Raw genomic sequence first — 57,671 nt, 5'->3', positions numbered from 1 at the left:
TCCAGAAGTTCAGCCACATAGTCAGAGATCGTCGTTGAACGAATCTTCAATCGTTTCGTGGCTTCACTTCGGGTTTTAACCTCACCCTTCAGAACCGCAAGAAACACGCGTTCCTTATCATTGAGCAAGCCGCGGGTAATCGGTAAATGGGTAAGAAAGTCTATTGTGCGTTTATTATTCATGCTCTTATTAACACGTTTCGGGTTCAGACCGGGAAGTTTGCCGCATTCCCCCACAGTAACTCTGCAGAGGCACATGTTGTCATCAGAGCTACCTGACGAAGTATCCAGAAAGGCAACGCATCGATCAACCCTGATTTACCTTTTCATATGAGCAGGAACAAAGAGTTACAACGTTGAGAGATATTACTAGATAAGGGAAAGACGGTAAGAATGTTACAGGGGCATTGCTGCCCCGTTTTTTAATGAAAGCACCTGCTTAAGGCAGTGCCAATGCGGCATTCAATAACGGTATTGTTTTCATCCCAAATGATTCTGCTCTCCAGGTTTGCACACTGGTGGTGCGCCATGGCTTTTTGCATAAATTGCATGGGGTGAACGCTCGCCATCGCGACGGCCTCATCAAAGCCGACAAGTTGCCAGGTCACAAGATTACGCACCGCCCTGTCCAACGTCAGGCTGGAACCCGCCAAATTGCTTGCCCCTGGCTGGCGAACCGTACCGTCTTCAGCGCGTTCGACCATTGCCCCGGCAAAAGGGTACATCCCCGGGCGTTCACAGGCTGCAGCGCTCATCGCATCCGTTACCAAAATTGAACGGGGCACCGTTTTCGCCCGTAGCAGGTTTTTGAGCGCAAACGGCGGAATATGTAATCCATCAGCAATAAAACTGGCATGTAACGCATCGCAACTCAATTGCGCCTGTAATGTGTTATCCAACTTTGCCAATTCCTGAGGAATACCGTTTCCCAGATGTGTGCACAAACTGATACCTGCACTGACTGCTATCTGAAGCTGGGCATGACCAATACTGGAGTGTCCGACTGCAACGCGTTTTCCCCTTGCCGCTAGCCCTCGCACAAATTCCCCTCCTTCATCAAATTCAGGGGCGCAGGTGACCAGCAGAATCGGTCTTGAAAGGCCGTGTTCGAGGTCAGCAATGAACTGGGGGTCAGGTGGCGTCATATCTTCCGCAGGGTGACACCCGGCATATCCGTCTGCCGGGTTCAGAAAAGGTCCTTCCAGATGATATCCCGGAACCATTAACGCACCGAGCTCACTGTTAGCAACCGCTTTATCGAGCGCCTGAAAGCGTTTCATCAATACAGCTTTAGATGCTGTGATCAGCGTTGGCAGACAGCAGGTCACGCCGGTTTTCAGCATAGCTTCTAGCGCAGAGTCCAGCATCTCGGCATCAATATTTTCATCATTGAAATCAATGCCGGCAAACCCATTTACCTGTATATCAAACAAACCTGGAGTGACTTTCATCTTTCATCCCTTACCGTTCAGTCATTAGCGATGCGGATTCATTATCCAGAAATATCTGGCATGCGGGATGACGCTGAACAATAGAGGCTGGAACCGTATTTATCACAGGGCCTTGCAGGGCCTGTTTTACTGCCTGAGCTTTACGGCTGTCAGGGATACTTAGGATCAGCACTTGGGCGCACATAATCTGGCTTATGCTCATTGAAATAGCCCTGGACGGAACCTCTTCTATGCAACTAAACCATTTTTCGCCTAACTGTTGCTGGCGGCACGCATCATCCAGTGCAACCTGTAAATAGGGAACAGTGGTAGTAAAATCAGCTGGCGGATCGTTAAAGGCCAGATGTCCATTTTCACCAATACCTGCGAAGCAAACATCAATAGCCTGTGCGCCGATCAACCTGTTCAGACGGTCAATCTCCAGATCGATATCTTCAGCAGAACCATTAACGCCGACAAACTGCTTCAATGTAGGGAGTTTTTCAACTACGCGTTCACGCAGATAGCGGCGAAAGCTTGCCGGATGCTCGTCACTTAAACCAATGTATTCATCCAGATGGAAAATCGTCACTCGGGACCAGTCAATATCCGCCTGAATGAGATTTTCCAGCATTTGGAATTGGCTGGCACCGGTCGCAAGAATAATGGCAATGTGTTGTTTCTGAGCCAATGCTTGTTGCATGGCAAGGATACCTGCTTCAGCGGCTTTCTGACCTAAAATATCTTTATTTTCTACAATGATAATTTTCATCTTTACCTCATTAGTGAATTTTACGCTATTCCCTGAACGTCCATTAATGATGTTCTTTCAATCCCCTTGCCATTTGTACGGCCACTAAAGTCAACAAACTGCAAAACATGAGATAGCAAATTAAAAGAGTTGGCTCACCATCGCCAAAGGTGATAAGCGCTGCGGCAATAACGGGGGTCGAACCGGCAAAAATAACGCTGTTAAGCTCCCGTGATAAAGCGATACCAGAGTAGCGGTACTGAGTTGGAAAGAGATTCGCAAGGAATGCGCCTTGCGCCCCAGACGTCGCGCCATGCCCTATACCGTAAGCAATACACATTCCGATGGTTGCCAGCACGATATTACCGCTATCAAGAAACCAAAATAATGGGAAAGCGAAAGCACCGAGGAAAATCGCGCCAAAAGAGAAGACCACGGTAGTACCATATTTATCGGCCATTTTTCCCATTATCGGCGTCATAATGGTATTGACCGTCACGGCAATCATCAGCGCCATCAAACCCTCAGATTTCGCCATCCCCAGCGTATTAGTCAGATAACTGATACTAAAAACGCTGAGCAAATACCCATTTGCCTGATGGCCTGCCAGGCTGAAGAAGCCGCAGATGAGGTTTTTCGGGCTGTTAACGATCAACGCTTTAATAGGGACAGACTGGGTTTTCTTATTACTTTCAGCTTTTTCCATTGATCTTACATATTCAGGGGTTTCATCCAGATGTTTACGGATATAAATAGCCACAATAAACAATACAATGGAGAACAAGAATGGAACGCGCCACCCCCAACTCATAAAGGCCTCATCCGGCAATTGCGTTACCAGAAAAAACGCCAGCGATGAAAGAAGAATAGCGACCCCGGTAGAGGCATTAATCAGCGAGGTATAAAAACCACGCTGTTTAACCGGTACGTATTCAGCAACAAAGGTTTGCGCCCCCGCAAGCTCCGCGCCCGAACCAAATCCCTGCATCAGGCGGATAACCACCAGCGCAATTGTCGCCCAAATACCAATATGGTGATACGTGGGTAACAGTCCCAACGCCAATGTGGCGATGCCCATTAATACCACAGCAAAAATCAAGGCCGGTTTACGTCCATAACGATCGCCAATATGGGCAATAATTACCCCACCTAAAGGACGAGAGACAAAGCCGACCGCAAAGGTTAAAAAAGCGGCCAGCGTGGCAATGGTTGGCGAAAGATTCGGAAAATAGAGTTTATTGATAACCAGTCCAGCAGCAGCTCCATACAGCGAATAGTCATACCATTCAATAACGGTTCCTGAAATGCTGGCGAACATAACTTTGCGGATCGTTTTCTTACTGGCACCCTGTTCTTCCGGGACATCCAGTTGGCTTACTCTGTCTAAATTGGCTTCACTCATTGCTCCCCCTGAATTTCTTTAAATAATTGTTTTCATGCAATAAAAAATTGCATGAGCTGGGTAACAAGCGGACATCAACCTCGCACAATCTGACGTTATCACTCTAAAAATAATTTTTGAACATGATCGTTCATAAATCAGGTTATAAATGTGACAGCGGTCATGAGATTAGGGTTCAAGGGGTAAAATCGGATACCAAAACGCATGATTGAGGGGACAGGATGAGAGCAAAAAACAGGCTGTAACAGGGCTGGAGATCGGCACAGCCTGATGACGCTTCGTTTATCAGGGCTACGGCTTACAAGCTTTAGTTGGCCGGATAAGGCGTCAGCGCCGCCATCCGGCAGGTAAAACAAAGCCTCCTATGTCTGACCGTTTTTAAGATTATAACTCCCCTTTCCCGTTAACTCAGATCGGCAAGCGGCAGGCACAGGATCTGAGTTTTTGGGAATAACTTCGCGAAAATGGAGAGAAAACGGCGTTTTTTTTCAGTTAAGCTATGTTCATGCTTTGGCGCTACCCATGGTCAGATCCACTATTCAGGAACCCACCCATAATGGCAAAAAGTACCCCGCAGCTGCCGCTCGACCCACATATGTGTCGCAGCTATGAAAAAAAGTCGCGAAGTCCGCTGGCACTCTACTCTGAGTATCAGCGTATGGACGTCGAGCTGCGGGCGCCGCTGGCCATGAACTACAGCCACTGGCATGGTCAGGTTGAGGTGAATGTGCCGTTTGATGGCGATGTGGAGTACCTTTTCAATGACGAAGTGGTGAAGAGCAAACAGGGATTTATTACTCTGTTCTGGGCCTGCACACCTCATCAGTTGACGGATGCCGGGCATTGTAAACAGATGGCCATCTTCAACTTACCGATGCATCTGTTTTTGTCCTGGCCGCTGGACAGGGAACTGATTAACCACGTAACGCACGGAATGGTGATCACTTCGCTTGTTTCGCAGCAGTTGAGCGCATTTGAAGTGCAGCGTTGGCAGGGTGAACTCAACAGCGACAATGAGCAAATTCGTCAGTTAGCCATTGATGAAATCGCCCTGATGCTCAAGCGATTTAGCCTCGCTGGCTGGCGGCCGGTACTGGGTAACAAGACGTCACGCACCCAGAAAAACAGCATTTCGCGGCATTCACAATTTTACGTTAGCCAGATGCTGGAGTTTATTGCCGCCAATTGCGACAAACAACTCACGGTCGATGCTATTGCCGAACACGTTAAGCTCAACCCCAATTACGCGATGGGTATTTTTCACCGGGTGATGCAACTAACCATGAAACAGTACATTACCGCAATGCGCATCAACCATGTGCGGGCTTTACTCAGCGACACGGATAAAACAATTTTGGATATCGCGACGATTGCAGGTTTTCGCTCCAGCAGCCGTTTTTACAGCTCGTTTCATAAATACGTCGGCATGCCGCCGCAGCAGTATCGCAAACTGAGCCAACAACGCCGAAATCATTCACCTTATGCCGAGGGGTAATTTATTCGCCAGACTCTCTCTTACCTTACTACCAAAATATAAGCACCAGAATAGCAGGTCAAAACAGATAATCTGCTGCAGTTAATAAAATAGGGTTCAGCCATGAGCTCTGGCAACTATGTTACTCAGACATGAGTGACCTGTAGCAGGTATTTATTTGACGTGTTCAACCATTAACGATTGGGATGGAATTATGGAATTAAATAGCTGCACCGCTAACAACAGAAAGCCATTGTCTTTCTTTTGGTCAGTTTTACCGATGGTTGTCATGTTGGGCGGAATTAGCATCGGGTATTTTATCTTTAATATTCGTGCTGAACCCATGATCCTGATGGGAACGGCAACCGCCTCGTTTATCGCCATCGCGCACGGCTACACGTGGGATGACATTCTACAATCTATTTGTAATAAAATATCTGAAGCGCTGCCTGTTATATTAATTGTTGCCAGTATCGGTTTCTTAATTGGCGCTTGGATGGTGTCAGGCACTATTCCAATGATGATTTATTATGGTCTGAAATGGATTAATCCGCAGTTTTTCTATATTTCAGCATTTATGCTGGGAGCGTTGATCTCAGTATGTACCGGCACTTCCTGGGGATCCATCGGCACCGTCGGGATTGCCATGATTGGCGTAGCAATTGGCCTGAATGTTTCGCTGCCGATTGCTGCTGGCGCTATTGTCTCCGGCTGCTGGTTTGGTGATAAGCTCTCGCCGGTTTCTGATTCAACCAACATGGCGGCGCTGGCTGCCGGGGTAAACCTGTACTCACATATCGGCCATCTGCTGTGGACCACCGGCCCGGGCTTTATTGTTTGCTGCGTTGTTTACAGCTATATGGGCATGGGCATTGATGCTTCGTCCAGCGCGCCGGCAAATATAACCAGCCTGATGAACTCTATCGGTCAGATTTATCACTTCAACATTCTGCTACTGCTGCCGCCGATCATCGTTTTGTATGGCTCACTATCAAAAAGACCACCAATCCCGATGCTCTTTTTATCCACAATCGTCTCAATGATTCTGGCATTAGTCTTTCAGCAATTTACCGCATCTTCGGTCGGTGAATCCGTGGTCAGCGGCTTTAAGCTCGCGATGCTCACCGGAGACAATCTGCCAACACCGTCTTCCGATGTTTCTCGCTTACTGGAACGCGGCGGCGCCATTTCAATGTTTAGCAGCTTCGTTACCGTTTTCAGCGCCTTCAGCTTTGCCGGAGCAATGAGTGCGACAGGCTCTCTACACACCGTGATAAACGCGCTTACTAAAGGCGTGAAATCCACATTTCGCCTGGTGGCTACCACAATTGTAACGACGGTCACCATTTGTGCCTGCACGGCAAATGGGACCTTGCCATTGCTGCTGTGTGGTGATGCCTTTAAAGAGGAGTACAAAAAACGAGGGCTTGCGACAAAGAATCTTTCGCGTACTACCGAAGATGCCGGAACCGTTGTCGAACCGATTATTCCCTGGTCTGCCTCAGGTGTTTATTGCGCCACGATGCTGGGCGTGGCAACGCTTGATTATTTGCCATGGGCAATCCTCTGTTACAGCGGGGTTATCTTTGCTTTGTTGTGGGCAGCAACCGGTATTGGCATTGCTAAATATGAACCCAACGAATCTACAGAGCATATGGTGGAGCAAAAGTCATAGGTTATTAATCGCTAAAATTAACCACCACCAGGGTTAATTACTATATCTATTAGATATACATAAACATTCTTCGCTGTATTGCGTTGCTTAAATTATTTTCAGAGACTTTCCAGGAGTCAGCAATGTCTTTGTTTGATGATATTGTCACAAGGGATGTGAATTGCCGTAAATACGGACAATTACAACAGATGTACGGTACCACCGATGTATTACCGCTGTGGATTGCAGATATGGATTTTGTAACGCCAGAGCCAATCATGAGCACGTTGCGTTCGGTGGTGTCACAGCCGGTACAAGGCTATAACATGGATTATCCACAATGGAAAGAGTCCGTTATCGATTGGTATAAACAACAGTATGATACTGACATCAAGGCGCACTGGTTACATTTTATTCCCGGTGTCATAAAAACTATCGTACTCTCTTTAATGGCGCTTACCCGTCCGGGCGATAATATTTTAACCTGTACGCCAATATATGACCCCTATCCTAATCTGGTAAAAACCAGCGGCAGGAATTTGATTCAAACGCGCCTCATTGAAAAAGACGGTCATTACGAATTTGACTGGCATGATTTCAGCGAGAAGCTCAAGCAGTGCAAAATGTTTCTTTTCCCTTCGCCGCATAATCCGGGCGGTATGGTGTGGTCGCGAGAAACGCTGGAAAAAGTCAGTCACTATTGCAAGCTTGCTGGCGTCATTATTCTGTCTGATGAAGTGCACAGTGATTTAACGCTGCCCGGCAAGCGCCATCTGCCGTTTTTTACTCTCGACGAAGCGGCAGGCAGCCAATCAATCGTGCTGACCTCTATCAGCAAGACCTTCAATACCGCTGCGATCCAGGGCGGAATAGCCATTATTAAAAATGATGAATTACGCCATCAGTTTTATGGTTTCCTGGATAACTGCTACCTTGCCGAGACGCATTCCTTACAGCAGGCAGCCATTTACAGCGCCTTTACCCATTGCGGCGACTGGCACCAGAAATTATTAGCCTACCTGGCCGACAATGTGGCATTTGTTAAAAGTGAACTTGAACAGCACTGCCCTTTAATCTCAATTGTGTATGGCGGCGCATCGTATCTTCTGTTTCTGAACGCACAAGAGATGAATCTTAGCGATGAACAGCTAAACGCTTTTTTTGTGCATGAAGCAAAGCTTGGTCTGTCGCCCGGCGCGCAATATGGCCCCGGCGGCGAGGGTCACATGAGACTCAACGTTGGGTGCCCGCGCCCGGTACTGGTAGAAGCGATGAACCGGCTTAAAGCGGCGTACCAAAAACGGCAAAGAGCATAACGCACAGCAAACTATTCGCCCCACTACGGTGGGGCAAAATTATCCAAAGATGTTGCAGAACTGCTATAAACTCTTTCCCTTCCGTCGGCTGGTGTTAAACTGGAAAGTGTGATCTTCATCATAACCTGCTTAAACAGAGAAAAGAGACACTGCTATGCAACATATCATTGAGGGCTTCCTCAACTTCCAAAAAGAGATTTTCCCTCAACGTAAGGAACTCTTTCGCAGCCTGGCGTCCAGCCAGAATCCTAAAGCGCTTTTCATCTCCTGTTCCGATAGTCGTCTGGTGCCAGAACTCGTTACTCAGCAAGAGCCCGGACAGCTTTTCGTTATCCGTAACGCCGGGAATATCGTACCGTCTTTTGGACCGGAACCAGGCGGCGTTTCCGCGACTATTGAATACGCGGTAGTGGCACTTGGCGTGACGGATATCGTCATCTGCGGGCACTCCAACTGCGGCGCGATGAAAGCCATTGCCGATAGCCAGCCTCTGGATCCGATGCCTGCTGTCGCTCACTGGCTGCACTATGCCGATGCCGCGAAAGCCGTAGTCGAGAAGAAAACCTGGGATAACCCAATCGATAAAGTTAACGCCATGGTGGAAGAGAACGTTATCGCACAGCTCAACAACATTAAAACGCATCCTTGTGTCGCGGTTGGCTTGCGAAACAACGCGCTTCGTCTGCACGGATGGGTTTATGACATCGAAAGCGGTGAAATCCGTACACTGGATAAAAACAGCAAAACCTACGTTTCTCTTGCAGATAACCCGCAGGTGCATTTCGAGTAAATCATCCACTGGAGCAAGGATGCTCTGGATAGCTTTTACCTACTTTTGTGCTATAGACAAAAAACACACTTGCGACTAGCTTTAAAATAGCCACTGGTGTTCCCACATCGGTTTTCGCACATTAATATAACATTGCGGCAGGTCTCATGCACTGAGTCGCAAACGGCCGTTCATACATGGTGCAGGCGATAAAAGGAGCCGGTACGAATGCAAGCAAAAATAAAAAGAATAATAAATATGTTATTCTATCATGAGTCGTGGGATATCATGATTATTAAGGATCACGGCACACACTTATTCCCAAATAATACGCTGGAAATATTAAGTAAATCAGCCGCACAGCAGTTAAAAAAGAAATATACGTTTCAGGCCGATCCTTTTCTTATTGAAAAAGACGACAAACTCTATGTTTTTTATGAAGCTTTTAGCTTTCGCAACTCGAAAGGCACGCTCCGATGCCGCATTCTTGATCGTGAACTGACTGAAATTGATGATGTGAAGCTCGAAGGTTTTGACGACCTGATGTGTCATTTGTCATTTCCTTTCCTGATTAATATCAACGATCAGCTCTTCATGATTCCTGAGTCATCAGAAAGAAAAGAAGTAATACTGTTTCAGTCGGTAGAATTTCCAGCTCGCTGGAAGCAAATTAAAGTTCTAATCTCTGATACCGAAGTAACCGATAACATTTTTCTTTCAATGAATGAGACCTGCTATCTGATGTCCACCACCATGGATAATAAAATAATTATTCATTCAGCAGAGCATCTTTACGGACAGTGGCAGCGAATTACTCCTGCCTTGAAAGTGAGCAACCCTCATCACCGTGGAGCGGGCGCTCCTTATCTTGTCGATAACAAAATGTATTTCCTCACCCAGGAATGCACGCCTGAAACCTATGGAAAATCTATCTACATCAAGGAATTAGTCACCCTGAATAACGCTAATTTTGATGAGAATCTGATCGAACAAATCAACTCGTCGATCAACCACAGTGACGGTGTTCACACGCTGAATTTCTCAAGTAACTTTATTGCTTATGATACAAAAATAAACAAATTCAGCTTTTTATCTATACTTAAAAAAATATCTTACAAGTGTATGGTGAGGTATCGTAACTATTATCTTACCAGGCGTCACCCATAACCTTCTTCCAGGGCAGTGACGTGAATTAATGCCCATTTTGATAGCATTTTTCTGGAGTCTGTATGGCAATTCTTGTCACTGGTGGTGCAGGTTATATTGGTTCACATACTGTGTTAACGCTACTGGAAAGAGGCGATGATGTCGTAGTCATCGATAATCTGGCGAATGCGAGCCGAATCTCGCTGGACAGGGTCGCGGAGCTCACCGGAAGAGAACCCATTGTCTATATCGCCGATGTTCTCGACAGACAGGCATTGAAAAATATTTTCGCCAACCATAACATCACCGATGTCATTCATTTTGCCGGGCTAAAATCGGTTTCAGAGTCGATAAAAGACCCCCTCGCCTACTATGAAAACAACGTCACCGGTACGCTGGTTTTACTGGATGAGATGCTGGCCGCAGGCGTTAATCGATTCATTTTTAGCTCATCAGCTACGGTATATGGCAATCCGGAAAGCGTACCGCTGAGCGAGCAATCGCGTACGGGCGGAACCACCAATCCGTACGGCACCTCTAAATTAATGGTCGAACAAATTCTGGCCGACTTCTCACGCGCGCAACCTGATTTCCGCATTACCTGCCTGCGCTATTTCAACCCGGTCGGCGCCCATCCATCGGGTCGGATTGGTGAAGATCCTAACGGTATCCCTAATAACCTGGTTCCATACATCTCCCAGGTCGCGATTGGTAAGCTGGAAACCGTGTCGGTGTACGGTAATGATTATCCCACTCCCGACGGCACCGGCGTGCGTGATTATATCCACGTAATGGATTTAGCGACCGGCCATTTAGCCGCACTGGATTGCCAGAACAAAGGCGCTGCCTACAAGGTGATTAATCTCGGTACCGGAGTCGGTTATTCCGTAATTAATCTGATTGAGGCGTTTGAAAAAGCGGCGCAGACAAAAATAAGCTATCAGTTTGTCGACAGAAGACCTGGCGACATTGCCGAATGTTGGTCTGACCCGTCACTGGCATACAAAGAGTTAGGGTGGAAGGCCATCTATAACCTTGATGAAATGATGCGTGACACGTGGAACTGGCAAAAAAATAACCCGAATGGGTATCACATCTGATGTATGCGGCAACGCGCCTGACCGCCAGGCGCGTTGCCGTGCTGGGTTAGCGTGCCGTTATCGTTGATACGCGATACCAGCCGCTGCTCTGCTTACCCTGGTTGGCGAAGTTAATTCTCGGCGCACCGGATTTATCCAGCATCGCGACCTCAATCGCGTATTGCCCTTTCGCCAGTCCTCCCGGCATGGGCAAGGCATAGCTGACCTGATAAACACCCGGGAGCCAACGTCGTATATCATCCGCCGCATTCCCCTGCGCCACCACTTTATTAGCGTTATCCACCACACGAAATGCCAGCGTGTAGGGCAGATAAATCGGGGCGATACCTTCGTTATACCACGTGCTGTTTAATGTCAGCGTTTGTCCGCCGTCCCACACGGATTCATGGCTTAGAGACGCTAAGCGAAACCGATAGCCTAGTTTACTCAGCGCATCGTCAACAATCGGTCGATAATCGCTGGGAATCGCCCTCGATTTCAGGTTAATAGTGCTGGCGTGCTGCTTGATCGCCCAGTCAAAAATGCCCTGCACTTCGGCGCGCGTATAGTGGAAGGTATTCTTCCAGTCCTGCATATATGAACAGATTTCCAGACTAACCGGCGCACGTTTCCAGGCGTCATTAAACCCTGAATAACTCTGCTGCGCGGCCAATATTCGCTGCGGATAATCATCAGCCATATGGTTCCAGGTGTTTGAAAATACGCGCAGATCGCCCCAGCAGTCCGCCCGCCATCCCGCACCGCGCGCCACCGCATTCGCCAGGCTTTGCCCACCGCTCATTAACATAATTTTCGGCGTCGAAGGGAAGGCAGAAAAATGCATTGCGACGTAGCGGTCCAACTGCGCGGTGGTGTACCGTTCCAGCAGTGGCTGCAGATTAGAGAAATTGCTGTTATGCCATTCACCCCATGCCCCCACCATGCCGATATCCACAAACGCAAGATTCTCATTGCCGTCGTAGCGTTTTCCGAATGCGTTCAGCAGACGCTGGCTGTACTCAATAAACAGAGGGTCGTCTAAATCTGGAATAAATGTTTTGTTATCAGGCGTCCAGGTGCCTTTCACGCCTTTTTTAATCAGCCAGTCGGGAATTTTTGTACCATCCCCCGGGTCAGCTAGCGCCATAAACCGCAGTCCAACGTTCATCGCGGGACGATGCGCCGCCGCGTATTTGAAGGCATCATCCACCAGCGCAAAATTGTACTGACCTTCAATGGGCTCCAGGTCTCGCCAGTAAAACCGCTCGTACTCAAACCCGGTGTTGGGATAATCAGCCAGCCCCAGCGTTTCACCGTATCCCTGATGAAAACTTGCCACGCCAATCCCTGGATTGGTCAGCGGGCCAGTCAATGCTTTGGGGGTAACGGTCGTTAATGCGGAAATGCCCGTCAACGGAAAGGACATCAACAACAGCGCAGAAACCCATTTACACTTCATCGCAGTGACGCCCTCCACAGGTTTGTTAACGCTAGCGGTCTTTCAGGCTTAACCACCAGTCCCAGATACCTACATGAAAATTTTGGAACACATCAATACCTAACGCGGATTTGATCATATACAGCGTCAGCAATACGCAGCAGGTGACGAACAACACGGCAATCAGCAGCAAAAAAGTGAGCAACATTCTCGACAGGGTCGATTCCTGGCGGTGCTGGCGGCGTAAATCTCTGCCAAACAAAAAAACCAGATAATAACGCTTACTGAAAAAAGGAAAGCTTCGGCGAATATCGATCTGATGCCGCGAAGCCAGCGTCGATGCCAGGATAGCATTTTCCACCCCTTCCTTTTGTTCAGGGGTCAACCCCTCAACAATCGACTCATCAAGATGAGAATAAAATCGTTCGATGACGGGAGGACGATTTTGAGGACTGGTCAAAATTAACCTATATCTTTATCAATGGAGTGATAGACGTTAACCGTCTTTTTGGCGATTTCATGCCAATTGTAGTTTTGTAAATATACACGATAGTCCACGCTATTGGTTGTCGCCCACTGGGTTAATTTCTCGGCCAGACTGGCCACATCCCCCACCTTAAAATAGGCCTCGGCGGGCAGTTGAACTTCAAGATTAGCCGGAATATCACTGACGACGGCAGGAAGAGAGAATGACATCGCTTCCAGTAGCGCAATGGGCAATCCTTCATGGTATGAAGGCATCACAAACAGCCTGGCCTGCGAAAATACCGCCTGCAGCTCATCACCCCGTAAGAAACCGGTCATCACGACGCCTGGCGTGTCCGCGGCAAGCTTTTTGAGGCGCACGCTGTATTCGGTCGGATGATCCGCATCGCCAATTAACACTAACGGCATGGTCAAACCGCTGCGCTGATAGGCGGCGATGGCATCATGCATCCCTTTTTCTTCCACAAATCGCCCAACCACCACGAGGTAGTTTTTCGGCTGCAGCCCAAAACGGGAGAGCGTATTGTCGATGGTCAGATCAGATAACAATCGCGGCTCGTTTACGCCATTGTGAATTAAATGTGCATCATAGCGACCGTGTTTTTTCTGGATCAGTTGATTAATAACGTCAGAAATCACAATCACTTCGTTGGCATATCTCACCGCCCAACGCTCACCGAGTAGCAATATTTTTTTGGCAACGAAACCCCATTTCTGCCGATCGTAATCGGGCCCATGGTGGGTAAAAACCACCTTCTTCCCTAACACGCGTAATAATGGGATCACAAGGCCTGGTCCAATAGCATGGACATGCACAATATCCGAATGGTCGATACTTGTCCTAAACGCCGCTAAAACGGAATGGACAATCGCTTCCAGCGAGCGCTTTTTGGGCGCCCACAGCGCGTAGGTTTCGACTTTCTTATATACCGATCGTTTATAATTTACATATGGCGAGCGAGCAATCACGCAAATATCCACGTCGAACTGCTGCTTAATGGCAGGATATAGATTCTGACAGTGTGTCTCCACACCGCCCAATACATCGGGAATACCACGCGTACCAAAAACCGTTATTTTTTTACTCATACTATGGCCTGCTCAGCAGTTCTTTATAGAGCGCCTGGAGGGTATCCATATGTTTACTCAGCGCATATTTTTCACTCAACCGCGCACGACCAAGTAAGCCCATGACCCGCGCTTTCTCTGGCGAGTCGGCCAGGGCATCCATCGCATTAGCTAACTCCTGCGCATTGCCCGGTTCGAATAAAATCCCTTCGATACCGTCACGAATTTGTTCGGGGATGCCGCCAATGCGCGACCCGATAACCGGCTTGCCTAAGGACATCGCCTCTAATATCGCCATTGAACAGTTTTCATAGCATTCTGAAGGCAGGATCACCGCCCGCGCATGTTTAATAAGGTTGTCGAGGGCTTCCCCTTGTTGCACATAACCTAAAAACTCAACGTCCGGGTATTTGGCGGCTAACTCATCGTGCAGCGGACCGTGACCCACAATTTTCAGCGGCGCTTTGTTCTGCATTTTCTCATGCGCCGCCAACAGCGTTGCCACACCTTTTTCACGGCTCAGGCGACCGAAGTACAGCATATAACCCTCGTCGCTTACCTCATCCAGGGGACGGCTGTCATCAACGCCATTGACGATGACATCAATACGCGAATTCGGCAGCGTACGCAGTAAAACCCCACGTAAAAAGACGCTTGGCGAAACGATCACATCCAGAGCCTGGTAATTTTGCGCAATATACTGCCAGGTCGCCTCCAAAGAGAGCAGAAGACTTTTTGAGGCAGACCCTTCCTGGCAACGATACCTGAAAGCATTAAAAACCGTTCCGGTGATACAGGAATCACACACCTTGCCGTCGCGCAGCATGGAATAGGCGGGACAGACTATCTTATAGTCATGCGCGGTCAGCACCGTTTTGCAGCCAAAATTGCGGGCAACTTTAATCAACGCCGGCGTTAACTGATGGTAAATGTTATGAAAGTGGACGATATCCGGACGCTCTTTTTGTAGTAGCGCCAGCATCTTTTTGCAGGCCTGCGAATTATGAATAAAGTTAACCGCCGTTTTGAGCCCACCCAGCAGATTGCTTTCTTTGTGATAGTCCACATTGCTGACGAAATAATCCGCATAGTCTGAAGGGAAATTTTTCTCATGCTGCATCGAGAAATCAATAACCTGCACACCAGCCTGTTTCAGCATATCGCGCTCTTGAAAATAAACCGTTTCCGCGCCGCCTTTAATGAAAAAAAACTTATTCACTAATAAAACTTTCATTGCGCCAGCCTTAGTTATTCATGAATGATTTTACTGTCAGGCGGAGTCAACGGATCGCGTACTGGTTTAGTCAAGCCTTTAACCAGTCCGGCAGAAAGCACGGCCAGGTTCATTACGCTCTGCAATCCGTTCAATAACGATCGATTCTGCACGGTTTTCAGGACAATAAACGCAAGCAACGGCAAAAATGCAATGTCGAAAAGTTCGAGATTGAAGGTCACCGCCGCAATGAACAAAGCAATCAAATAAACAGAAAAAATCGCCTCGTTCCTGACCATTTTTAACGCTTTGCCGAAATAAGGTTTTCCCCAGGCACAACGTAAAAGCTCGCCCGGAGCCTGATAGTATCCGCTTTTCCAGCGGTGCTTGAGCATCTGAAAGGTCGGCATAGTATGGGAAGTATGAATAAAATACGGAATATTCAGACGACGCAGTTTATAACCCGCATCGAGCAAACGCAGGCCCAGTTCGGCTTCTTCATAAGCGTGCAAATTACGGTTGGTAAGATAACCAATTTTTTCAATTGCAGATCGACGATATAACCCGCCACCGCCTAAATGGTCACTATCCCCGAGCGGATAAATTTTATTAATACGCTGCTTACGCGATTTAAATTCATAGTTAACGGCATCGTCCATTTCAACGGTTCCCGCGACGCCTGCATATTCCGGCTCAGCCTGCAAAAATGCGACGGCTTGATCCACAAAGCCCTCTTCCAGCTCCATGTCGCCATCCATCAGTAGCAGATATTCCCCTTCACTATACAGATAACCTAACTGATGCCCGACGCCGCAGCAGCGATCGTCTGGGTTAGTTAAGGACACCACGGTCGCCCCTTTATCGATAGCGAGCTGTTGGGTGTTATCCGTTGACAAACTATCTGCCACTATAATTTTATGTGGATAATCAACAAGCTGCCGGCGAATACTGTCGATCGTTTTCTCAATACATTCAGATTCATTGAGTGTTTTAATACTCACTGAAATAAACGGTTTTTGGTCCATACAATTACCCTACACAGCGAAGGACGGTTCGACGAATCACTAAACTTGATCCTAGTGATAAATAGAACAGGAATTGTAACATCGGTGTAATCATCAGTATCTGGCTGTAAGGTAAGCTAATTAAGCAACTGATAGCAAAAGCGTTAAACGCCGGTGCAAAGCTCAATAACTGGAGGTCCTGCTGGTCCAGTTGTTCAAGCGTCAGTAATGGCTTTGGCTGACAAACTTTCAGGATATAAATGAATAAGCTAATAAAGAGTAACGTGCCGATCACCCCAACTTCCCACAGCAGCATACTCAGGGAAGTCGAGTCGAGAATTAAGTTATAGATGATATTCAAAAAGCCCGGCGACACCGTACTCCCGCTGTTAGTGGCGTTGAGCCCGTAACCAAATAACGTTCCTGAAAGCCCCCACAGATCGTTATTTTTTAACCAGAACAAAAACGTCGTAAAGCGCCCTAACTCCCCGGTAGACATAATGTAGTTCGGGTCAAAAATATAGCTTAAGGAGTCGATGAAAATGCTTAGCGAGCTTTTCGAGGGATCGCCGCCAAACGCGGAAGAATAATAGTACGCGAGGATCACGATCGACAGGCTAATCAGCAGTAACATGCCTGCCACAATAACCAACAGCGTCTTCAGATTGACCTTACTAACGTCTTTGACGTAGCTCGGTGAGATCCACACCCACGCCAGAAACAGAGGCGAAAGCAGAATGACGAACTTCACTTCGCCAATGATACAAAGCCCGATCCCCAGAACAATGTGCAACGCCATTGACTTAAACGAGGTCAGCCCATGCTTATACTCAGAGACTTTTAACAACATAATCAACAGGCAAAACAGGCCCATCGCGGCAGTGTTACCGCCCCCCATGGGGTCTCCGCCAAACGTGCCAACCACGGAGTCCCATTTCTCATCTTCACCACGCACCGCGACGCGCTGGGGAACGACCAGTAAAACCTGATAAATCATTACCGGGATCTGCGCGTAAAACACCCAATACAGATAGCGCGTTGCCCGATAAATCTGCGATTCCCGGCAAAATCCCAGCAGCAAACAGATCATCACCAGCGACAATGCAATTTCGTTTTTAAATGCCACAATCGCGACGGTGATCCCGCCCTGAATCAGCGTCGATGTTCCAGCCAGCACCAGGAACGAGAAATACAACGCCAGGACAATCGTCTCCTGCGCATCCAGTTGCAGCGAGCTATCACGCGTCTGCATCACCAATAATCCCACCATCAACAGGGTCAGGAAAAAGGGGATCCACAGCACCGACTGCATGCCGGTAAAGTATTGCACCAGACCACACAGGATTAGCGTGACAAAGGTATAAACCTGCAAATAGTATCCGGTATTCAGCGTCATAGTATCACCGGCTTATCTTTCAGGAGATTGGCTCGCTTATTCATTTTCAGATAAATGAAGGCGTAGCGAATAAATGTCAGTGAAGAAAACAGGATAACCGACGTGGCATAATCTTTATAAAAATAGGGGATGACGACAAAAGCGAATAACACGATCGCCAGCTGTTCCAGTTGGATGCGCAGAAAATAGCGGTGGGAGCCAAAAATAAGTTCAATCACCGTCAGAGGGCTTATCGCCAGTGCCGGGAACAAATAGGGCAACATGTAGCGCGACGTTTCAATGGAGTTAATCCAGTCTTCGCTAAAGCCCAGACGCATCACTATCGGATAGAAAATAAACACCCCAAGGGTACAGATGACACCCAGCACCAACAGCAGCATCCGCACCCTGGTATATTCCTGATAATTAAAGGTGTTATTTCTGAAATCGATAGACCACTTGGAAAAAATAGTATTGCGCACCGCGTTGCCAATGATCACCACCGGCGCCAGGCAAAAGCGGCTAACCACGGAAAAATAACCCGCCGTCAGCGCCGAGAACCAAAAGTTAATCAGCATAACCGGCAAATTGCTGCTGGCCATCGCCAGCACTTCCGCACTGCCCACTTTGGTAATGTGATGAATATTCTGTTTGAAAAAATGCCAATTACTGGCGGGTCGCAGATGTCGGGCCGCCACCGCCCGAATATCAAACGAGTGCAAAATACAGCTAATGGTCAGCGCCATCGTTGCACAGGCCCATGACCAATAAAACAGTTGCACATGATGCGTAGCCAGAACCGAAAGTAATACCACCACCGAGACAGAAATGCGCTGGAAAATCAGAAAACGAAAATTGGCCGTGCGTAGCGACAGGTTTTCCGAGATTAAAACCCATGCCGTTGCCAGCGTCAGCAGATAGAGGAACAAGATGTTCTGATGAAACAGCCACGCGGTGAGCACAGCGTACGGTAAGGCAATGATCGTGCTTTGGAGCAGGCAAAATACAACGTTTTGTACCAGTTCGTCGTCGTGCTGTTTTGGAATTAAAAGCTGCGATGCAAAGGTACATACCTGAGCGCCCACCACGGCGATGCTGTAGTTGAGCGCATAAAGCCCCACTTCAGCCATATCGTACTTGTGTGAAATCAACCAGATAGACAGCGCACCAATCAACTGCGAGATGACTGATGAACCGGCTATCGTGGAAGCGCTCTTCAGTAGACTCATACGCGGCCTGGCGTCGTCATCAGTTGATCGGTACTGAAGTTGAGTGAACGCAGACCTTCTTGCGTCTCAAGATCTTTTTCTTCAACTGCATTGAGCACCGCGCCAATCACAACACCGTTATTTTCCTCGATCTTATCCAGCGCGTTGGCGATTTGTCCCGCCGATCCGGCCCCGGCTTTCACAATGAAAACAACCCCATCGACGGCACGTTTGATCAGTTGAACATCCTGACTCTGATTCACAGCAGCAACATCAATAATGATGCGCTGATAATGCGATTTCAGCTCGCGCATTAAGGGTTCAACGTGCTCCGACGACAGCATCAGTAAAGAAGAGATGCTGCTCTTGCCGTGCGGGATAAAGTCGAGATTATCACTGAGCGTGATCCGCGCCTGTTCAAGCTCAGTCTCCCCGCGCAGCAGTTCCGCTACGCCTGCGGATGTGGCTGATGCCAGCTCTGAAGAGAGCCCGCCAGTGTTAAAGAAATCCGCATCAATAAGCAGCGTTTTCTGGTCGAAGCTAAAGGAGTTCGCTAACAGATTCGCTAACAAAGAACGCCCATCGCCATGCTCCGTCGACGCCACGGCGAGCGTCTGTAATGGTCGATTATCCAGCATAATCCGGGTACGGATACCGTGCACAATATCGGCATTTAGCGGGTTCTTCATGATCATGTCCCGCACCTGCGCGCGCCCAGAAGTTCCGCTAAAACGACGGATTTCACCCAGCGGAGCAACATTGAGCCGTTTTTTCATGCGACTCAGGGTTGCGATTGAGTTATCCATCGCCGCTTTGACAATGAAATACATGATGCTGAACACGACCACCAGCATGACCACCATCACCAACAGCAGTGATTTATTCGGTTTCGCCGGTTTTAGCGCGGGTACGGCAGGGTCGTATAACACCGCATCGGCACTCACGCCGGACAGCGATAGCTCCTGAGTACGCTGATAAAGCGATTTATACAGGTCTTCCATTTTATCTAACGATAGTTTTTGGCTGTTATAAGCATCCCGCTTAGACGCCATTTTCTGGAAGACCTCTTTCTGCTGCGCCACCTGCTGCTGATAGTTCTTTTCATCCGCCAGCGCCGCCAGATATTGCTGGCGCAAACCGACTTTCAGCTCTCCCAACACCCGTCCGGTCTGGCTTTGGATCGACTGAACATCGGCCTCGGCTTTTAAAATAGCGGGGTTTTTTGGCCCATACACTTTGCGTAGTTCAGACAAGGTACGCTGCGCCTGAATCAACGCAATGCGCAAATCCTGGATCTGAGCGTGGTTAGAGACTGAAGGCAGTGAGATAACGCTCTCAACGGACTTCCCTCCCCCGTTCACCTCGTTATAGACGGATTCAGCCGCAACACGACGCTGGGTCGCATCGGCCAGGCGATTGGTCACGATACTTAACTGTTCGGTTTCAAAACCATCAATACCGCGGAAGGTCAGCAGCCCGGCGTTTTTCAGATAGCTGTCTATCTCTTCTTTTTGCCTGGCTATCGACTTCTGAATCTCTTCCATTTTTTCATAATTCAGTTCGCGGGCTTTCTCTGCTTTCAGACGCTTTTGTTCCACCGTATAGTTGATGAAAGCCTGCGCGACGCCGTTGGCAATATCAGCCGCAACCTGAGGCGAAGTTGATTCATAGGTAATGGAAGCCAGATTCGTCGTGCGAATACCGATGACATTCAGGTTTTTCGATAACGTTTTCAGCGCTTGCTCCATTCTCAGCTGCCGACCTTCACTGCTATCGGCCCCCTGAGCACCGGCTTTTTCCCCGGTAAACTCCGGGTTTTCATCCAGCTTCATATCGCGCACGGCTTGCTCAAGCACAATCCGCGAATGCATCAACGCATATTGCGTTTCGTAGTAACCACTGCGCGTTGAATCGAACCCATCAACCTGTGGAAACGGAGAAACGTTATCGGCCTGCGCTTTGATCAGCACCGTCGCCGTTGAAACATACTTTGAGGACATCATGCTGATTAACGGATAAGCCACAACCCCGGCTATAATACCGGCCAGCGCGATTTTCCAGGCGTTCTTTTTCAGCTCTTTGGCAAAGCGGGAGAATTCGACCGTGCTTTCTCGTTTTTTGCCGTTTTCCACTATTGATAGTTTCATCGTCAGAAGAACCCCATGCCAATAATCACGACATCCCCAGGATGAACAGAGTGCGTTAAATCAACATTCTCCAGCAGCTGATTGCTACCTGACAGACGAATGTTGATATCTTTTCGGTCAGCACGATCTGTAAATCCGCCCGCCTGCGCAATAGATTTCTCGACGGTAAGTCCTGGCTCCCAGGCGAATCCATTCGGACTTTTCACCTCGCCAGAAACATAATATTTACGGAACTCGGCAATACTCACCGTCACCATCGGAGTTGTAAAATAATCTCCGGTCAGGCGTTGAGTTAATTCGTTGGTCACTTGATCGACAGTTTTATCTTTTAATTTAAGAGCGCCAACAAACGGGAAATTGATCTCCCCACTCTTATCCAAAATAAATCGCATCGTCATATCGGGTTGACCATGAACAGCGATATTGACAGTATCCCCTGCCCCAAGTCGGTAATCCTGCTGAACAGTAGCAGGATCGTCCATTAATCTCGGGCTGGACGTTGTGCATCCGACCATCAGGATACTGAATAGCAAAACCGCGCACAGTTCTATTATTTTCATTTTAGATCTGAACCTTAGCTTTAAGCATAATCATAGAATTATCATAACCCAACGTTCTAATGACTTCCTGATTGTCGTTGGGACCGATATAAAACGAATCAGTATCCTTATTCGAATTCAATGTATCTATTTGATATTTAATCTCAAAATTAACTGACGGCGTGTAGTCATAGCTCATGGTTACGCTAAATACTCCATCTTTATCATGCCGATCCTTATTCTGTTTTTTATAGTCTTCTGAAGTGTATGAGTAATCCAGCAAGGTAGAAAAACGGTTGCCTAACCAGAAATGTTGATAAGAAAGACCATACTGGGTCACTAAAATATAACCCCCAACTTCCGATGGGTCTTTAATGCTTTGCGCCGAGTGAACCGTGAAAACAGACTGTTGTAACGGTTTCCACTCCCCTTTTATGTCCCAGTTTAGACCATTAAAATCATGCGAGTTTGCGTTGTTTTCAAATGTCTTGTACAGCCATGAAATATTCATGTCGACATTGGTTTTGCCCGTCAACTGCGACTTCAGGCCATACAGCAAATAATACTCATTAGTGTCTTTTTCTGAGTTGTTATCATAGCGACGCTGGTTAGTAATAAAGCTATAGCGAAAACGCGTTTTGGATGTGTATTGGTCAAAAATTTCTGCCACCAGGCTATTTTCGTGCCATTCCTGTTCCTGAATATAATTGTAGAAATCTTCACTACTGTCCTGGACATCAGACGTATTGCCGAAGGTCAGTTTTTTGTACAACAACGCCAGTTCCGCTTTTCCGCGCCCATCGGGTGCGCCGTAGCTGTAGCGCAATTCACTGTTGATAAAATTCGTCGTCAGCGGAGATTTAATCCCATACTGCTCGAACTGCCCAGGGAGAAAACCTTCGGTGATACCACGACCGCGGGACTCATGCCCAAGCGTATCCTCCAGATTGAGGGTTAAGCCATGCTTGAGCCCATACCGCCAGGCGCCGTTAAAACGAAAAAAATGGTCGTTATAGTTATCCGCGGAATCGCTTGAGTAATTACGATAATCTCCGGAGTACATCAGCAAATACTTATCCTGACCGCGTTCTCCGCTCATACTCAGAACGGGCGCCGCGCTCTGAAACGAGGAACCGATAGCATCGCTGCTATGTGGCTGATAAGTCACGTTATCATTATAACCATAGTCCACAGCGACCTTGCTCTGGAAGTCGATCCCTGCAAAGCCAATGTGTGATTTCGGTGTTAAATCAGCCCATGCGGGCTGCGATATCACGATTCCGGTAATAACGAGTAATTTAGTATGCATTCTTACCGACAAATCCTTTGAAAATAGTTTTAATAATAATTTTTATATCCAGCCATAACGACCAGTTTTGAATGTACTCAATATCGTACTGAACCCTTTTTTCCATCTTATAAAGCGCATCGATTTCCCCGCGGAAACCGTTAATCTGCGCAAGCCCGGTGATCCCAGGCTTAACTTTATGGCGGATCATGTAATTTTCGACCTGTTTGCGGTACTGCTCATTATGCGTAACCGCATGAGGTCTGGGGCCAACAATCGACATACTTCCCTGCAATACGTTGATAAATTGCGGCAGTTCATCCAGCGAGGTTCGGCGTAAAAAGCTCCCGAATTTGGTTACCCGTGGATCGTTTTTCGTAGCCTGAATAACCGTGTCGGCGTTCTCCATGACGCGCATTGAGCGAAACTTCCAGACCTTAATTTTTTGTCCGCTAAGACCATACCGATCTTGTTTAAAAAACACCGGCCCGCGGGAAGTGAGTTTGATTCCAATGGCAATTGCCAACATCAGCGAAGAAATCATCACCATAATGATGCTGCCAAGCACCAAATCTTCCGCCCGCTTGATAAATGAACCCGCCCCTTCAAACGGCGAACTAAAGATTCCGATAGTTTGCAGGTTGTGAATGGAGCGCAGCTTGGACATGTTGTTACTGTAGGTATAGAAGTCAGGAACAATATAGGTGTCTACAGTGGTGTCCGACATCATCGCTAAAAAATGACGAATACGGTGTAAAGCGACCATCGGTAAGGCGATGTAGATTTCGTCTATATTTCCCTGCCGGGCTTCCTCAACCAGATTGATCACCGGGCCACGGAAGGGGCTTTTCACCTTATCTACGATATCGCCGCAGCGGGATAAGGCGCGCTCATCGTAAAACGCCAGATCGAGTGTGATATTGGCGTATTCATTCATTAACGCGTTTTCTGCAGCCAGGCCATTGTCGGTCAGACCAATAATCGCCACGCGCATACTCTTTTTCGTTGAATATTTAAAAATGAAAAAGCGAATGTAATAAAGAAAAGGTAATGGGATAAAGTACCAGTAAATAATGGCTGAATAAAATGGTGAAGGCAGTTTGTCGAGGTAGCCGAGTGATTCGGGTTCAGCCACCGTCATGCTGACCAGTTCGTTAAAAAAAATCGCCAACAGCGTACAAAAAACCAACCGTTTTTGATTACGTAGACCGATCGTCTTGATCTTTTGCTGATACATTTTTATGTATTCAGCAAACAGCAAGAAAAAGACTGAGAAGAGAATACTCAGAATGGCAATGGTGTTAAATGGCGCCAGACCTAACAGATGGGCGCTAAAGACCAACGTCGCATTGATTACAATGAAATCGACCAGTTTTAAAAAGACTGGATATCCTTGGCTGCTAATCTTTAGCGATTTTTTAAGCATATCTCAGCCCATTATTTATTGATCTTTAATTGTTTTTTTCTCATTTATGTTGCTAATTATATCACAAGTCTAAAAAACGCAATGGCACATTGTCAGTAAATGTAAAAAATAATGTCTCTTACTGTGATAAATATCCCGAGCACAATCATATCTATATGATTTTGATGATGATTGAGTCAAGAAAAGTTTTAGCCAATTCAGCAAAAAAGATGACTTTTAACAACACTTTTGCTATTGACAGGTAACAATTCGTGGTCTATGAAAAAGTGATTTATGTATGATAAATAACGCAAAAGTTTAGTTTAATTGACGCTAAATTGTCGCAGAATTGCTGTTAAATACAGCAAGTAAAATATAATTCACGGCCTCGCGGCGAAATTTAAAATTACAATAACAATACAATTAATTACTTTTAATTATATTAATACCGTTCGCATCATCAAAAAGGTATTTCAGCTCGCTACGCTTAAAAATCGCACCCGCACGCTTAACCCGTCTAATGCTTCGCTCCGTGAGAGCTGAGGGTGCGTGCGGTGCAGACGAGCAATATCGTTGACCAGCGCGAGTCCGATCCCGGCACCGGGAACATTACCGACGTTATCAAGACGATGAAACGGCAGCAGCGCCTGATGCACCATCTGCTCATCAATACCCGGCCCGCTATCTTCAACCACCAGCACCACCGCCTCTCCTTCTCGCAGCAATCGGGCAGTCACCACACCATGCGGCGGCGTATATTTCAGTGCGTTATCCAGCAGATTTCCGCTCAGTTCGCCGAGCAGAACTTCATCCCCCTCAATCCACACCGCGTCCTGCTCTCCTTCATAGCCCAGATCGATCCCTTTACTACGCGCCTGCGCCAGCCGGGTAAAACAGCTGCTTTGCACCACCTCATACAAATTAACCGGCGAGAAGTGCCTTTCTCCTTGCTCTTTGCGCTTCACCGCCGACAGCTGTAACAGCCTTTCAGTCAGTTGAATGGTGTTATCCAGCGTGGCGCTCATGGCTTGCAGACTCTCATACCACTGCTGCGGCTGCTGGCTGGCGAGGGCCACCGAGGCCTGGGTTTTCAGCACCGCCAGCGGCGTTTTAAGCTGATGTGAAGCATCCGCGCTGAAGCGTTCCTGGCGAGAGATCAGGCCGCGAAGTCGGTCCAGATAACGATTGAATGCCACAATCAGCAGACGGGTTTCCGACCACGGCAGCAGCTCTGGCAACGGCGTCAACAGGCCTGGCTCACGACGCACCATCAACGATGATAACTGGCGCATCGGACGTAACACCCGACGCAGCAGCCAGCCAACCAGCACCAGCGTGAGCAGCACCAGCAGACCTTGTGAAACCCATGAGGAAAACAGCAACTGTCGCGCCAGATAACGCCGCGATTGCAGCGTTTCAGCGACATAAATCTCCGCCATGCCGGCAATACCGCCCTCGTTGACGGGCTGCAGCAGACGCGCCACGCGAATGGCCTCGCCGCGATATTCAGTGTGATAAAACCACGCCAGCGCCGGATATAGCCGCGTACGCGAGGTTGCAGGCGGCATCGCCGGTAAATCGTCATAACCTGAGATAACCTTCCCCATCGGATCGACCACCTTGTAATACAACCTGTCGTTCATGTTGAGTTCGAAGCTGTCCAGCACCACCCACGGCACATTTACTTCCAGCTGTTTATTGCGCACCACCAGTCGTTCGGAGACAGTCCTCGCGGACGAAAGCAACGTTCGGTCATATGCCTGCGTCGCCGCCTGTAGCGCGCTGACATAGCTGTTAAATGCAGACAGTCCCCACAGCAACATGAGCGGCAGGCCCAGAAACATCAGCAGTTGCAGATACAACGATTGGGGTTTAGCCCACTTCATCACTACGCTCCAGCACATAGCCGAGGCCGCGCAACGTGGCGATACGCACATCGCTTCCCTGTAGTTTTTTACGCAAGCGATGGATATACAGCTCGATACTTTCGGGACTGACCTCATCGCTCAGACTGAAAATCTGTTCAAACAACTGCTGGCGCGAAACCGGTCGTAATCGACGGTACATCAGCACCGTCAGCAATGCCTGTTCGCGCGGAGTGAGCGCCAGGGGCTGCCCCTGTAACAGAAAATAGCCTTCATCGTGAAAGGCCAGTTCCCCCAGTTGCTGTATACCTTGCACCTGCCCCGCGCTACGGCGTAGCAAGGCCCGCAGTCGGGCATCCAGTTCCTCGATTTCAAACGGTTTTGCCAGATAATCATCGGCCCCGACGTTCAACCCCTTCACTCGATCGGCCACCGCGCTGCGCGCCGTCAGCAGCAGGACAGGAAGCGTCTGCCCGCGTTTGCGCAGCCGCTGAACGACTTCAAGGCCGTCCAGCCCCGGCATATTGATGTCCAGCACCGCCAGCGCATACGTTTCGCTATGTAAAAGATGGTCGGCTGCCAGGCCATCAAAAACGCAGTCAACGGCAAAACCGTTTTGCACCAGCGCTTTCTCCAGCCAGTGAGCTAACTCACGGTTATCTTCCGCTAATAAGAGACGCATATCACATCCTGTAAAGTTTCTGCCGCATTGAAAGGGAATTGAAAGGTTAATGTTTTAACAATCACGCAACCGAACTGCTACACATCGGCTCACATAATCACAAAAATCTTCTTCCGTACCCGTAAATCCGGTTTTCCGGCGTGAGGATAAACAATGAAAAAACAGTTACTTCGTACCCTTACTGCAAGCATTTTACTGATGAGCACCTCTGTTCTGGCCGAACAAGCGCCATCGCGCACGGAATGTATCGCTCCAGCTAAACCCGGCGGCGGTTTCGATCTCACCTGTAAGTTGATCCAGGTGAGCATGATGGAAACCGGCGCTATCGAAAAACCGATGCGCGTAACCTACATGCCCGGTGGCGTTGGTGCTGTGGCCTATAACGCGATCGTCGCTCAACGCCCGGCTGAAGCGGGAACCGTAGTGGCATTCTCCGGCGGCTCCCTGCTGAATCTGTCGCAAGGCAAGTTTGGTCGCTACGGCGTTGATGATGTCCGCTGGCTGGCAAGCGTGGGTACCGACTACGGCATGATTGCCGTACGCCAGGACTCACCGTGGAAAACGCTGAAAGACCTGCTAACGGCAATGGAGAAAGATCCCAACAGCGTGGTCATTGGCGCAGGCGCCTCTATCGGTAGCCAGGACTGGATGAAGTCGGCGCTGCTGGCGCAAAAAGCCAACGTTGATCCGCATAAGATGCGCTACGTCGCCTTTGAAGGCGGCGGCGAACCGGTTACCGCATTGATGGGAAATCACGTGCAGGTGGTTTCCGGCGATCTCAGTGAAATGGTGCCTTATCTCAGTGGCGACAAAATTCGCGTGCTCGCGGTGTTCTCGGAAGAACGTCTGCCGGGTCAGTTAGCCAACGTGCCAACCGCCAAAGAGCAGGGTTATGACCTCGTGTGGCCCATCATTCGCGGCTTCTACGTTGGGCCAAAAGTTAGCGACGCCGAGTATCAGTGGTGGGTTGATGCCTTTAACAAACTCCAGCAGACCGATGAGTTTAAAAAGCAGCGCGATCTGCGCGGTCTGTTTGAATTCAACATGAGCGGTAAGCAGCTCGACGAGTACGTAAAAAAGCAGGTCACGGATTATCGTGAGCAGGCGAAAGCCTTCGGTCTGGCGAAATAAGCACAGAGGCAAAGATGATGAGCGATCGTATTTTTGCAGGTATCTGGCTGTTGCTCTGTATAGCCGGGCTGTTCGTGGCCTGGCAAATCACCAGCGAATACAGCTATGAACCCGTAGGGCCGCGTCCCTTCCCGCTTGGCATTATCAGCCTGATGCTGGTCTGCGCCGTGGCGCTACTGTTGCGCCATCCCGATACCATCAGTTGGCCTCGTCGCCACGTGCTGCAAAAGCTGCTGACGATGGTGATTGTTTTGTTGATGTATGCCTGGGGTTTCGAATGGCTCGGTTTTCCCATCGCCACCGCCATTCTCACCATGGTGATTGGCATGCTGTTCGGCGCAACCATCCCGGCTGCGGGTATTTCCGGCGCGGTGCTTGGCATTCTGCTGTGGTATGCCTTTGACCGATTGCTTGACGTCACCTTACCACTCGGCGCCTGGCTGGGTTAATGGAGAAACGATGGATACCTGGATTTATCTTTCTCAGGGTTTCGCGGTGGCAATGACACCGGAAAACCTGGTCATCGCACTGATTGGCTGTTTTGTCGGTACTATTGTCGGACTGCTGCCTGGACTTGGGCCCATTAACGGCGTGGCGATCCTGCTGCCGCTGGCATTCGCTTTGCATCTGCCCGCAGAATCTGCGCTGATCCTGCTGGCGACCGTCTACATTGGTTGTGAATACGGCGGGCGTATCTCCTCCATCCTGCTGAATGTTCCCGGCGATGCGGCGGCGATTATGACCGCGCTCGATGGCTATCCGATGGCGCAGCAAGGCCGCGGCGGCGTCGCACTCTCTATCTCGGCGGTCAGTTCTTTCTTTGGTTCGCTTATCGCTATCGGCGGCATCATTCTGTTTGCCCCAGCGTTAGCCCAATGGTCGCTGGCCTTCGGTCCGGCGGAATACTTCGCCTTAATGGTTTTCGCTATTGCCTGCCTCGGCAGTATGATGGCGCAAAATCCGCTGAAATCATTTCTGGCAGCGCTTATCGGTCTCGGCCTTGCGACCGTCGGCGTAGACGCTAATACCGGGGTTTATCGCTTTACCTTTGACAGCGTCCATCTCTCCGACGGTGTGCAGTTTATCGTGGTGGTGATTGGGCTGTTCTCCGTCTCTGAAATACTGTTAATGCTGGAACATACCAGCAGTGGCCAGACGCTGGTGCGTAAAACGGGCCGCATGTTATTTAACGCCAAAGAAGGTGCGCAGTGCGTTGGCGCAACCCTGCGTTCATCGGTGATTGGCTTTTTCGTCGGCGTTCTGCCTGGCGCTGGCGCGACCATTGCCAGCGCAATCACCTACATGACCGAGAAAAAGCTCAGCGGCAACAGCGACAGCTTTGGCAAGGGTGATATTCGCGGCGTGGCGGCCCCCGAAGCCGCCAACAACGCCTCGGCCTGCGGATCTTTTATCCCGATGCTGACGCTCGGCGTACCAGGCTCCGGCACCACGGCGGTGATGATGGGCGCGCTGACGCTGTACAACATCACCCCGGGTCCGGCGATGTTTACCGAACAACCGGATATCGTCTGGGGGCTGATTGCGGCGCTGCTGATTGCCAACGTGATGCTGCTGGTAATGAACATCCCGCTAATCGGCCTGTTTACCCGTATGCTGACCATCCCACTGTGGTTTTTGGTACCGGCTATCGCGGCAGTCTCCGCGGTTGGCGTGTATGCCGTCCATAGCACCACCTTCGATCTGGTGCTGATGGTCGCCCTCGGCGTACTGGGCTACATTTTGCGTAAAATGCACTTCCCGATGTCGCCGCTGATTTTAGGCTTCGTTCTCGGGGAAATGCTGGAGCAGAACCTGCGCCGGGCGCTGTCTATCAGTAACGGTAATATGGATATTCTGTGGGCCAGCGGCGTGGCGAAAGTGCTGCTGGTGTTGGCGGTACTGGTTATAGTAGTCCCGCCAGTGCTGCGACTGATCCGCAAACGTAACAGCAAACCGCAGGTGGATATCGGTTAGTATTAAGCCGGATGGCGTAGCGCCATCCGGCATTTTCATCTTCAACGCAAACTTCGCGTTCCTTCCAGCACGTGCTCAACAAACCTTGTGAGTTTGGGCAGAGGACGCAAATCCTGTCGCCAAAGAAGATGAATCGACCGCGGCTGCGGCGTAAACCCTTCCAGCACCCGAATCAATTTCCCCGTAGCCAGTTCTTGCGCCAGCAACACCTCCGGTTGCAATAACAGTCCGGCCCCCGCGACCGCCGCCATACGCAGGCCGTGGCCATCGTTACAGCGCAGGATCGCATCGCGTTTCCATCTGACCTCACCCGTCACGCCAGGCAGTATCCACTCGTTGCGAGCCGTCCACACGGTATGGGACAGGCACAGATGGTCCACCAGTTCCGCGGGCGTCCGGGGAGTACCATAGCGGGCAAGATATTCTGGCGAAGCACAGATTGCCATACGGTAGGGACACAGGTATTTTGCCACCACGTCAGTCTGATGGATATCGCCAATACGGATTGCCAGGTCAACGCCTTCATTCACCAGATCAACCATCCGGTTGGTCAGATCCAGCTCAATGCGCACCTCTGGCCAGGCCTGTAAAAATGCAGCGGCCAGCGGCGAGATCACGCAAGCGCCAAAAGAAGTGGGCGCGCTAATGCGTAGCGTCCCCGCCGGTGCCAGCCGCAAACGCTCTACCGAACGTTCGGCTATCGACACCTGCTCCAGCACGCGGCGGGCTTCTTCAAAATAGACTCGCCCGGCATCGGTCAGGCTCTGGCGGCGCGTATTACGCTCCAGCAGACGCGTGCCAAGCTGCGCTTCCAGTTGGGTAATATATTTACCCACCATCACCGCAGACATTTCGAGTCTCGTTGCTGCAACGGTGAAGCTCCCGCTCTCCACCACGGCGATAAACGTTTCCATGCCGCGCAGTTTATCCATATTACAAACCCCTGGTTAGTAATCATCTAACTTTTAGCCAGTTTATCCGATTTCATTTTCATTAAAGAATAGCGGCTCACACTATTGCGGAGGTGGTTATGAAAATCGTCATTATTGGTGCCAGCGGCACAGTGGGGCGCGCAGTCACAGAAGCGTTAAGCCGTAAACATGAGGTGATCCGCGTAGGTCGCACGCAGGGAGATTACCATGTTGATATCACCTCGCAGGAGAGTGTCGAGGCATTGTTTGAAAAAGTCGGTCGGGTAGATGCGATCGTTTCCGCCACCGGCAATCTGTTCTTTGGGCCGCTGTCGACGATGACCGATGAGGACTTTAATCAGGGGTTACAGGATAAGCTGTTAGGCCAGATTCGTCTGGCACTAACCGGGCAGCATTTTCTCAATGATGGCGGCTCAATTACGCTAATTAGCGGCATCATCGCCCATGAACCCATCGCACAGGGAGCGAATGCGGCAACGATCAATGCCGGTCTGGAAGGATTTGTTCGCGCCGCGGCCTGCGAATTAGAGCGTGGTCAGCGTATTAACCTGATAAGCCCAACCGTGCTCAGTGAGTCCGCCGAAGCTTACGACGATTTCTTCCCAGGCTTTGAAAGTGTGCCCGCCGCCACCGTCGCCAACGCCTATCGCCGCAGTGTGGAAGGCATCCAAACCGGGCGTATTTATAAAGTCGGTTACTGACAAAGCATTACCCTGCCTCTTACGTCATCAGAAAGAGGCAGGCTCAGGCACCCGTTTCGTTTCTTATTCGCGCATTGATATATTCCACGGCCTCAGTGACATTCATAATGCCGTTAATTGCATTCGTCACACCTTGCCCGATAATAATCTCTGCCTGGCGCAGGTTGAAAGGTTCACCTTTACTTCCCTCAGACTCCCTTATTCCCGTCATGCCTTTTTCATTCAATAAATTAAACCACGGGTAGAGATTGAGAACGTTTTGATCGTGACATATTCCAGACCAGGCGCTATTTCCTCCCAGCAAAACCAGATGGCGCGCAATTTCATCGGAATAAAGCCAATGAAAGAACTGCTCAACCTGTTTTTTCTTTTTACTGTAGCGGGACATTCCAATGGAACCGCCCCCCAATTGTGGAAGTTGCCCTGGAACGGGAGCATAGCCAATAGTGGGCGCTATGGCCGTGTGCGCCACATCGTTAAACAAATTGAGATACATGATCAGCATGGCAAGATTTCCACGCTCAAACTGTTTTACCGCGTCACTCCACCACTCACCGGGGAGATTCACGGCGATAGAAAGCTGTTGTAGATATTGTTCGAGTGCAGTTGCGGCAAGTGAAGGCTCGAGTTGTACCGGCTCGCCTTCACGCACTAAACGCCCACCGAGCGCGTAGTAACGCAGCAGATACTCGGTAGCAATAAGCCCCGAGCTTCCCAGGGTCACCGCAGTTCCCATCGGGCGCTGTCTGTTTTCTGGCTGATGTAATTGACTAAAGAAAGCCGCTATCTCATCAAATTGTGCAAAGCTCTCTGGCAGCGTTAACTCTTTTCCCGTTGCTTCATAAAACATTCGTTTAATCGTCGCGTCTTCAAACAGATCTCGTCGATAAAACAGAAGCTGCATACTGGCATCAAAGGGTATTGCCCATGCCGTCCCATTCACCATGCTGAAGTGCTGTTGAATTTGCTCAGAGAAATTTTCCAACAGCAGCGGAAGCTCAGAAGAGACGGATTCCAGCGGCAATAGTGCTTTCTCAGCAAACCAGGGAAAACACGCCATATCGATTCGCAATAAATCGTAATAAGGATGTAGATGAAGATGGGAGAGGATTTCAAAAACTTCATCATAGGGATAAACCGCCAGATTAACCTTAATACCGGTCTGGCGATAAAAGTGGGGTAACAGTTTCTTCAACGCATCAGTCGAAGGACTCGGTAAAATTAACATATTCAGCGTCGCCTCGGTTTCAGGCGGCGGCACGTACTGTCCATTCCAGGAAAAACCGCAATTCGTCAGAATACGATGCTTTTCTTTACTTTTGGGCAGGCGAATACTGGAGGCAATAGTTGTCCCCAAGCGACCATAATCCATCTGGTAGCTTGTGATCCCGTCGAAGGATGCAGGAAGATTATCACTCAGTTGCAATATCGGCGGGCAGGACTGGGAGCTACCAAACCAGGCTGCTTGTGTCAGTGCTCGCGTTCTCTCAGAGTCCTGGACAATAAACAGATCGGGAATTGCCCCGCGAAAAAAGTCAAAAGCGACGGTGTTAGCTTCACTGGCATGTGCAGGTAAAATCGTTAGCTTCGTATGCGGACTTAATTCCCGGCAGGTTTCCTGTATCGCCTGAGTAAAGCTCGCGCTATGGGAAAATTCCAGACGTTCGCAGAAAATACCAATATGGCCCGGCTGCTGCGCCAGCGCCCTCCTCGCTGTTTCTTCGCCTGCAGTCACATAGTCAAGGCTAAAATAACAAACTGCGCCGACAGGCTGGCGATATGCAAACAGAACATTTTCCGGGGAGAGCCTGAGCAAGTCGTAATAGGGCTGACTGTCATTCAGGCAACTGACCGAGACAACAGCCTGGTAGGACTTTGCCGCCAGCGTTTGCAGAATCTCCAGCTCAAGATTGGGCAGATCGTTGGTCAGGTAAAGGTCAATCGGTTCGCTTAATGAAGGCTGCCAAACCTGATGCAATCCCCGATAGAGTTGAAAGTACTGTTCGGCATTGATGTCGGGCAGAATCAGTGCCACTCCCTGACTTTTGCTGGCTCTCAACGATTGCGCCTGCGCATTCAACTGATAGCCAACTTCTCGGGCTGCACGTTGAACCGCTTCAATCTTCTCGACGCTTACATTCCCTCTGCCATTGAGCACATTCGAGACAGTTCCATGCGACACACCGGCAATTCTTGCTATGTCTTTGATAGTTGGCATTTTTACATCCTTCCCCTGATGCTTTGATGCTAGCACGGCGCTCATCAGGAAACTATCTTCAGCACTTAAATTTGAACGTTACAATATTAAAAAGTGCATTTTATAAACATGTCATAATAAAAAAGCCTGATGTTGTTGATAGACAAGTCTCATAACATAAAAACATTAACACAATGAAATATAAGTATAAATTTTATAATATTTGAAGAGGATCACTTCTGAGGAAAAAGATCGTTGTTCATATAAAACGCCGGAATCATAATTGACACGTTCCAATTACGTTTTATTACATTATTGCCTAAAAAAACAACGATCACATTTGTCATTAAGAGGGAAACATGAAGATTCATTTTCTGGGAACCGCTGCATCTGAAGGGATCCCCAATCCTTTTTGCCGTTGTGAGCACTGCCAGCAAGCCCGCATTCGGAAAGGCAAAGACTTACGCACACACTCTTCAGCGATTATCGACGATGAACTGCTCATTGACGTGGCGCCTGAATTCAGCCAACAACTGCTGCGAGATGGCCTGGACGCAACAGAGATCAGATCGCTATTGTTCACACATACTCATCCCGATCATTTCAACGTCGGCGATCTATTTAGCCGAATGGAAGGGTATGGATTTGAAATTACTCATCCGTTGCACATTTTTGGTAATGACCGTGCAATTAACGGTGCCGCGGAAGTGTTACCGGGCTACAGCGCTGAAAGATTTGCTTTTCATTGTCTGGTTCCTTTCGTGACCGTTGAAACTCGCGGATACCGCATCACTCCGCTGCTGGCTAACCATGCCAAGTGGGAGCTTTGTTATACCTGGTTTATCGAAAAAGAAGGCCAGTCAATTTTTTACGGACATGATTCAGGCTGGTTTCCTGAGCTCACATGGCAGTGGCTGAAAGGGAAAAAAATCGATCTGGCTGTCCTGGAGTGCACCTACGGTTTTAATGGTGATAATCGTACGAATAACCACATGAGCCTGGAAACCGTCTTCGCCGCCAGAGACAGGCTTGCGGAACTCGGTTGCCTCGAGAAAAATAGCCAACTTATCGTCTCGCATATTTCACACAGCGGAGGTCTGCTGCACGACGATCTCGTTGCGGCATGCGACAAAGAGAACATTCTTGTCGCCTGGGACGGGCTTAACCTGAGCATCAACCAATAAGGATATGCAATATGGACCTTAATAAAACACCACGCCTGTTGATTATGATGTTCATACAATATTTCATGCAGGGTGCCTGGAATATGACCATGGGGCTGGTATTGAGCACCTATGGTATGGCGACAATTATTGGCTCATCCTATGCTTTGCTTGGCCTGGCGACTATTCTTTCCCCGCTATTTATTGGCATGGTCGCCGACCGCTTTTTTTCGTCACAAAAAGTCATGGCGATCCTGCATTTAATTAATGCTGGTGTACTGTTGTTTGTTCCGCAATTTATTGAGGCGCAAAATACAGGTATGACGTTAACCATGATTTTCCTGGTTGGTCTGCTGTTTTATCCTACAACTGCGCTGGCGAACAGTATCAGTTTCAGCCACATTAACGGGGTAAAATACTTCCCATTTATTCGTGTATTCGGCACATTTGGCTTTATGGTCATCGGCTTTATCATTGGTGAAATGGGTTATTCTGGAAATACCATCACCTGGTATATCGCGTCGGCTTCCGGTGTCGTTCTCGGCCTGTACTGTTTTACGTTGCCAAATACCCCACCGAAAGCAAAAGGAAGCGTGTTTACGCTTCGCGATCTGTTATGTCTGGATGCTCTGGCGCTCTTCAAAGACCGCAGTTTCTCGGTTTTGATGCTCAGTATTTTTGTCCTGATGATCCCTAAAACGGCTTATTCCGCCTATATCCCGGTCTTTTTAAAAGCGCTTGGATTCGATAACGCCGCCTCAATGATGCAGGTTGGCATCGCCTGTGAAGTCATTTTCATGTTCCTGCTGTCGTTCTTCTTACTGAAAGCTGGCTTCAAAATCACGCTGATGTTAGGCGCCGTTTGCTGGATTATCCGCACACTATTATTTGCTAATGCCTCGCTGGATGCCAACATGATGTTTGTGCTGATCGGCCTGATGTTACAAGGATTCTGCTGGGATTTTTTCTTTACCGTGGGCGACATTTATGTTGACCGTAAAGCAGCGCCAGAGATTAAAGCACAAGCCCAAAGCTTGCGATTTATCGTCTCCAACGGCGTTGGTCTGCTATTTGCTTCCACCGTATGCGGGCAAATCTTTAACAACACCGTGACGGAACAAGGTCCAGAGGCGTTGCCACAATGGGAGACATTCTGGCTAGTTTCAGCAGGCGTTGCTGCAGTGGTCAGCGTATTCTTCCTGATTTTCTTCCGGGACGATATTTCGAAACGCAAAACGGACCTCACATTGAAAAAAGCAAACTCCTGATCGTTAAAGACTCTCTTATTAAGGTAATTGCATGAATAATCTGGCCGCCATCATCAATGAGCAAGGATTGTTGCCTTTAACTACGATCATCAAAATCAGTATTGCATTTATTCTGGGTGGCATTATTGGCCTGGAAAGAGAATCGAAAGGGAAACCGGTCGGCTTCAAAACCTGCGTTATTTTATCCGTAGCCAGCTGTGTGTTAACTGTCGTATCAATACAATCTGCTGAATACTATGCTGAAATTTCGATGAATATCCGTAGCGATCCTATGCGCCTGGCGGCGCAGATTATCAGCGGCGTTGGTTTTCTCGGTGCGGGAGTCATTCTGCACCGACACGACGATGCTATCTCTGGTCTCACTACTGCGGCAATTGTCTGGGCATCTGCAGGGGTGGGAATTACCTGCGGAGCCGGTTTTTATTTGCATGCTGTTTTTGCCACGGCTTTATTTTTATTAGCGATCAAACTAAGCCCATTCATAATTTTCTTACAGACCAGAAACCAGTTTCCCGGAAAAGTTAAAGTGCGGGTTATTCTTGATGAACGAGACGCTCTTGAAAGTCTGATAACCCGCATTCATCAACAGAAAAACATTATCGAAAACATCACGATCAGGGATATCAAGAAGGGCAAAATTGAGGTCAATCTCAAAATCGTAATTCGTCAAAAGATGACCTTGCCCGACTTATACCACGATCTGACCCATGTGGAACACGTCTGCGCCATCGCTCTGGAACATTAATACACCTTATCTTCCTCTTTAAAATCAGGGGTTTTCGCCCCTGAAATAGCCACTCAGTATCCATCCAGCCTCTAAATCCTCACCTTTTGCAATGTTAAATAATTGTTGTTTTTGATCACAAATAATAAACAAACAAGCTCATTCTGTGCGCGTTTTTCAAAAATGTAGATATTTTTAATTTATGGCTACGAAACGAGCTGCGCCATATCTCCCTGACAATCTACTGAGAGGAACGATTTGATGAACGCACTGACTGCCGTAAAACAGAACGCTGAAGATCCTGCCCAGCACTACAGCGGTTTCACGCTGAAACCATCAGCCCAGTCCCCACGTCTGCTGGAGCTGACTTTTTCCGCTGAGACCACTGAACAATTTATACAGGCCGTTGCGCAGTGGCCGGTACAGGCCCTGGAATACAAATCCTTCCTGCGCTTCAAAGTGGGCAAAATCCTCGATGATCTGTGCGGTAATCAGTTGCAGCCTGTGCTGCTGAAAACGTTGCTCGATCGTGCCGAAGGCGCGCTGTTGATCAATGCCGTCGGCGTAGATGATGTCGCGCAGGCGGAAGAGATGGTTAAGCTGGCGACGGCGGTGGCACATCTGATCGGACGCTCCAATTTTGATGCGATGAGTGGGCAATATTATGCGCGTTTTGTGGTGAAAAACGTTGATAACTCAGACAGCTACCTGCGCCAACCGCACCGTGTCATGGAGCTGCATAACGACGGAACCTACCTCGAAGAGATCACCGACTATGTGCTGATGATGAAGATTGACGAACAGAACATGACCGGTGGTAACTCGCTGCTGCTGCACCTCGACGACTGGGAACATCTGGATCACTACTTTACCCATCCACTGGCGCGTCGCGCGATGCGTTTTGCCGCGCCGCCGAGCAAAAACGTCAGCCAGGAAGTGTTCCATCCGGTGTTTGACGTTGACCAGCAGGGGCGTCCGGTAATGCGTTACATCGACCAGTTCGTCCAGCCTAAAGACTATGAAGAAGGCGTCTGGCTGAGCGATTTGTCCGATGCGCTGGAAACCAGTAAGAGCATTATTTCCGTTCCGGTTCCAGTGGGTAAATTCCTGCTGATCAACAACCTGTTCTGGCTGCATGGTCGTGACCGCTTCACCTCGCATCCTGACCTGCGCCGCGAACTGATGCGCCAACGTGGTTATTTCGCTTACGCGACAAACCACTACCAGACTCATCAGTAAGCGCGAAGGAAAAAAGCGGATGTATGATTTTGTGATTATTGGCGGCGGCATTATCGGCATGTCGACCGCCATGCAACTGATTGATGTCTATCCGGACGCCAGAATAGCGCTGCTGGAAAAAGAGTCCGGTCCGGCCTGCCACCAGACGGGCCATAACAGCGGCGTAATTCATGCCGGGGTCTATTACACCCCCGGCAGCCTGAAGGCGCAATTTTGCCTGGCCGGTAATCGCGCCACAAAAGCCTTTTGCGACCAAAACGGCATCCGCTACGACGTCTGCGGAAAAATGCTGGTTGCCACCTCCTCACTGGAAATGGAGCGCATGCGGGCGCTTTGGGATCGCACCGCCGCTAACGGCCTGGAGCGCGAATGGCTGAATGCGCAGGAACTACGTGAGCGTGAACCCAATATCACCGGGCTGGGCGGCATTTTCGTCCCGTCGAGCGGGATCGTCAGCTACCGTGAAGTGACCGCCGCGATGGCGAAGATTTTCCAGGCCAAAGGCGGCGAGATTATTTACAACGCCGAGGTCAGCGCGCTAAAGGAGCACGCTGCGGGCGTGATCGTCCATACCCGCCAGGGGCAGGAATTTGAGGGGGCAACGCTGATTAGCTGCTCTGGTCTGATGGCGGACCGACTGGTGAAAATGCTCGGCGTTGAACCCGGCTTTATCATCTGTCCATTCCGTGGCGAATATTTCCGCCTGGCGTCAGAACACAACCAGATAGTTAACCATCTGATCTACCCCATCCCCGACCCGGCGATGCCGTTTCTCGGCGTTCATCTGACCCGGATGATTGACGGCAGCGTCACCGTGGGCCCCAACGCGGTACTGGCATTTAAGCGTGAAGGCTATCGTAAACGCGACTTCTCGCTCAGCGATACGCTGGAGATCCTCGGTTCTTCCGGCATTCGCCGCGTGCTGCAAAACAACCTGCGTTCAGGGCTTGGCGAAATGAAGAATTCGCTGTGCAAAAGCGGCTATCTGCGGTTGGTGCAAAAGTACTGCCCGAGTCTGACGCAGAACGATCTGCAGCCCTGGCCTGCGGGCGTGCGGGCGCAGGCGGTGTCACCTGATGGCAAGCTAATAGACGATTTCCTGTTTGTCACCACGCCACGCTCAATTCACACCTGTAACGCCCCTTCTCCGGCGGCAACGTCGGCGATCCCTATCGGTGCGCATATTGTCAGCAAAGTTCATGCGCTACTGGAGAACCAGAGTAATTCCGGACGCAAGCTGCGTGCGGCACGTAGCGTTGAGACATTACACGCCGCATTCACCCGTTAACACGATTAAGACAGGAAGCAATTATGCAACTTAACGATCCAACCTTATTCCGCCAGCAGGCACTGATCGACGGCAACTGGTGTGACGCCAACAGCGGCGAGACCCTCGCGGTGACCAACCCCGCCAACGGTCAGCAATTGGGCAGCGTACCGAAAATGGGGGCGGATGAAACCCGCGAAGCGATCAACGCTGCTAACCGCGCTCTGCCCGCATGGCGTGCGCTGACTGCCAAAGAGCGGGCCAACATCCTGCGTCGCTGGTTCAACCTGATGATTGAGCATCAGGACGATCTCGCCCGCCTGATGACCCTGGAACAGGGTAAACCGCTGGCAGAGGCCAAAGGTGAAATCACCTATGCCGCCTCATTTATTGAGTGGTTTGCCGAAGAAGGTAAGCGCATTTATGGCGATACGATCCCCGGCCATCAGGCTGATAAACGTCTGATCGTCATCAAACAGCCGATCGGCGTTACCGCCGCGATTACACCGTGGAACTTCCCGGCGGCGATGATCACTCGTAAAGCTGGCCCGGCGCTGGCGGCAGGTTGCACCATGGTGCTTAAACCCGCCAGCCAAACCCCCTACTCCGCACTGGCGCTGGCAGAGCTTGCCAATCGCGCAGGGATCCCAGCAGGCGTTTTCAGCGTGGTGACCGGTTCTGCGGGCGCGGTCGGCAACGAGCTGACCGGCAACCCGCTGGTGCGCAAGCTGTCATTTACCGGCTCAACCGAAATTGGCCGTCAGCTAATGCAGCAATGTGCCAAAGACATCAAAAAGGTGTCGCTGGAACTGGGCGGCAATGCGCCGTTCATCGTTTTTGACGATGCCGATCTCGATAAAGCCGTGGAAGGCGCGCTGGCGTCGAAGTTCCGTAACGCTGGGCAAACCTGCGTTTGCGCCAACCGCCTGTACGTGCAGGACGGCGTGTATGAGCGTTTTGCCGAAAAACTTGAGCAGGCGGTAAGCAAGCTGCGCCTCGGCGATGGTCTGCAACCTGACGTCACCACCGGACCACTGATCGACGAGAAAGCGGTAGCCAAAGTGCAGGAACACATCGCCGATGCCCTGGATAAAGGCGCCCGCATTATCGCGGGTGGCAAACCTCACGCGCTGGGCGGTAACTTCTTCCAGCCCACCATTCTGGTGGATGTGCCTGATAACGCGAAGGTCGCCAAAGAAGAGACGTTCGGCCCGCTGGCTCCACTGTTTCGCTTTAAAGACGAAGCTGACGTCATCGCTCAGGCCAACGACACCGAGTTTGGTCTGGCCGCCTATTTCTACGCCCGTGATTTGAGCCGCGTCTTCCGCGTTGGCGAAGCGCTGGAGTACGGCATCGTCGGGATTAACACCGGCATTATCTCCAACGAAGTCGCCCCGTTTGGTGGGATCAAAGCCTCCGGTCTTGGCCGTGAAGGATCGAAATACGGCATCGAAGACTACTTAGAAATCAAATATATGTGCATCGGCCTTTAATAAAATAAATACTGGAGAACACCTGATGAGCACCAACAAAGAACTTATGCAACGTCGCAGCAACGCCGTTCCCCGTGGCGTTGGACAGATCCACCCAATTTTTGCCGAGCGGGCAGAAAACTGTCGGGTGTGGGACGTTGAAGGCCGTGAATTCCTCGATTTTGCTGGCGGTATCGCGGTGCTGAACACCGGCCACCTGCATCCGCAGATCGTCTCTGCGGTAGAAGCGCAGTTGAAAAAGCTGTCCCATACCTGTTTCCAGGTGCTGGCCTATGAGCCTTACCTTGAGCTGTGCGAAATCATGAACAAGAAAGTGCCGGGTGATTTCGCCAAGAAAACCCTGCTGGTAACGACTGGCTCCGAAGCGGTGGAAAACGCGGTAAAAATCGCCCGCGCCGCCACTAAGCGAACCGGCACGATCGCCTTCAGCGGCGCTTACCACGGTCGTACGCACTACACCCTGTCGCTGACCGGGAAAGTCAATCCCTACTCAGCCGGAATGGGGCTGATGCCAGGCCACGTGTATCGCGCGCTATATCCGTGCCCGCTGCACGGCATCAGTGACGACGATGCTATCGCCAGCATTCACCGCATCTTCAAAAACGATGCCGCGCCGGAAGATGTTGCTGCCATCGTGATTGAGCCCGTCCAGGGCGAAGGTGGTTTCTACGCTGTCTCACCTGCATTTGTGCAACGTCTGCGCGCCATTTGTGACGAGCACGGGATCATGCTGATTGCCGATGAAGTACAGAGCGGCGCGGGCCGTACCGGTACGCTGTTCGCTATGGAGCAGATGGGCGTCGCCCCCGATCTTACCACCTTCGCCAAATCCATCGCCGGCGGCTTCCCGCTGGCCGGAGTGACCGGACGCGCCGAAGTGATGGACGCTATCCCACCGGGCGGGCTGGGCGGTACCTATGCCGGTAACCCGATTGCCTGTGCCGCCGCGCTGGCGGTACTGAACATTTTCGAACAGGAAAATCTGCTGCAAAAAGCCAACGAGCTGGGACAAACCCTGCGCGAAGGCCTGCTGGCTATCGCGGAAACCCACCGCGAGATTGGCGATGTGCGCGGACTGGGCGCGATGATCGCTATCGAACTGTTTGAAGACGGCGATCGCACGAAGCCAGACGCCAAACTGACTGCGGAAGTGGTGGCGCGTGCACGCGATAAAGGGCTGATCCTGCTCTCCTGCGGACCTTACTACAACGTGCTGCGCATTCTGGTTCCGCTGACCATTGAAGACGCGCAAATCCGCCAGGGGCTGGACATTATCGCTCAGTGTTTTGCCGAGGCGAAGCAGGGTTAAGCCCTGTATCCGAACGGGGAATTTTAAGCCGGATAAGGCGGAGCCGCCATCCGGCAAACAGGGTCAATAACAATAATACGCGTGCCCCGGCGCGGGAATGCCGGGGTGCTCTCCCAAGTGAAATACTTTCGAGAGGTTTAAAAGATGGGGCAAGTGTCACAATCACATGATTTAGGGGGCGGGCTGAAATCACGCCACGTCACCATGCTGTCTATTGCCGGGGTTATCGGCGCAAGTTTGTTTGTTGGTTCAAGCGTGGCGATTGCAGAAGCCGGCCCCGCGGTATTATTAGCCTATCTTTTCGCCGGGTTGCTGGTGGTGATGATTATGCGCATGCTGGCCGAAATGGCCGTCGCCACCCCAGATACCGGTTCCTTTTCCACCTATGCCGATAAGGCCATCGGTCCGTGGGCAGGTTATACCATCGGCTGGCTGTACTGGTGGTTCTGGGTGTTGGTTATCCCGCTGGAGGCGAATATCGCCGCCATCATTCTACACTCCTGGGTGCCGGGCATTCCTGTCTGGCTGTTTTCTCTGGTTATCACGCTGGCATTAACTGGCAGTAATTTGCTGAGCGTCAAAAATTACGGTGAGTTCGAATTCTGGCTGGCGCTGTGCAAAGTGATTGCCATTCTGGCGTTTATTACCCTCGGTGCGGCGGCAATTAGCGGTTTCTACCCTTATGCTGACGTCAGCGGCGTTTCACGCTTGTGGGATCAGGGCGGCTTTATGCCCAACGGTTTTGGCGCAGTGCTCAGTGCGATGCTAATCACCATGTTCTCCTTTATGGGGGCGGAGATTGTCACCATCGCCGCCGCCGAGTCCGACACACCGGACAAACATATCGTCCGCGCCACCAACTCAGTTATCTGGCGTATCTCCATCTTCTATTTGTGCTCCATTTTCGTGGTGGTGGCACTGATCCCATGGAATATGCCGGGACTGAAAGAAGTGGGTTCGTACCGCTCGGTATTGGAGTTACTGCATATCCCGCACGCGAAACTGATCATGGACTGCGTTATTTTGCTGTCGGTGACCAGCTGTCTGAACTCCGCGCTGTATACGTCCTCGCGTATGCTCTACTCCCTGAGCCGTCGTGGCGATGCGCCCGCCTTTATGGGTAAAACAAACCGCAGTAAAACGCCTTATGTGGCGGTATTGCTGTCTACGGGGGCCGCGTTCCTCACCGTGGTGGTCAACTATTACGCCCCAGCCAAGGTGTTTAAATTCCTGATCGACAGCTCCGGTGCCATCGCGCTGCTGGTGTATCTGGTGATTGCGATTTCACAACTACGGATGCGCAAAATCCTACTGGCGCAAGGCGGCGAAATTAAACTGAAAATGTGGCTCTATCCGTGGCTTACCTGGCTGGTCATCGCGTTTATTATCTTTGTACTGGTAGTCATGTTATTTCGGCCAGCACAACAGTTGGAAGTTATCTCTACCGGGTTGTTAGCCATAGGAATTATTTGTACCGTGCCCATTATGTCACGCTGGAAAAAACTGCTATCGTGGCAAAAAGCACCGTTGCAAAATACGCATTAAACCTGTTCCCGGCGCAGGCCGGGGATCCGTTCAGGAGTAAGACCATGACCGCCATTCCCCAACCGACGGCCATTGATGGATACCGCTGGCTGAAGAACGACATTATTCGCGGTGTTTATCAGCCTGATGAAAAACTGCGTATGAGTCTGCTGACCTCGCGCTACGATCTTGGCGTGGGACCGCTGCGTGAAGCGCTTTCGCAACTGGTCGCGGAGCGGCTGGTGACGGTGGTTAATCAGAAAGGGTATCGTGTCGCCCCGATGTCAGAACAAGAGTTGCTCGATATTTTCGATGCCCGCGCCAATATGGAAGCCATGCTGGTCGCGCTGGCGATTGAACGCGGCGATGACGCCTGGGAAGCTGAAATTCTGGCGCGGGCGCATATGCTCAGCAAACTTGAAGCCATTGACGCCAGTGAACAGATGCTCGACGAGTGGGATCAGCGCCATCAGGCGTTTCACTCGGCGATTGTCGCCGGCTGCGGTTCACAATACTTGTTGCAAATGCGCGAACGTCTATTCTCTCTGGCGGCGCGCTACCGGTTTATCTGGCTGCGTAAAACGGTGTTGTCAGTTGAAATGCTGGAAGATAAACACGATCAACACAAGACGCTGACCGAAGCAATTCTGGCACGCGATACCGCGCGCGCCAGCGAATTAATGCGCCAGCACCTGCTGACGCCAATTCCGATTATTCAACAGGCGATGTCCGGCAAATTACTGACGGAATAAGCCTGAATAATATTACTGTTCCGGAATACGTAAAACCTGCCCAGGATAGATTTTATCCTGGCTTTTCAACATCGGTTTATTCGCTTCAAATATCTGGTTATACAGGTTGGCATTACCGTAAACCTGTTTGGCAATAGCGCTCAGGGTATCCCCAGATTTTACGGTATAAAACTGGCTTTCACTCGCGGGCGCAGAGGTTTTAACCTGATCGTCTACACTGGCGATACCGGAGATATTACCGATCGCAATCAGGATTTTTTCTTTCGCTTCCTGACTTAAACCATCGCCAGAAACGGTGGCTTTGCCTTCGTTAATTTGCACGTTCACTTTATCCGCATCCGGGATGCCGGTTTTATTCAGGTGTTCCTGCACCTTTTTTGCCAGATCGGCTGTGTCATGGTTTCCAGTGACCACATCCCACAGTTTTTCACCCGCATCTTTTACAAAATTGAAAAGTCCCATATCCACCTCGGTTATTAACAATCAACACCCAAAAGTGTAGCAGAGGAGAACGAGACGCAAAGAAAACGGCGCCAAAGCGCCGTAGCAGAAGGAGGATTAGTTACGCGTCTGTATCCAGAAGGCGTGGATCAAACCGGGGATGTAGCCCAGCAGCGTCAGAACGATATTGAGGATAAATGCCCAGCCGAATCCTTTCCCCAGCAGCACGCCAAGCGGGGGCAGAATAATAGTAAAAACGATTCTCCAGAAACCCATACACACTCCCTACAAGCAAAAAGTTAATCATTGTTTAAAAAGAGATTTTATCTCTAAGATTAATCAGTGTAGCTAACTCCTTCCGTCTCGCCCTGCTGTTTTACCCTCTTTTACGCTCTTTACGCTGGCGTACGTTGGCTTTTTATTTTAGAATTTACTTAATTTAGACTATGCTTAAATACATATGACAGAACTTGAACAACTCCAGGCCAGCGCTGAACAGGCTGCCGCCCTGCTCAAAGCGATGAGTAACCCGAAAAGGTTGCTGATTTTGTGCATGCTCTGCGGTTCACCCGGCACCAGCGCAGGCGAGTTAGCCCGTGCTACCGGACTGAGCCCTTCCGCCACCTCCCAGCATCTGGCGCGTATGCGCGAAGAAGGTCTGATAGACAGCCAGCGCGATGCCCAGCGCATCCTCTACTCCATTAAAAATGCGGCCGTGAATTCGCTGATCGCCACATTAAAAACACTGTATTGCCCATAAGGAGCCATCATGACCATTGGGACGATTTCCCCGCGCGAGGCGCAGACGCGCCTCGCACAAGGTGCAAAACTGATTGATATCCGCGATGCTGATGAGTATCTGTACGAGCATATTCCTGAGGCGCATCTGGTGCCTTTATCCACGCTTGAGCACGGAGTGTTGCCTGAGAATTTACGCGCCGGTCAGGTAATTTTTCACTGCCAGTCCGGCAAACGTACACAAAATGCAGCGACAAAACTGAGCGCCATTGCCGCGCCTGCGCAGGTCTGGTTGCTGGAAGGCGGAATTGACGGCTGGAAAGCCGCTGGTTTGCCGGTGGCGAAAGACAGTTCACAACCGTTACCACTGATGCGTCAGGTACAGATAGCCGCAGGCAGCCTTGCTTTACTTGGCGTCATTCTGGGTTACGCCGTTAACAGCGCGTTCTTCCTGCTGAGCGGTTTTGTTGGTGCCGGGCTGATTCTCGCTGGCGTGACCGGCTTTTGCGGCATGGCGCGAGTACTGAATATCATGCCCTGGAACCGACGTACTCATTAAGCGGTAATCATTGAAACAGCGCTGTACCCGTTGAATGACGTGATCTATGGTGAGTTCTGCGATAAATAAAGGAGAGCAATATGTTTCAACCTGGCGATCTGGTTCAACCGCGCATGGGCGGACCCAAACTGAAAGTTATCGAAGTCAATGGCGATCAAATTGTGGCGGTACAAGCCAGTAATGAAAGCGGTGATAAATTCACGCTGAAAGCAGCTGATGTGACGCGATATACCGAAGAAGGTGATTTCGGCGTTTGCTGAAAATAAGCGGTGAGGACACCCTCACCGCCGTCGTAATTAGATCAAAAAGTCATCAAGAGATTTACCGGCAGCTAACGCCTGAGCAATTGGCTTCGGTGTGCGACCTTGTCCGGTCCATGTTTGCGTTTCACCATTGAAATCGGTAAAACGATATTTCGCCGGGCGTGGCTGACGTTTTTTAACTGAACGTGCCGTCGCAGGCGTTATGCTCAACAGCTCTTCCGGACTGATCCCATCTGCCTGCATCTGCGCCAGCAAGGCACTAATTTTTTCCTGCTGTTCTGCACGTTGGCGCTGCAGTTGTTCTTCTTCATCGCGCCGTTCTTTGGTCACTACCCTGAATTTTTCAAGCATATCTTCCAGTACATCAACGGAAAATTCACGAGCCATTGCACGCAGCGAGCGGATATTATTTAAGTTTTTTAACATTGAACTCATATTAACAAAACCTCTTTAACGTAAAAACAGTATTACGCTAAATATTGTATGCAACTGCTTATTATATTTCCAGTCTAATTTCTTCGTGAGTTATTAAACAAATAGCCAACCTTGGTATTTATAGCATCTATTTTGCTATCGTCCATGCAATATATTCCATTACCGGATAGCTGCCAGGAATATACCTGCAAGCTATCTCTGCACGTCACTTGAGAAACAGACCACGGCATCGCACGGGACAACTCGTCTACATATTGCACATTGGTCAACATTCAGAAAAGGAGCGCAAAAAATTCAGAAAAACAAATTCCTATAACCCATTGATCTAAAATACCTTTAATTAACACAGCAACGAAAATACCAAAACGAACAAAAAACAGACCATTGCAGAGCATTTTATCGACAAAAAGGTTATAAATAAAAATTTTAAGCTAGTTGCCAGTTATTATCCAGACAGATATCCTATTCAAACGCGAAAGCAGCAAGACAAATCACTAGCAAGAAGGCATTCAAAACCTTTTTTTCCCTTTTTACAAGGAGAATTAACATGTTCTCTCCGCAGTCACGCTTGCGTCATGCAGTAGCAGACACGTTCGCGATGGTTGTTTATTGTTCTGTCGTGAACATGTTGATCGAAATATTCCTTTCAGGAATGAGCTTCGAACAGTCACTGTACTCCAGACTGGTGGCTATCCCCGTCAACATCCTGATCGCATGGCCTTACGGCATGTACCGCGATTTATTTATGCGTGCGGCACGGAAAGCCACGCAGGCAGGATGGGGGAAAAACCTGGCAGACGTGTTGGCTTACGTCACCTTCCAGTCGCCGGTATATGTGATTATTCTGTTAACGGTTGGCGCAGACTGGCACCAGATTACGGCTGCAGTAAGTTCGAACATCGTGGTGTCAATGCTGATGGGCGCTGTCTATGGCTACTTTCTTGATTATTGCCGCCGCCTGTTTAAGGTCAGCAGCTATCACCAGGCTAAAGCTTGATACGATTCTTTGCGACTGGCCCTGCCAGTCGCATTATTAGTTTGAGCTAACGTCGCCAAACAACCCACTCAGATAGCGCTCAAGTGCAATTCGTGAACTAAAGCCGTGTGGAATACCATAATGTTCATGGGTCTCTCCGGCTAAATACAGCGGGAATTGCTGGTAGTGATCGCAGGTTTTAATATCCGTAGCAGGTTCCGCCAGCGAAGAGCTGCGCTCTTTTAGCGTGGGATGGATGACTAATGCGGTACGTCCCATGCGTGCTTCACGGTTAACGTACACATAATTTTCGCCACGACGATAGCCGTACGTTTTCTGCGTCACAACATCAACGGTAAAGCCCACTTTTTCAAGTACGCGCGCCACCTCATCTGGTCGTAAATACATATTCTTTTCCTCGTTATCTTTTACTGCGGGCTTACCTTACCTGATTCAGCATTAGCAACGCTTTCAGAAAAGTCCATAAACGAGTGGCGATGGTGGGACGAATATCTTAAGAACCGTGCTGATTCAGGCCAGCGCCAGCCGCAGCTGATATGCCGCCTGCTGCGCCATTTCCAGCGAGCTAATGTTGGTAAACGACAGCAATATTCCTCCCTTTCCTGCTGAAGTTATTCGCCAGCGGCTTAACGCCTGAACCGCCAGTCCAGCCTGATTCGCTTTGCGCACCAGCGCAACATCATCTCCATCTACACTCATTACCAGTTGAATCCCACCTTCCTGAGGAATGACGCTAAATCCTTGTTCGGTCAGGGCGTTTTCCATCCATTGTCGTCGCAAGGCGTAATGCTGACGCATGCGTTTTAAGTGTCGCCAGAAGTGGCCGTCTTGCATAAAATCCGCCAGCGTTTGCTGCCATAAAACCGGAACGCTACAGGCCGTTAGCGCCGCCTGCTGACGAAAATGTTCGACCTGGGTCAGAGGCACCACCAGCCATGCCGTGCGCAAAGCCGGAAACAGAGATTTGCTGAACGTTCCGGCATAAATCACCCGCTGGGGCGCATCCAGACTTTTTAGCGGCGGCAACGGTTTACCGTGGTAGCGAAATTCGCTGTCGTAGTCATCTTCGATTACCCACGCCAGCGCGCGAGTCGCCCATTCCAGCAACCGGTGGCGACGGTCTAATGACAAGGCCACGCCCAGCGGGCTTTGGTGTGCGGGCGTGAGCAGTACAAAACGCGCCTGCGGGAAATCGCGGATCCCAGCGCAGACGTCCAGACCATCAGCATCAACCGCCACCGGCATCAGCTCAATGCGTTCCTGAGCGACCACGGGGCGAATCAGCGGAAAGCCAGGATCTTCGACCCACATCCCCTCACCGGGTTGAGACAAAGCGCGCAGAATTAACGTCATTGATGCTGCGTAACCTGAAGTAATAAAAACCTGTTCCGGCTGGCATTCAATACTGCGTGAAACGCGCAGGTAATCAACAATCGCCTGACGTAATACCCGTTCGCCGCAAACATCGCCCACCGCCAGATCAAAACGCGTTTGGGTGCGTAAACGCCGCCCCATTACCCGCGCCCAGACGTCGCGCGGGAAGAGATCGAGTGCGGGTAATCCCATCTGAAAAAGCTGCGGTCTGGGTTTTTCTCCGGCGAAGATGGCAGGTGATGCTGGCGCGCTTTGAGGCCGCAGTTGTTCACTGACAAACGTTCCTGCTTGTCCGCGTCGCGCAAGCCAGCCCTGCGCCACCAGCTCTGCATAGGCGTTTTCCACCGTCGAGCGTGATACGCCCAGCTCCTGGGCCCAGGTCCGACTGGAAGGTAATCTGGTACCTGGCTTGAGTTCACCGTTCTCAATTGCGTTTTTTAACTGACGGGCGATTTGCTGATAGCGCGGCATTTATGGTCTGCTTTTTTTGCAACAATATGGCTCTCTTTAGCAGTCCATTATAGTGCTACATTGCGGGTCAGCCAAACGAGGAGAAATACCATGACAATGTTACGCCAGCCCTATTATGAACTCAGTCCTGAAATCTATAACGCCCTGGTTCAGGCAAGCAAAGCGCTGGAAAACTGCGCGCTGGAACCTACGCTGACGGAACTGATTTACTTACGGGTCTCGCAAATCAATGGCTGCGCCTTTTGCCTGGAAATGCACAGTAAGGCGCTGCGTAAATCCGGTGTTGCGCAGGCCAAACTGGACGCACTGGCAGGCTGGCGGGTGAGTCACCACTTCAGCGAAAAGGAACGTGCGGCGCTGGCGTGGGCTGAATCCGTCACCCATATCGCCAGTACGCATGCCGAAGATGACGTTTATCTGCCGCTGCTCGCCCATTTTAGCGCGAAAGAAATTAGCGACCTGACGTTTGCCATTAGCCTGATGAACTGCTTTAACCGTCTGGCGGTAGGGATGCGTATGTGATTCTGCGCTACCGGATGACAGCATAAATGTCTTATCCGGCCTGGGAAGTCCTTTCCTGTAGGCCGGATTAGACGCGACGTGCCGCCATCCAGCAACCTGCGATGATACATATCACTTCCCCCGTCACGCTCCTCACCCGGCCCTCATTAATCTAAAATTCCCATATCTTGTATGGTTGAATCTTTTTAAAACTACATCTAGTATCTTCTGTATCAAGACGCACACAACCCGACGCCCTCTATCGCGTCGATCTTTTACTTATAAACGGAAATACGAATCATGCGCATTGTTATTTACACTCGCAACAACTGTGTTCAGTGTCACGCCACCAGGCGGGCGATGGAAAGCCGCGGGTTTAACTTCGAGATGGTGAACGTCGATTTACAGCCCGATCTGGCTGATAGCCTGCGCGAGCAAGGCTTTCGCCAGTTACCGGTCGTGGTCGCAGGGGAAGCCAGTTGGTCAGGATTTCGCCCGGACATGATCAACCGTCTGCGCCCGGAACCCCAAGTGGCCAGCGCATGAGCCAGCTCGTCTACTTCTCCAGCAGCTCCGAAAATACGCACCGCTTTATCCAGCGTCTGGGGCTGACTGCCATCCGCATTCCGCTTAACGAACGCGAGCGGATCCGGGTAGACGAACCTTACATATTAATCGTGCCATCCTACGGCGGCGGCGGTACGGCTGGCGCGGTCCCAAGACAGGTGATCCGCTTTTTAAACGATACGCACAACCGGGCGTTAATCCGTGGAGTGATCGCCTCCGGTAATCGCAATTTCGGGGATGCTTATGGTCGCGCGGGTGATGTGATCTCACAAAAATGCGGCGTGCCGTGGCTCTATCGCTTTGAGCTGATGGGCACCCAAAGCGATATCGACAACGTTCGGAAAGGAGTGAGCGAATTTTGGCAACGACAACCGCAGAACGCGTAATGCAGCCAACGCTGGATTACCATGCCCTGAATGCCATGCTGAATCTGTACGATAAAGCCGGACGCATTCAGTTCGACAAAGACCATCAGGCGGTGGAGGCTTTCTTTGCCGCCCACGTCCGCCCCAACTCGGTGGCGTTTGCCAGCCAGCAGGAGCGCCTGGACACATTGGTAGATGAAGGCTATTACGATGCCAGCGTGTTAGCCCGCTACAATCGCGCGTTCGTGCTGAAGCTATTCACCCACGCCCACGCCAGCGGATTCCGTTTCCAGACGTTCCTCGGCGCATGGAAGTTCTACACCAGCTATACGCTGAAAACGTTCGACGGTAAGCGCTATCTCGAAGACTTTGAGGATCGGGTCACGATGGTGGCGCTCACGCTGGCGCAGGGCGATGAAGCGCTCGCAATGCAACTGGCTAATGAAATGCTCTCCGGGCGCTTTCAACCCGCCACGCCAACCTTCTTAAACTGCGGTAAACAGCAACGCGGCGAGCTGGTCTCCTGCTTCCTGTTACGCATCGAAGACAATATGGAGTCAATTGGTCGGGCGGTAAACTCGGCGCTACAGCTCTCTAAACGCGGCGGCGGCGTGGCATTTTTGCTCTCTAACCTGCGCGAGGCAGGTGCGCCCATTAAGCGCATTGAGAACCAGTCCTCCGGCGTGATCCCGGTAATGAAAATGCTGGAAGATGCGTTTTCTTATGCGAATCAACTCGGGGCGCGTCAGGGCGCGGGGGCTGTGTATCTGCACGCGCACCATCCGGATATTTTGCGTTTTCTTGATACCAAACGTGAAAATGCCGACGAAAAAATTCGCATCAAAACGCTCTCGCTTGGCGTGGTGATCCCGGACGTCACCTTCCAGTTGGCGAAAGAAAACGCCCGGATGGCGCTGTTTTCACCGTATGACGTAGAACGAATTTACGGCAAACCATTCGGTGATATCGCCGTGAGCGAGCGGTATGACGAACTGGTTGCTGACCAACGCGTACACAAAAAATACATTATCGCCCGCGATTTCTTCCAGCGGCTGGCAGAGATCCAGTTTGAGTCTGGCTACCCTTACATCATGTTTGAAGACACGGTGAATCGCGCCAACCCGATTGCCGGTCGGATCAATATGAGCAACCTGTGCTCGGAGATTTTGCAGGTTAACAGCGCCTCCACCTACGATGAAAACCTCAATTACGCACAGACCGGGCATGATATCTCCTGCAATCTCGGCTCGTTGAACATTGCCCATACCATGGATTCACCGGACTTTGGTCGTACAGTGGAAACGGCGGTTCGCGGCTTAACCGCCGTTTCGGACATGAGCCACATCCGCAGCGTGCCTTCGATCGAAGCCGGGAACAGCGCGTCGCACGCGATTGGTCTTGGGCAGATGAATCTGCACGGGTATCTGGCGCGGGAAGGGATCGCCTATGGTTCGCCGGAAGGGCTGGATTTTACCAATCTCTATTTCTATACCATCACCTGGCATGCGCTGAATACGTCAATGAAGATCGCCCGCGAGCGCGGTCAAACCTTTGCCGGATTCAGACAATCCCGCTACGCCAGCGGCGAGTATTTTAGCCAGTATCTGCAGGGCGACTGGCAGCCTAAAACCGACAAGGTTCGCACACTGTTTGCTGCCAGCGGCCTTACGCTGCCGACGCGCGAAATGTGGTCGCGGCTGCGAGAAGATGTGATGCGCTACGGCATTTATAATCAGAATTTACAGGCGGTGCCGCCCACCGGTTCTATCTCCTACATCAATCATGCCACGTCAAGCATTCACCCGATCGTGTCAAAAGTGGAGATTCGCAAAGAGGGTAAAACCGGACGCGTTTACTACCCTGCCCCGTTTATGACCAATGAGAATCTGGCCTTGTATCAGGATGCCTACGAGATTGGTCCACAAAAAATCATTGATACCTACGCGGAAGCAACGCGCCATGTCGATCAGGGGCTTTCACTGACGCTCTTTTTCCCCGATACCGCCACCACGCGCGATATCAACAAAGCGCAGATTTACGCCTGGCGTAAGGGCATCAAATCGCTGTACTACATCCGACTACGTCAACTGGCGCTGGAAGGAACCGAAATCGAAGGTTGCGTGTCATGCGCGCTGTAAGGAGGAGAAAATGACATTATCCCGCGTGAGCGCCATCAACTGGAACAAGATTGAGGATGATAAAGATCTCGAGGTATGGAACCGCCTGACCAGTAACTTCTGGCTACCGGAAAAGGTCCCGCTCTCCAATGACATCCCGGCCTGGCAAACGTTGAACGCCGCCGAACAGCAGTTGACCATCCGCGTTTTTACCGGGCTGACGCTGCTCGACACCATTCAGAATGTTGCCGGAGCACCCGCGTTAATGGCCGATTCGTTAACGCCGCATGAAGAGGCGGTGCTGTCGAATATCAGCTTTATGGAAGCGGTACACGCCCGTTCATACAGCTCTATTTTCTCCACCCTTTGCCAGACCAAAGATGTGGATACAGCTTACGCCTGGAGTGAAGAAAATACCCCACTCCAGCGCAAGGCGCAGATCGTTTTGGCACATTACGCCAGCGACGAACCGTTGAAGAAGAAAATTGCCAGCGTGTTTCTGGAATCCTTCCTGTTCTATTCCGGCTTCTGGTTACCGATGTATTTTTCCAGCCGCGGCAAATTGACCAATACAGCCGATCTTATTCGCCTGATTATTCGTGATGAGGCCGTTCATGGGTATTACATTGGTTATAAATATCAAAAAGGTCTGGAGCATATTTCCGAGTCCGCACGCGAGGAGTTAAAGAACTTTGCCTTCGATCTGCTGATGGAATTGTATGATAACGAAGCGCGCTATACGGAAGAATTGTATGCAGAAACAGGCTGGGTGGATGACGTCAAAGCCTTCCTTTGCTACAACGCCAATAAGGCATTGATGAATTTGGGGTATGAGGCGCTATTTCCACCTGAAATGGCCGAGGTTAACCCGGCAATCCTTGCCGCGCTGTCGCCCAACGCTGACGAAAACCACGATTTCTTCTCGGGTTCTGGCTCATCCTATGTGATGGGAAAAGCGGTCGAAACCGAAGACGACGACTGGAATTTCTAGCAATCATTTCTGCGGGAAATACCGTACATTTTTCGCGGAAATATTTTAACAGGATCACACTTTTGTCGTGCAAATATAATTGTGTGATCTACACTCAATATCAGCCGCATTATTCGCCTGCATTCCAGCAATTCAGGCGATTTTTCATTGGCATTTACAAAAAATATTAACCAGCCCGCATTCGCGCTCAGCCCTTATATCACGGGAAGTCCCGCCGCCTGGCCTTCGGCAATATTCATGCCACAACCAAATTCAGGGTTGTCTCAGATTCTCAGTATGTTAGGGTAGAAAAAGGTCACTATTTCCATCAGGTAATATATCGATATAAACAAATAACAGGAATCATTCTATTGCATGGCAATTAAATTAGAAGTTAAAAATCTCTATAAGATATTTGGAGAGCATCCCCAGAGAGCCTTCAAATATATTGAAAAAGGACTTTCAAAAGAGCAAATTCTGGATAAAACAGGGCTATCGCTTGGCGTAAAGAACGCCAGTCTGGCCATTGAAGAAGGCGAGATATTTGTCATCATGGGATTATCCGGTTCGGGTAAATCCACAATGGTACGCCTTCTCAATCGCCTGATTGAACCCACCCGCGGACAGGTATTGATTGACGGCGTAGACATCGCCCGCATATCCGATGCCGAGCTTCGCGAGGTGCGCAGAAAAAAGATTGCGATGGTGTTCCAGTCCTTTGCCCTGATGCCGCACATGACGGTGCTGGACAATACGGCATTCGGCATGGAATTAGCCGGTGTCGGCGCGGATGAACGTCGTGAAAAAGCGTTAGATGCGCTACGTCAGGTTGGTCTGGAGAATTATGCTCACGGATACCCGGATGAACTTTCCGGGGGAATGCGCCAGCGTGTGGGCCTCGCCCGTGCATTAGCCATTAACCCTGACATCTTATTAATGGATGAGGCCTTCTCAGCCCTCGATCCATTAATTCGTACTGAGATGCAGGATGAACTGGTAAAACTACAGGCGAAACATCAACGCACCGTGGTCTTTATATCGCATGACCTCGACGAAGCTATGCGTATTGGCGACAGAATTGCCATTATGCAAAACGGTGAAGTGGTCCAGGTCGGCACGCCGGATGAAATCCTGAATAATCCAGCCAATGATTATGTACGCACCTTCTTCCGCGGCGTTGATATTAGCCAGGTCTTCAGTGCGAAAGATATTTCACGCCGTAGCCCCGAAGGTTTAATTCGTAAAACGCCCGGGGTGGGTCCACGTTCAGCGCTGCAATTATTGCAGGACAAAGATCGCGAATATGGTTACGTGATCGAACGCGGCAATAAATTCGTTGGCGTTGTTTCAATCGACTCCTTAAAAACAGCGTTAAGTCAGGCGCAAGGTATTGAAGCGGCATTGATCGATGAGCCGTTAGCCGTAGATGCACAAACTCCTCTCAGCGAGTTGCTTTCTCATGTCGGCCAGGCCCCGTGCGCGGTGCCGGTTGTTGATGAGGAACAGCAGTATGTGGGCGTCATTTCAAAACGCATGCTGTTACAGGCTTTAGATCGTGAGGGGGTAAACAATGGCTGATCAAACTAATCCGTGGGATACCACACCAGCGGCCGACAGCGCCGCACAAACTGCCGATGCCTGGAGCACGCCATCTGGTGCGCCCACTGACGGCGGTAGCGCAGACTGGCTGACCAGCGCCCCTGCGCCGGCGCCAGAACATTTCAATATTATGGATCCGTTCCATAAAACACTGATCCCGCTGGATAGTTGGGTCACCGAAGGGATCGACTGGGTTGTTACCCATTTCCGTCCGGTCTTCCAGGGCATTCGTGTTCCGGTGGATTACATTCTCAACGGCTTCCAGCAGCTTCTGTTAGGTATGCCAGCGCCCGTGGCGATTATCCTGTTTGCCCTGATTGCCTGGCAGATATCCGGTGTCGGAATGGGCGTTGCTACGCTGATTTCCTTGATTGCCATCGGTGCCATCGGTGCGTGGTCGCAGGCCATGATAACCCTGGCGCTGGTACTGACCGCTCTGCTGTTCTGCGTAGTGATCGGTCTGCCGATGGGGATCTGGTTAGCACGCAGTCCGCGGGCGGCAAAAATTGTTCGCCCGCTGCTGGACGCCATGCAAACCACCCCAGCGTTCGTCTATCTGGTGCCGATTGTCATGCTGTTCGGTATTGGTAACGTCCCGGGCGTGGTGGTGACGATTATCTTCGCCCTGCCGCCAATCGTACGTCTGACCATTCTGGGGATTAACCAGGTGCCAGCCGATCTGATTGAAGCCTCGCGTTCGTTTGGCGCCAGCCCGCGTCAGATGCTGTTTAAAGTGCAGCTCCCGCTGGCGATGCCCACTATTATGGCCGGGGTCAACCAGACGCTGATGCTGGCGCTTTCAATGGTCGTCATCGCGTCGATGATCGCCGTCGGCGGGCTGGGTCAGATGGTGCTGCGTGGAATCGGTCGTCTGGATATGGGGCTTGCCACCGTCGGTGGGGTTGGGATTGTAATCCTCGCCATCATCCTGGATCGCCTGACGCAGGCCGTTGGTCGCGACTCGCGTAGTCGTGGCAACCGTCGCTGGTACACCACTGGTCCCGTTGGGCTTATCACTCGCCCTTTCACGAAATAATTCACCCGTTGCCCGGTGGCGCATTGCTTACCGGGCCTACAATTCATTAACTTACACAAAATCATTCAAGTTGCATCGCGGCGGCAAACGAATGTATCCCCAGGAGCGTACAAGTAGTACGTGACTGGGGTGCATGAGTGCAGCCAACAAAGAGGCAGCTTGAAGGATGAAGTGTAATAAGGAACAACGATGCGACAGAAAATAATTATTGCCACAGCGTTTGCCACCCTTGTCTCCACCAGCACTTTCGCTGCCGACCTGCCGGGCAAAGGCATCACCGTACAGCCAATTCAGAGCACAATCTCTGAAGAATCCTTCCAGACGCAGCTTGTTGCCCGCGCGCTGGAGAAGCTGGGTTACACCGTTAACAAAACAAGCGAAGTTGATTACAACGTCGGCTATACCTCCATTGCCTCTGGCGATGCAACTTTCACCGCCGTGAACTGGCAGCCGCTGCATGATGATATGTACGCCGCTGCGGGCGGAGACAAAAAGTTTTATCGCGAGGGGGTATTCGTTACGGGTGCCGCACAGGGTTATCTGATCGACAAAAAAACCGCTGAGCAGTACAAAATCACTAACATCGCTCAGTTAAAAGATCCGAAGATCGCCAAAATCTTTGACACTAACGGTGACGGAAAAGCCGATATGATGGGCTGTTCACCGGGCTGGGGTTGTGAAGCAGTTATCAACCACCAGAACAAAGCTTTCGATCTGGAAAAAACCGTCGAGGTCAGCCACGGTAACTATGCGGCGATGATGGCTGACACCATTACCCGCTTTAAAGAAGGCAAACCCATTCTTTACTACACCTGGACACCGTACT

General features: G+C 50.3%; 55 protein-coding genes (2 of these 55 running past the window's edge). 31 read left to right on the top strand and 24 right to left on the bottom strand.

The annotated features are described in order from the left end of the window. The 4 genes from OGV94_RS14345 to OGV94_RS14330 form a co-directional block, all read right to left on the bottom strand. Positions 1-182, bottom strand: partial view of an ROK family transcriptional regulator gene (locus OGV94_RS14345; RefSeq protein WP_043017268.1) — the 5' end (the start) only. It extends 994 nt beyond the left edge of the window; the window shows 182 of its 1,176 coding nt (coding positions 1-182); the start codon lies at positions 180-182; its stop codon lies off the left edge, out of view. Between the two features lie 239 nt (positions 183-421). After that, positions 422-1,450 (bottom strand): N-acetylglucosamine-6-phosphate deacetylase, encoded by a 1,029-nt coding sequence (locus OGV94_RS14340; RefSeq protein ID WP_043017269.1) that lies wholly within the window; start codon positions 1,448-1,450, stop codon positions 422-424. A 10-nt stretch (positions 1,451-1,460) separates the two neighbouring features. Beyond that, entirely contained in the window at positions 1,461-2,201 is a 741-nt protein-coding gene (locus OGV94_RS14335; RefSeq protein WP_286523615.1) for a glucosamine-6-phosphate deaminase, read from the bottom strand. Between the two features lie 43 nt (positions 2,202-2,244). Next, positions 2,245-3,582, bottom strand: a complete 1,338-nt coding sequence (locus tag OGV94_RS14330) for an MFS transporter (protein ID WP_043017271.1) — start codon at positions 3,580-3,582, stop codon at positions 2,245-2,247. A 556-nt stretch (positions 3,583-4,138) separates the two neighbouring features. Here OGV94_RS14330 and melR point away from each other — a divergent pair. The 6 genes from melR to galE all read left to right on the top strand — a co-directional run bounded on the left by melR (position 4,139) and on the right by galE (position 11,041). After that, positions 4,139-5,077 carry a transcriptional regulator MelR gene (gene melR / locus OGV94_RS14325; protein WP_043017272.1) on the top strand — a complete coding sequence of 313 codons (939 nt, stop codon included), beginning with the start codon at positions 4,139-4,141 and terminating at the stop codon, positions 5,075-5,077. Between the two features lie 193 nt (positions 5,078-5,270). Continuing rightward, positions 5,271-6,731 carry a Na+/H+ antiporter NhaC gene (nhaC, locus tag OGV94_RS14320; protein ID WP_286523613.1) on the top strand — a complete coding sequence of 487 codons (1,461 nt, stop codon included), beginning with the start codon at positions 5,271-5,273 and terminating at the stop codon, positions 6,729-6,731. 122 nt (positions 6,732-6,853) lie between these two features. Beyond that, a complete protein-coding gene (locus tag OGV94_RS14315; RefSeq protein ID WP_181231148.1) occupies positions 6,854-8,026 on the top strand; it encodes a MalY/PatB family protein in 1,173 nt (390 codons plus the stop codon). 154 nt (positions 8,027-8,180) lie between these two features. Beyond that, entirely contained in the window at positions 8,181-8,816 is a 636-nt protein-coding gene (locus tag OGV94_RS14310; RefSeq protein ID WP_016154107.1) for a carbonic anhydrase, read from the top strand. 207 nt (positions 8,817-9,023) lie between these two features. Further along, a complete protein-coding gene (locus tag OGV94_RS14305) occupies positions 9,024-9,962 on the top strand; it encodes a glucosamine inositolphosphorylceramide transferase family protein (protein WP_043017276.1) in 939 nt (312 codons plus the stop codon). 62 nt (positions 9,963-10,024) lie between these two features. Continuing rightward, a complete protein-coding gene (galE, locus tag OGV94_RS14300) occupies positions 10,025-11,041 on the top strand; it encodes a UDP-glucose 4-epimerase GalE (protein ID WP_181231147.1) in 1,017 nt (338 codons plus the stop codon). A gap of 46 nt (positions 11,042-11,087) precedes the next feature. On the opposite strand, the gene OGV94_RS14295 is transcribed toward galE, so the two are convergent. The 13 genes from OGV94_RS14295 to tctD all read right to left on the bottom strand — a co-directional run bounded on the left by OGV94_RS14295 (position 11,088) and on the right by tctD (position 26,738). After that, positions 11,088-12,479 carry a DUF4832 domain-containing protein gene (locus OGV94_RS14295; RefSeq protein ID WP_181231146.1) on the bottom strand — a complete coding sequence of 464 codons (1,392 nt, stop codon included), beginning with the start codon at positions 12,477-12,479 and terminating at the stop codon, positions 11,088-11,090. Positions 12,480-12,510: 31 nt separating this feature from the next. Then, positions 12,511-12,918, bottom strand: coding sequence for a hypothetical protein (locus OGV94_RS14290; protein WP_043017279.1), 408 nt, complete (start codon positions 12,916-12,918; stop codon positions 12,511-12,513). A gap of 2 nt (positions 12,919-12,920) precedes the next feature. Then, positions 12,921-14,033, bottom strand: a complete 1,113-nt coding sequence (locus tag OGV94_RS14285; protein WP_087050855.1) for a glycosyltransferase family 4 protein — start codon at positions 14,031-14,033, stop codon at positions 12,921-12,923. A gap of 1 nt (position 14,034) precedes the next feature. Further along, entirely contained in the window at positions 14,035-15,246 is a 1,212-nt protein-coding gene (locus tag OGV94_RS14280; protein ID WP_080626199.1) for a glycosyltransferase family 4 protein, read from the bottom strand. 14 nt (positions 15,247-15,260) lie between these two features. Then, on the bottom strand, positions 15,261-16,250 hold the full coding sequence (locus OGV94_RS14275; RefSeq protein WP_043017282.1) for a glycosyltransferase family 2 protein: 990 nt from the start codon (positions 16,248-16,250) through the stop codon (positions 15,261-15,263). A gap of 4 nt (positions 16,251-16,254) precedes the next feature. Beyond that, positions 16,255-17,625, bottom strand: a complete 1,371-nt coding sequence (locus tag OGV94_RS14270) for a hypothetical protein (protein WP_047409313.1) — start codon at positions 17,623-17,625, stop codon at positions 16,255-16,257. Further along, on the bottom strand, positions 17,622-18,833 hold the full coding sequence (locus OGV94_RS14265; RefSeq protein WP_075145756.1) for a lipopolysaccharide biosynthesis protein: 1,212 nt from the start codon (positions 18,831-18,833) through the stop codon (positions 17,622-17,624). Before OGV94_RS14265 ends, OGV94_RS14270 begins: the two co-directional genes overlap by 4 nt. Beyond that, the gene (locus OGV94_RS14260; protein ID WP_181634375.1) at positions 18,830-20,959 is read right to left on the bottom strand and encodes a GumC family protein; all 2,130 of its coding nucleotides are present in this window, start codon (positions 20,957-20,959) and stop codon (positions 18,830-18,832) included. The genes OGV94_RS14265 and OGV94_RS14260 overlap by 4 nt, the downstream gene beginning before the upstream one ends. Before the next feature lie 2 nt (positions 20,960-20,961). Next, a complete protein-coding gene (locus OGV94_RS14255) occupies positions 20,962-21,519 on the bottom strand; it encodes a polysaccharide biosynthesis/export family protein (protein WP_043017286.1) in 558 nt (185 codons plus the stop codon). Position 21,520: 1 nt separating this feature from the next. Then, positions 21,521-22,807: an outer membrane beta-barrel protein gene (locus OGV94_RS14250; protein WP_047409304.1), complete on the bottom strand. Its 1,287-nt coding sequence runs from the start codon at positions 22,805-22,807 to the stop codon at positions 21,521-21,523. Next, positions 22,797-24,212: an undecaprenyl-phosphate glucose phosphotransferase gene (locus OGV94_RS14245; RefSeq protein WP_043017288.1), complete on the bottom strand. Its 1,416-nt coding sequence runs from the start codon at positions 24,210-24,212 to the stop codon at positions 22,797-22,799. Before OGV94_RS14245 ends, OGV94_RS14250 begins: the two co-directional genes overlap by 11 nt. Positions 24,213-24,664: 452 nt before the next feature. Further along, on the bottom strand, positions 24,665-26,077 hold the full coding sequence (locus OGV94_RS14240; RefSeq protein WP_100194758.1) for a sensor histidine kinase: 1,413 nt from the start codon (positions 26,075-26,077) through the stop codon (positions 24,665-24,667). Next, complete coding sequence (gene tctD, locus OGV94_RS14235; protein WP_047409300.1) at positions 26,064-26,738, bottom strand: transcriptional regulator TctD; 675 nt, start codon at positions 26,736-26,738, stop codon at positions 26,064-26,066. Before tctD ends, OGV94_RS14240 begins: the two co-directional genes overlap by 14 nt. A 153-nt stretch (positions 26,739-26,891) precedes the next feature. Between tctD and OGV94_RS14230 the strand changes: the two genes are divergently transcribed. From OGV94_RS14230 to OGV94_RS14220, 3 genes are read left to right on the top strand one after another with little or no spacing between them, the layout of a single operon-like run. Next, positions 26,892-27,869 (top strand): Bug family tripartite tricarboxylate transporter substrate binding protein, encoded by a 978-nt coding sequence (locus tag OGV94_RS14230; RefSeq protein WP_047409299.1) that lies wholly within the window; start codon positions 26,892-26,894, stop codon positions 27,867-27,869. A gap of 14 nt (positions 27,870-27,883) precedes the next feature. After that, complete coding sequence (locus OGV94_RS14225; RefSeq protein ID WP_100194759.1) at positions 27,884-28,318, top strand: tripartite tricarboxylate transporter TctB family protein; 435 nt, start codon at positions 27,884-27,886, stop codon at positions 28,316-28,318. A gap of 10 nt (positions 28,319-28,328) precedes the next feature. After that, positions 28,329-29,843, top strand: a complete 1,515-nt coding sequence (locus OGV94_RS14220; protein ID WP_043017292.1) for a tripartite tricarboxylate transporter permease — start codon at positions 28,329-28,331, stop codon at positions 29,841-29,843. Between the two features lie 41 nt (positions 29,844-29,884). Here the strand turns inward: OGV94_RS14220 and OGV94_RS14215 are convergent, their stop codons facing one another. Then, positions 29,885-30,775, bottom strand: a complete 891-nt coding sequence (locus OGV94_RS14215; RefSeq protein WP_087050848.1) for a LysR substrate-binding domain-containing protein — start codon at positions 30,773-30,775, stop codon at positions 29,885-29,887. A 98-nt stretch (positions 30,776-30,873) separates the two neighbouring features. Between OGV94_RS14215 and OGV94_RS14210 the strand changes: the two genes are divergently transcribed. Next, on the top strand, positions 30,874-31,476 hold the full coding sequence (locus tag OGV94_RS14210) for a short chain dehydrogenase (protein ID WP_100194760.1): 603 nt from the start codon (positions 30,874-30,876) through the stop codon (positions 31,474-31,476). A gap of 43 nt (positions 31,477-31,519) precedes the next feature. Here OGV94_RS14210 and OGV94_RS14205 read toward each other — a convergent pair whose 3' ends face one another. Continuing rightward, positions 31,520-33,694 carry an extracellular solute-binding protein gene (locus OGV94_RS14205; RefSeq protein WP_047409290.1) on the bottom strand — a complete coding sequence of 725 codons (2,175 nt, stop codon included), beginning with the start codon at positions 33,692-33,694 and terminating at the stop codon, positions 31,520-31,522. Positions 33,695-34,032: 338 nt separating this feature from the next. On the opposite strand from OGV94_RS14205, the gene OGV94_RS14200 reads away from it, so the two are divergent. The 9 genes from OGV94_RS14200 (at position 34,033) to csiR (ending at position 44,412) form a co-directional block, all read left to right on the top strand. After that, a complete protein-coding gene (locus tag OGV94_RS14200) occupies positions 34,033-34,857 on the top strand; it encodes an MBL fold metallo-hydrolase (protein WP_043017296.1) in 825 nt (274 codons plus the stop codon). 11 nt (positions 34,858-34,868) lie between these two features. After that, positions 34,869-36,104: an MFS transporter gene (locus OGV94_RS14195; protein WP_043017297.1), complete on the top strand. Its 1,236-nt coding sequence runs from the start codon at positions 34,869-34,871 to the stop codon at positions 36,102-36,104. Positions 36,105-36,135: 31 nt separating this feature from the next. Then, positions 36,136-36,849, top strand: coding sequence for an MgtC/SapB family protein (locus OGV94_RS14190; RefSeq protein WP_043017298.1), 714 nt, complete (start codon positions 36,136-36,138; stop codon positions 36,847-36,849). Between the two features lie 240 nt (positions 36,850-37,089). After that, on the top strand, positions 37,090-38,067 hold the full coding sequence (gene glaH, locus OGV94_RS14185) for a glutarate dioxygenase GlaH (RefSeq protein WP_043017299.1): 978 nt from the start codon (positions 37,090-37,092) through the stop codon (positions 38,065-38,067). A gap of 19 nt (positions 38,068-38,086) precedes the next feature. Further along, positions 38,087-39,355: an L-2-hydroxyglutarate dehydrogenase gene (gene lhgD, locus OGV94_RS14180; RefSeq protein WP_221922900.1), complete on the top strand. Its 1,269-nt coding sequence runs from the start codon at positions 38,087-38,089 to the stop codon at positions 39,353-39,355. Between the two features lie 23 nt (positions 39,356-39,378). Further along, complete coding sequence (gabD, locus tag OGV94_RS14175) at positions 39,379-40,827, top strand: NADP-dependent succinate-semialdehyde dehydrogenase (RefSeq protein ID WP_047409279.1); 1,449 nt, start codon at positions 39,379-39,381, stop codon at positions 40,825-40,827. 25 nt (positions 40,828-40,852) lie between these two features. After that, positions 40,853-42,136, top strand: coding sequence for a 4-aminobutyrate--2-oxoglutarate transaminase (gene gabT, locus OGV94_RS14170; protein WP_286523604.1), 1,284 nt, complete (start codon positions 40,853-40,855; stop codon positions 42,134-42,136). Positions 42,137-42,280: 144 nt separating this feature from the next. Then, entirely contained in the window at positions 42,281-43,681 is a 1,401-nt protein-coding gene (gene gabP, locus OGV94_RS14165) for a GABA permease (RefSeq protein ID WP_043017303.1), read from the top strand. Between the two features lie 44 nt (positions 43,682-43,725). After that, the gene (gene csiR, locus OGV94_RS14160) at positions 43,726-44,412 is read left to right on the top strand and encodes a DNA-binding transcriptional regulator CsiR (protein ID WP_043017304.1); all 687 of its coding nucleotides are present in this window, start codon (positions 43,726-43,728) and stop codon (positions 44,410-44,412) included. 12 nt (positions 44,413-44,424) lie between these two features. Here the strand turns inward: csiR and lysM are convergent, their stop codons facing one another. Beyond that, positions 44,425-44,874, bottom strand: a complete 450-nt coding sequence (gene lysM / locus OGV94_RS14155) for a peptidoglycan-binding protein LysM (protein ID WP_286523602.1) — start codon at positions 44,872-44,874, stop codon at positions 44,425-44,427. Between the two features lie 96 nt (positions 44,875-44,970). After that, the gene (locus tag OGV94_RS14150; protein WP_003037242.1) at positions 44,971-45,129 is read right to left on the bottom strand and encodes a YqaE/Pmp3 family membrane protein; all 159 of its coding nucleotides are present in this window, start codon (positions 45,127-45,129) and stop codon (positions 44,971-44,973) included. A gap of 184 nt (positions 45,130-45,313) precedes the next feature. On the opposite strand from OGV94_RS14150, the gene OGV94_RS14145 reads away from it, so the two are divergent. The 3 genes from OGV94_RS14145 to OGV94_RS14135 all read left to right on the top strand — a co-directional run bounded on the left by OGV94_RS14145 (position 45,314) and on the right by OGV94_RS14135 (position 46,410). Then, positions 45,314-45,613: an ArsR/SmtB family transcription factor gene (locus OGV94_RS14145; RefSeq protein ID WP_006687216.1), complete on the top strand. Its 300-nt coding sequence runs from the start codon at positions 45,314-45,316 to the stop codon at positions 45,611-45,613. A gap of 9 nt (positions 45,614-45,622) precedes the next feature. Then, entirely contained in the window at positions 45,623-46,150 is a 528-nt protein-coding gene (locus OGV94_RS14140; RefSeq protein WP_047409268.1) for a rhodanese family protein, read from the top strand. Positions 46,151-46,230: 80 nt separating this feature from the next. After that, positions 46,231-46,410 (top strand): GDFGVC terminal motif YodC-like protein, encoded by a 180-nt coding sequence (locus OGV94_RS14135; protein WP_043017306.1) that lies wholly within the window; start codon positions 46,231-46,233, stop codon positions 46,408-46,410. 36 nt (positions 46,411-46,446) lie between these two features. On the opposite strand, the gene stpA is transcribed toward OGV94_RS14135, so the two are convergent. Then, complete coding sequence (gene stpA / locus OGV94_RS14130) at positions 46,447-46,848, bottom strand: DNA-binding protein StpA (RefSeq protein WP_047409266.1); 402 nt, start codon at positions 46,846-46,848, stop codon at positions 46,447-46,449. Between the two features lie 547 nt (positions 46,849-47,395). On the opposite strand from stpA, the gene alaE reads away from it, so the two are divergent. Beyond that, positions 47,396-47,845, top strand: coding sequence for an L-alanine exporter AlaE (gene alaE / locus OGV94_RS14125; RefSeq protein WP_016154144.1), 450 nt, complete (start codon positions 47,396-47,398; stop codon positions 47,843-47,845). 36 nt (positions 47,846-47,881) lie between these two features. On the opposite strand, the gene OGV94_RS14120 is transcribed toward alaE, so the two are convergent. Together OGV94_RS14120 and pdxR are read right to left on the bottom strand one after the other, a co-directional pair. Then, on the bottom strand, positions 47,882-48,232 hold the full coding sequence (locus OGV94_RS14120; RefSeq protein WP_016154145.1) for a DUF2002 family protein: 351 nt from the start codon (positions 48,230-48,232) through the stop codon (positions 47,882-47,884). A 123-nt stretch (positions 48,233-48,355) separates the two neighbouring features. Further along, positions 48,356-49,690 carry a MocR-like pyridoxine biosynthesis transcription factor PdxR gene (gene pdxR, locus OGV94_RS14115; RefSeq protein WP_043017308.1) on the bottom strand — a complete coding sequence of 445 codons (1,335 nt, stop codon included), beginning with the start codon at positions 49,688-49,690 and terminating at the stop codon, positions 48,356-48,358. Positions 49,691-49,780: 90 nt separating this feature from the next. Here pdxR and OGV94_RS14110 point away from each other — a divergent pair, with 90 nt between their 5' ends. The 8 genes from OGV94_RS14110 to proX form a co-directional block, all read left to right on the top strand. Then, the gene (locus OGV94_RS14110) at positions 49,781-50,212 is read left to right on the top strand and encodes a carboxymuconolactone decarboxylase family protein (protein ID WP_043017309.1); all 432 of its coding nucleotides are present in this window, start codon (positions 49,781-49,783) and stop codon (positions 50,210-50,212) included. Positions 50,213-50,491: 279 nt separating this feature from the next. Next, a complete protein-coding gene (gene nrdH, locus OGV94_RS14105; protein ID WP_043017310.1) occupies positions 50,492-50,737 on the top strand; it encodes a glutaredoxin-like protein NrdH in 246 nt (81 codons plus the stop codon). Beyond that, a complete protein-coding gene (gene nrdI / locus OGV94_RS14100) occupies positions 50,734-51,144 on the top strand; it encodes a class Ib ribonucleoside-diphosphate reductase assembly flavoprotein NrdI (RefSeq protein WP_047409260.1) in 411 nt (136 codons plus the stop codon). The genes nrdH and nrdI overlap by 4 nt, the downstream gene beginning before the upstream one ends. Continuing rightward, positions 51,117-53,261, top strand: coding sequence for a class 1b ribonucleoside-diphosphate reductase subunit alpha (nrdE, locus tag OGV94_RS14095; protein WP_286523596.1), 2,145 nt, complete (start codon positions 51,117-51,119; stop codon positions 53,259-53,261). Before nrdI ends, nrdE begins: the two co-directional genes overlap by 28 nt. 10 nt (positions 53,262-53,271) lie before the next feature. After that, entirely contained in the window at positions 53,272-54,231 is a 960-nt protein-coding gene (gene nrdF, locus OGV94_RS14090) for a class 1b ribonucleoside-diphosphate reductase subunit beta (protein ID WP_075145744.1), read from the top strand. Between the two features lie 354 nt (positions 54,232-54,585). After that, positions 54,586-55,788 (top strand): glycine betaine/L-proline ABC transporter ATP-binding protein ProV, encoded by a 1,203-nt coding sequence (gene proV, locus OGV94_RS14085; RefSeq protein WP_003037282.1) that lies wholly within the window; start codon positions 54,586-54,588, stop codon positions 55,786-55,788. Beyond that, on the top strand, positions 55,781-56,845 hold the full coding sequence (gene proW, locus OGV94_RS14080) for a glycine betaine/L-proline ABC transporter permease ProW (protein WP_043017314.1): 1,065 nt from the start codon (positions 55,781-55,783) through the stop codon (positions 56,843-56,845). Before proV ends, proW begins: the two co-directional genes overlap by 8 nt. A 189-nt stretch (positions 56,846-57,034) precedes the next feature. Continuing rightward, positions 57,035-57,671, top strand: partial view of a glycine betaine/L-proline ABC transporter substrate-binding protein ProX gene (gene proX / locus OGV94_RS14075; protein ID WP_043017315.1) — the 5' portion only. 359 nt of this gene lie beyond the right edge of the window; 637 of the gene's 996 nt are visible here — the first part of the coding sequence; the start codon lies at positions 57,035-57,037; its stop codon lies off the right edge, out of view.

Source organism: Citrobacter sp. Ce006 (genome assembly GCF_030336535.1).
GTDB lineage: Bacteria > Pseudomonadota > Gammaproteobacteria > Enterobacterales > Enterobacteriaceae > Citrobacter > Citrobacter europaeus.
Note: the sequence above shows the minus strand (reverse complement) of the source record. Positions and strands in the feature narration are given on the sequence as shown.

Bases quoted from the DNA above. Each gene is read 5' to 3' on its own strand.
- OGV94_RS14275 (WP_043017282.1), bottom strand. From the start codon at position 16,250: ATGGACCAAAAACCGTTTATTTCAGTGAGTATTAAAACACTCAATGAA.
- OGV94_RS14135 (WP_043017306.1), top strand. From the start codon at position 46,231: ATGTTTCAACCTGGCGATCTGGTTCAACCGCGCATGGGCGGACCCAAA.
- gabP (WP_043017303.1), top strand. From the start codon at position 42,281: ATGGGGCAAGTGTCACAATCACATGATTTAGGGGGCGGGCTGAAATCA.
- lhgD (WP_221922900.1), top strand. From the start codon at position 38,087: ATGTATGATTTTGTGATTATTGGCGGCGGCATTATCGGCATGTCGACC.
- OGV94_RS14280 (WP_080626199.1), bottom strand. From the start codon at position 15,246: ATGAAAGTTTTATTAGTGAATAAGTTTTTTTTCATTAAAGGCGGCGCG.
- OGV94_RS14340 (WP_043017269.1), bottom strand. From the start codon at position 1,450: ATGAAAGTCACTCCAGGTTTGTTTGATATACAGGTAAATGGGTTTGCC.
- OGV94_RS14210 (WP_100194760.1), top strand. From the start codon at position 30,874: ATGAAAATCGTCATTATTGGTGCCAGCGGCACAGTGGGGCGCGCAGTC.
- OGV94_RS14330 (WP_043017271.1), bottom strand. From the start codon at position 3,582: ATGAGTGAAGCCAATTTAGACAGAGTAAGCCAACTGGATGTCCCGGAA.
- OGV94_RS14225 (WP_100194759.1), top strand. From the start codon at position 27,884: ATGATGAGCGATCGTATTTTTGCAGGTATCTGGCTGTTGCTCTGTATA.
- OGV94_RS14265 (WP_075145756.1), bottom strand. From the start codon at position 18,833: ATGAGTCTACTGAAGAGCGCTTCCACGATAGCCGGTTCATCAGTCATC.
- gabD (WP_047409279.1), top strand. From the start codon at position 39,379: ATGCAACTTAACGATCCAACCTTATTCCGCCAGCAGGCACTGATCGAC.
- OGV94_RS14305 (WP_043017276.1), top strand. From the start codon at position 9,024: ATGCAAGCAAAAATAAAAAGAATAATAAATATGTTATTCTATCATGAG.
- proW (WP_043017314.1), top strand. From the start codon at position 55,781: ATGGCTGATCAAACTAATCCGTGGGATACCACACCAGCGGCCGACAGC.
- alaE (WP_016154144.1), top strand. From the start codon at position 47,396: ATGTTCTCTCCGCAGTCACGCTTGCGTCATGCAGTAGCAGACACGTTC.
- nhaC (WP_286523613.1), top strand. From the start codon at position 5,271: ATGGAATTAAATAGCTGCACCGCTAACAACAGAAAGCCATTGTCTTTC.
- OGV94_RS14335 (WP_286523615.1), bottom strand. From the start codon at position 2,201: ATGAAAATTATCATTGTAGAAAATAAAGATATTTTAGGTCAGAAAGCC.
- OGV94_RS14215 (WP_087050848.1), bottom strand. From the start codon at position 30,775: ATGGATAAACTGCGCGGCATGGAAACGTTTATCGCCGTGGTGGAGAGC.
- OGV94_RS14205 (WP_047409290.1), bottom strand. From the start codon at position 33,694: ATGCCAACTATCAAAGACATAGCAAGAATTGCCGGTGTGTCGCATGGA.
- galE (WP_181231147.1), top strand. From the start codon at position 10,025: ATGGCAATTCTTGTCACTGGTGGTGCAGGTTATATTGGTTCACATACT.
- OGV94_RS14230 (WP_047409299.1), top strand. From the start codon at position 26,892: ATGAAAAAACAGTTACTTCGTACCCTTACTGCAAGCATTTTACTGATG.
- stpA (WP_047409266.1), bottom strand. From the start codon at position 46,848: ATGAGTTCAATGTTAAAAAACTTAAATAATATCCGCTCGCTGCGTGCA.
- OGV94_RS14120 (WP_016154145.1), bottom strand. From the start codon at position 48,232: ATGTATTTACGACCAGATGAGGTGGCGCGCGTACTTGAAAAAGTGGGC.
- lysM (WP_286523602.1), bottom strand. From the start codon at position 44,874: ATGGGACTTTTCAATTTTGTAAAAGATGCGGGTGAAAAACTGTGGGAT.
- OGV94_RS14315 (WP_181231148.1), top strand. From the start codon at position 6,854: ATGTCTTTGTTTGATGATATTGTCACAAGGGATGTGAATTGCCGTAAA.
- melR (WP_043017272.1), top strand. From the start codon at position 4,139: ATGGCAAAAAGTACCCCGCAGCTGCCGCTCGACCCACATATGTGTCGC.
- OGV94_RS14110 (WP_043017309.1), top strand. From the start codon at position 49,781: ATGACAATGTTACGCCAGCCCTATTATGAACTCAGTCCTGAAATCTAT.
- OGV94_RS14190 (WP_043017298.1), top strand. From the start codon at position 36,136: ATGAATAATCTGGCCGCCATCATCAATGAGCAAGGATTGTTGCCTTTA.
- OGV94_RS14245 (WP_043017288.1), bottom strand. From the start codon at position 24,212: ATGCTTAAAAAATCGCTAAAGATTAGCAGCCAAGGATATCCAGTCTTT.
- OGV94_RS14150 (WP_003037242.1), bottom strand. From the start codon at position 45,129: ATGGGTTTCTGGAGAATCGTTTTTACTATTATTCTGCCCCCGCTTGGC.
- OGV94_RS14285 (WP_087050855.1), bottom strand. From the start codon at position 14,033: ATGAGTAAAAAAATAACGGTTTTTGGTACGCGTGGTATTCCCGATGTA.
- pdxR (WP_043017308.1), bottom strand. From the start codon at position 49,690: ATGCCGCGCTATCAGCAAATCGCCCGTCAGTTAAAAAACGCAATTGAG.
- OGV94_RS14255 (WP_043017286.1), bottom strand. From the start codon at position 21,519: ATGAAAATAATAGAACTGTGCGCGGTTTTGCTATTCAGTATCCTGATG.
- nrdI (WP_047409260.1), top strand. From the start codon at position 50,734: ATGAGCCAGCTCGTCTACTTCTCCAGCAGCTCCGAAAATACGCACCGC.
- glaH (WP_043017299.1), top strand. From the start codon at position 37,090: ATGAACGCACTGACTGCCGTAAAACAGAACGCTGAAGATCCTGCCCAG.
- OGV94_RS14195 (WP_043017297.1), top strand. From the start codon at position 34,869: ATGGACCTTAATAAAACACCACGCCTGTTGATTATGATGTTCATACAA.
- nrdF (WP_075145744.1), top strand. From the start codon at position 53,272: ATGACATTATCCCGCGTGAGCGCCATCAACTGGAACAAGATTGAGGAT.
- OGV94_RS14295 (WP_181231146.1), bottom strand. From the start codon at position 12,479: ATGAAGTGTAAATGGGTTTCTGCGCTGTTGTTGATGTCCTTTCCGTTG.
- nrdH (WP_043017310.1), top strand. From the start codon at position 50,492: ATGCGCATTGTTATTTACACTCGCAACAACTGTGTTCAGTGTCACGCC.
- OGV94_RS14260 (WP_181634375.1), bottom strand. From the start codon at position 20,959: ATGAAACTATCAATAGTGGAAAACGGCAAAAAACGAGAAAGCACGGTC.
- csiR (WP_043017304.1), top strand. From the start codon at position 43,726: ATGACCGCCATTCCCCAACCGACGGCCATTGATGGATACCGCTGGCTG.
- OGV94_RS14250 (WP_047409304.1), bottom strand. From the start codon at position 22,807: ATGCATACTAAATTACTCGTTATTACCGGAATCGTGATATCGCAGCCC.
- proV (WP_003037282.1), top strand. From the start codon at position 54,586: ATGGCAATTAAATTAGAAGTTAAAAATCTCTATAAGATATTTGGAGAG.
- OGV94_RS14220 (WP_043017292.1), top strand. From the start codon at position 28,329: ATGGATACCTGGATTTATCTTTCTCAGGGTTTCGCGGTGGCAATGACA.
- OGV94_RS14310 (WP_016154107.1), top strand. From the start codon at position 8,181: ATGCAACATATCATTGAGGGCTTCCTCAACTTCCAAAAAGAGATTTTC.
- OGV94_RS14270 (WP_047409313.1), bottom strand. From the start codon at position 17,625: ATGACGCTGAATACCGGATACTATTTGCAGGTTTATACCTTTGTCACG.
- OGV94_RS14240 (WP_100194758.1), bottom strand. From the start codon at position 26,077: ATGAAGTGGGCTAAACCCCAATCGTTGTATCTGCAACTGCTGATGTTT.
- gabT (WP_286523604.1), top strand. From the start codon at position 40,853: ATGAGCACCAACAAAGAACTTATGCAACGTCGCAGCAACGCCGTTCCC.
- OGV94_RS14140 (WP_047409268.1), top strand. From the start codon at position 45,623: ATGACCATTGGGACGATTTCCCCGCGCGAGGCGCAGACGCGCCTCGCA.
- OGV94_RS14200 (WP_043017296.1), top strand. From the start codon at position 34,033: ATGAAGATTCATTTTCTGGGAACCGCTGCATCTGAAGGGATCCCCAAT.
- tctD (WP_047409300.1), bottom strand. From the start codon at position 26,738: ATGCGTCTCTTATTAGCGGAAGATAACCGTGAGTTAGCTCACTGGCTG.
- OGV94_RS14145 (WP_006687216.1), top strand. From the start codon at position 45,314: ATGACAGAACTTGAACAACTCCAGGCCAGCGCTGAACAGGCTGCCGCC.